Annotated in this window: 53 protein-coding genes (1 of these 53 running past the window's edge); 23 read left to right on the top strand and 30 right to left on the bottom strand. The window is 67.6% G+C overall.

Annotated elements, in window-relative coordinates:
- Positions 1-250: 250 nt before the first annotated feature.
- The gene (locus A5697_RS02710; RefSeq protein ID WP_067947943.1) at positions 251-643 is read right to left on the bottom strand and encodes a hypothetical protein; all 393 of its coding nucleotides are present in this window, start codon (positions 641-643) and stop codon (positions 251-253) included.
- A gap of 168 nt (positions 644-811) precedes the next feature.
- Here A5697_RS02710 and A5697_RS02705 point away from each other — a divergent pair, with 168 nt between their 5' ends.
- Positions 812-1,987, top strand: a complete 1,176-nt coding sequence (locus A5697_RS02705) for a thiolase family protein (RefSeq protein WP_067947941.1) — start codon at positions 812-814, stop codon at positions 1,985-1,987.
- A gap of 3 nt (positions 1,988-1,990) precedes the next feature.
- On the opposite strand, the gene A5697_RS02700 is transcribed toward A5697_RS02705, so the two are convergent.
- Complete coding sequence (locus tag A5697_RS02700; RefSeq protein ID WP_197500894.1) at positions 1,991-2,545, bottom strand: hypothetical protein; 555 nt, start codon at positions 2,543-2,545, stop codon at positions 1,991-1,993.
- A 162-nt stretch (positions 2,546-2,707) separates the two neighbouring features.
- Here A5697_RS02700 and A5697_RS02695 point away from each other — a divergent pair, with 162 nt between their 5' ends.
- A complete protein-coding gene (locus A5697_RS02695; RefSeq protein WP_067947939.1) occupies positions 2,708-3,451 on the top strand; it encodes a 3'(2'),5'-bisphosphate nucleotidase CysQ in 744 nt (247 codons plus the stop codon).
- On the opposite strand, the gene dmpG is transcribed toward A5697_RS02695, so the two are convergent.
- The 3 genes from dmpG to A5697_RS02680 are packed head-to-tail and all read right to left on the bottom strand — an operon-like array spanning position 3,367 to position 6,061.
- The gene (gene dmpG, locus A5697_RS02690) at positions 3,367-4,464 is read right to left on the bottom strand and encodes a 4-hydroxy-2-oxovalerate aldolase (protein ID WP_082953209.1); all 1,098 of its coding nucleotides are present in this window, start codon (positions 4,462-4,464) and stop codon (positions 3,367-3,369) included. The two genes, A5697_RS02695 and dmpG, sit on opposite strands and share 85 nt — an antisense overlap.
- A complete protein-coding gene (locus A5697_RS02685; RefSeq protein WP_067947988.1) occupies positions 4,461-5,402 on the bottom strand; it encodes an acetaldehyde dehydrogenase (acetylating) in 942 nt (313 codons plus the stop codon). Before A5697_RS02685 ends, dmpG begins: the two co-directional genes overlap by 4 nt.
- Before the next feature lie 20 nt (positions 5,403-5,422).
- On the bottom strand, positions 5,423-6,061 hold the full coding sequence (locus A5697_RS02680) for a TetR/AcrR family transcriptional regulator (protein WP_067947937.1): 639 nt from the start codon (positions 6,059-6,061) through the stop codon (positions 5,423-5,425).
- A gap of 95 nt (positions 6,062-6,156) precedes the next feature.
- On the opposite strand from A5697_RS02680, the gene A5697_RS02675 reads away from it, so the two are divergent.
- From A5697_RS02675 to A5697_RS02665, 3 genes are read left to right on the top strand one after another with little or no spacing between them, the layout of a single operon-like run.
- Entirely contained in the window at positions 6,157-7,743 is a 1,587-nt protein-coding gene (locus A5697_RS02675) for a bifunctional 3-(3-hydroxy-phenyl)propionate/3-hydroxycinnamic acid hydroxylase (protein ID WP_067947935.1), read from the top strand.
- Positions 7,740-8,600: an alpha/beta fold hydrolase gene (locus A5697_RS02670; RefSeq protein WP_068007794.1), complete on the top strand. Its 861-nt coding sequence runs from the start codon at positions 7,740-7,742 to the stop codon at positions 8,598-8,600. The genes A5697_RS02675 and A5697_RS02670 overlap by 4 nt, the downstream gene beginning before the upstream one ends.
- Positions 8,597-9,604, top strand: a complete 1,008-nt coding sequence (locus A5697_RS02665) for a VOC family protein (RefSeq protein WP_068007791.1) — start codon at positions 8,597-8,599, stop codon at positions 9,602-9,604. Before A5697_RS02670 ends, A5697_RS02665 begins: the two co-directional genes overlap by 4 nt.
- Positions 9,605-9,706: 102 nt before the next feature.
- Here A5697_RS02665 and A5697_RS02660 read toward each other — a convergent pair whose 3' ends face one another.
- Positions 9,707-10,612, bottom strand: a complete 906-nt coding sequence (locus A5697_RS02660) for a haloalkane dehalogenase (RefSeq protein ID WP_068007788.1) — start codon at positions 10,610-10,612, stop codon at positions 9,707-9,709.
- A gap of 115 nt (positions 10,613-10,727) precedes the next feature.
- Between A5697_RS02660 and A5697_RS02655 the strand changes: the two genes are divergently transcribed.
- Positions 10,728-11,456, top strand: a complete 729-nt coding sequence (locus A5697_RS02655; protein ID WP_068007785.1) for a DUF2652 domain-containing protein — start codon at positions 10,728-10,730, stop codon at positions 11,454-11,456.
- Here the strand turns inward: A5697_RS02655 and A5697_RS02650 are convergent.
- Positions 11,453-12,595: a MalY/PatB family protein gene (locus A5697_RS02650; protein WP_369806040.1), complete on the bottom strand. Its 1,143-nt coding sequence runs from the start codon at positions 12,593-12,595 to the stop codon at positions 11,453-11,455. The two genes, A5697_RS02655 and A5697_RS02650, sit on opposite strands and share 4 nt — an antisense overlap.
- A 293-nt stretch (positions 12,596-12,888) precedes the next feature.
- On the opposite strand from A5697_RS02650, the gene A5697_RS02645 reads away from it, so the two are divergent.
- A complete protein-coding gene (locus A5697_RS02645) occupies positions 12,889-13,863 on the top strand; it encodes an LLM class flavin-dependent oxidoreductase (RefSeq protein WP_068007780.1) in 975 nt (324 codons plus the stop codon).
- Position 13,864: 1 nt separating this feature from the next.
- Here the strand turns inward: A5697_RS02645 and A5697_RS02640 are convergent, their stop codons facing one another.
- Positions 13,865-14,650, bottom strand: coding sequence for a spirocyclase AveC family protein (locus tag A5697_RS02640; protein WP_068007776.1), 786 nt, complete (start codon positions 14,648-14,650; stop codon positions 13,865-13,867).
- 190 nt (positions 14,651-14,840) lie between these two features.
- Here A5697_RS02640 and A5697_RS02635 point away from each other — a divergent pair, with 190 nt between their 5' ends.
- Together A5697_RS02635 and A5697_RS02630 are read left to right on the top strand one after the other, a co-directional pair.
- On the top strand, positions 14,841-15,494 hold the full coding sequence (locus tag A5697_RS02635) for a TetR/AcrR family transcriptional regulator (RefSeq protein ID WP_067947917.1): 654 nt from the start codon (positions 14,841-14,843) through the stop codon (positions 15,492-15,494).
- A gap of 16 nt (positions 15,495-15,510) precedes the next feature.
- A complete protein-coding gene (locus tag A5697_RS02630; protein ID WP_068007773.1) occupies positions 15,511-16,713 on the top strand; it encodes a cytochrome P450 in 1,203 nt (400 codons plus the stop codon).
- A 93-nt stretch (positions 16,714-16,806) separates the two neighbouring features.
- On the opposite strand, the gene A5697_RS02625 is transcribed toward A5697_RS02630, so the two are convergent.
- The 6 genes from A5697_RS02625 to A5697_RS02600 form a co-directional block, all read right to left on the bottom strand.
- On the bottom strand, positions 16,807-17,796 hold the full coding sequence (locus A5697_RS02625; RefSeq protein WP_068007837.1) for an alpha/beta fold hydrolase: 990 nt from the start codon (positions 17,794-17,796) through the stop codon (positions 16,807-16,809).
- A 55-nt stretch (positions 17,797-17,851) separates the two neighbouring features.
- Positions 17,852-18,346 (bottom strand): lipoprotein LpqH, encoded by a 495-nt coding sequence (locus A5697_RS02620; RefSeq protein ID WP_067947911.1) that lies wholly within the window; start codon positions 18,344-18,346, stop codon positions 17,852-17,854.
- A gap of 84 nt (positions 18,347-18,430) precedes the next feature.
- Positions 18,431-19,162, bottom strand: a complete 732-nt coding sequence (locus tag A5697_RS02615; RefSeq protein ID WP_068007835.1) for a hypothetical protein — start codon at positions 19,160-19,162, stop codon at positions 18,431-18,433.
- Complete coding sequence (locus A5697_RS02610) at positions 19,162-20,034, bottom strand: LLM class F420-dependent oxidoreductase (protein WP_068007770.1); 873 nt, start codon at positions 20,032-20,034, stop codon at positions 19,162-19,164. Before A5697_RS02610 ends, A5697_RS02615 begins: the two co-directional genes overlap by 1 nt.
- Positions 20,031-20,813, bottom strand: coding sequence for an SDR family NAD(P)-dependent oxidoreductase (locus A5697_RS02605; RefSeq protein ID WP_068007767.1), 783 nt, complete (start codon positions 20,811-20,813; stop codon positions 20,031-20,033). The genes A5697_RS02610 and A5697_RS02605 overlap by 4 nt, the downstream gene beginning before the upstream one ends.
- A gap of 7 nt (positions 20,814-20,820) precedes the next feature.
- Positions 20,821-21,618, bottom strand: a complete 798-nt coding sequence (locus A5697_RS02600) for an alpha/beta hydrolase (protein ID WP_068007765.1) — start codon at positions 21,616-21,618, stop codon at positions 20,821-20,823.
- A 14-nt stretch (positions 21,619-21,632) separates the two neighbouring features.
- Here A5697_RS02600 and A5697_RS26860 point away from each other — a divergent pair, with 14 nt between their 5' ends.
- Entirely contained in the window at positions 21,633-22,610 is a 978-nt protein-coding gene (locus A5697_RS26860; protein WP_231971954.1) for a hypothetical protein, read from the top strand.
- Positions 22,611-22,613: 3 nt separating this feature from the next.
- Here the strand turns inward: A5697_RS26860 and A5697_RS02590 are convergent, their stop codons facing one another.
- Positions 22,614-23,468 carry a sulfurtransferase gene (locus A5697_RS02590; protein ID WP_068007761.1) on the bottom strand — a complete coding sequence of 285 codons (855 nt, stop codon included), beginning with the start codon at positions 23,466-23,468 and terminating at the stop codon, positions 22,614-22,616.
- A gap of 84 nt (positions 23,469-23,552) precedes the next feature.
- On the opposite strand from A5697_RS02590, the gene A5697_RS02585 reads away from it, so the two are divergent.
- The gene (locus A5697_RS02585) at positions 23,553-24,047 is read left to right on the top strand and encodes a hypothetical protein (RefSeq protein WP_231971953.1); all 495 of its coding nucleotides are present in this window, start codon (positions 23,553-23,555) and stop codon (positions 24,045-24,047) included.
- Between the two features lie 15 nt (positions 24,048-24,062).
- Entirely contained in the window at positions 24,063-24,494 is a 432-nt protein-coding gene (locus A5697_RS02580) for a hypothetical protein (RefSeq protein WP_068007758.1), read from the top strand.
- Here the strand turns inward: A5697_RS02580 and A5697_RS02575 are convergent.
- The 3 genes from A5697_RS02575 to alsS form a co-directional block, all read right to left on the bottom strand.
- Positions 24,491-25,636, bottom strand: a complete 1,146-nt coding sequence (locus A5697_RS02575; protein ID WP_067947897.1) for a glycosyltransferase — start codon at positions 25,634-25,636, stop codon at positions 24,491-24,493. The two genes, A5697_RS02580 and A5697_RS02575, sit on opposite strands and share 4 nt — an antisense overlap.
- An 85-nt stretch (positions 25,637-25,721) precedes the next feature.
- Positions 25,722-26,510, bottom strand: a complete 789-nt coding sequence (gene budA / locus A5697_RS02570; RefSeq protein WP_067947894.1) for an acetolactate decarboxylase — start codon at positions 26,508-26,510, stop codon at positions 25,722-25,724.
- 4 nt (positions 26,511-26,514) lie between these two features.
- Positions 26,515-28,197 carry an acetolactate synthase AlsS gene (gene alsS, locus A5697_RS02565; protein ID WP_068007755.1) on the bottom strand — a complete coding sequence of 561 codons (1,683 nt, stop codon included), beginning with the start codon at positions 28,195-28,197 and terminating at the stop codon, positions 26,515-26,517.
- Positions 28,198-28,277: 80 nt separating this feature from the next.
- On the opposite strand from alsS, the gene A5697_RS02560 reads away from it, so the two are divergent.
- Together A5697_RS02560 and A5697_RS02555 are read left to right on the top strand one after the other, a co-directional pair.
- Entirely contained in the window at positions 28,278-29,459 is a 1,182-nt protein-coding gene (locus tag A5697_RS02560; RefSeq protein WP_068007754.1) for an aromatic ring-hydroxylating dioxygenase subunit alpha, read from the top strand.
- A gap of 38 nt (positions 29,460-29,497) precedes the next feature.
- Positions 29,498-30,127: a TetR/AcrR family transcriptional regulator gene (locus A5697_RS02555; RefSeq protein WP_068007751.1), complete on the top strand. Its 630-nt coding sequence runs from the start codon at positions 29,498-29,500 to the stop codon at positions 30,125-30,127.
- Here the strand turns inward: A5697_RS02555 and A5697_RS02550 are convergent.
- Together A5697_RS02550 and A5697_RS02545 are read right to left on the bottom strand one after the other, a co-directional pair.
- Entirely contained in the window at positions 30,124-31,647 is a 1,524-nt protein-coding gene (locus A5697_RS02550; protein WP_068007748.1) for an FAD-dependent monooxygenase, read from the bottom strand. The genes A5697_RS02555 and A5697_RS02550 overlap by 4 nt on opposite strands.
- Positions 31,640-32,287, bottom strand: coding sequence for a TetR/AcrR family transcriptional regulator (locus A5697_RS02545; RefSeq protein ID WP_067950074.1), 648 nt, complete (start codon positions 32,285-32,287; stop codon positions 31,640-31,642). Before A5697_RS02545 ends, A5697_RS02550 begins: the two co-directional genes overlap by 8 nt.
- 125 nt (positions 32,288-32,412) lie before the next feature.
- On the opposite strand from A5697_RS02545, the gene A5697_RS02540 reads away from it, so the two are divergent.
- Entirely contained in the window at positions 32,413-32,826 is a 414-nt protein-coding gene (locus tag A5697_RS02540) for a VOC family protein (protein WP_068007745.1), read from the top strand.
- A gap of 22 nt (positions 32,827-32,848) precedes the next feature.
- Here the strand turns inward: A5697_RS02540 and A5697_RS02535 are convergent, their stop codons facing one another.
- Positions 32,849-34,006, bottom strand: coding sequence for an AAA family ATPase (locus A5697_RS02535; protein ID WP_068007741.1), 1,158 nt, complete (start codon positions 34,004-34,006; stop codon positions 32,849-32,851).
- Positions 34,007-34,039: 33 nt separating this feature from the next.
- The gene (locus tag A5697_RS02530) at positions 34,040-35,632 is read right to left on the bottom strand and encodes a Na+/H+ antiporter (protein WP_067950080.1); all 1,593 of its coding nucleotides are present in this window, start codon (positions 35,630-35,632) and stop codon (positions 34,040-34,042) included.
- Between the two features lie 255 nt (positions 35,633-35,887).
- Here A5697_RS02530 and A5697_RS02525 point away from each other — a divergent pair, with 255 nt between their 5' ends.
- From A5697_RS02525 to A5697_RS02515, 3 genes are all read left to right on the top strand, one after another.
- Complete coding sequence (locus A5697_RS02525; protein WP_068007737.1) at positions 35,888-36,697, top strand: SDR family oxidoreductase; 810 nt, start codon at positions 35,888-35,890, stop codon at positions 36,695-36,697.
- Positions 36,698-36,788: 91 nt separating this feature from the next.
- Positions 36,789-37,223 carry a protease inhibitor I42 family protein gene (locus A5697_RS02520; protein WP_068007829.1) on the top strand — a complete coding sequence of 145 codons (435 nt, stop codon included), beginning with the start codon at positions 36,789-36,791 and terminating at the stop codon, positions 37,221-37,223.
- Positions 37,224-37,277: 54 nt separating this feature from the next.
- Entirely contained in the window at positions 37,278-37,757 is a 480-nt protein-coding gene (locus A5697_RS02515; RefSeq protein WP_068007736.1) for a hypothetical protein, read from the top strand.
- Here the strand turns inward: A5697_RS02515 and A5697_RS02510 are convergent.
- On the bottom strand, positions 37,700-38,194 hold the full coding sequence (locus tag A5697_RS02510; protein WP_068007732.1) for a DUF1707 domain-containing protein: 495 nt from the start codon (positions 38,192-38,194) through the stop codon (positions 37,700-37,702). The two genes, A5697_RS02515 and A5697_RS02510, sit on opposite strands and share 58 nt — an antisense overlap.
- Before the next feature lie 61 nt (positions 38,195-38,255).
- Between A5697_RS02510 and A5697_RS02505 the strand changes: the two genes are divergently transcribed.
- On the top strand, positions 38,256-38,864 hold the full coding sequence (locus tag A5697_RS02505) for a TetR/AcrR family transcriptional regulator (RefSeq protein ID WP_068007730.1): 609 nt from the start codon (positions 38,256-38,258) through the stop codon (positions 38,862-38,864).
- On the opposite strand, the gene A5697_RS02500 is transcribed toward A5697_RS02505, so the two are convergent.
- The gene (locus tag A5697_RS02500) at positions 38,861-40,135 is read right to left on the bottom strand and encodes an alpha/beta hydrolase (protein ID WP_068007726.1); all 1,275 of its coding nucleotides are present in this window, start codon (positions 40,133-40,135) and stop codon (positions 38,861-38,863) included. The genes A5697_RS02505 and A5697_RS02500 overlap by 4 nt on opposite strands.
- A 21-nt stretch (positions 40,136-40,156) precedes the next feature.
- Positions 40,157-40,483: a ferredoxin gene (gene fdxA / locus A5697_RS02495; RefSeq protein ID WP_068007724.1), complete on the bottom strand. Its 327-nt coding sequence runs from the start codon at positions 40,481-40,483 to the stop codon at positions 40,157-40,159.
- Positions 40,484-40,587: 104 nt separating this feature from the next.
- Between fdxA and A5697_RS02490 the strand changes: the two genes are divergently transcribed.
- Positions 40,588-41,520 carry a LysR family transcriptional regulator gene (locus A5697_RS02490; RefSeq protein ID WP_068007721.1) on the top strand — a complete coding sequence of 311 codons (933 nt, stop codon included), beginning with the start codon at positions 40,588-40,590 and terminating at the stop codon, positions 41,518-41,520.
- On the opposite strand, the gene A5697_RS02485 is transcribed toward A5697_RS02490, so the two are convergent.
- The 3 genes from A5697_RS02485 to A5697_RS02475 are packed head-to-tail and all read right to left on the bottom strand — an operon-like array spanning position 41,517 to position 44,640.
- Positions 41,517-42,233, bottom strand: a complete 717-nt coding sequence (locus A5697_RS02485; protein ID WP_068007719.1) for a sirohydrochlorin chelatase — start codon at positions 42,231-42,233, stop codon at positions 41,517-41,519. The two genes, A5697_RS02490 and A5697_RS02485, sit on opposite strands and share 4 nt — an antisense overlap.
- Positions 42,230-42,955, bottom strand: a complete 726-nt coding sequence (locus A5697_RS02480) for a phosphoadenylyl-sulfate reductase (RefSeq protein ID WP_068007716.1) — start codon at positions 42,953-42,955, stop codon at positions 42,230-42,232. Before A5697_RS02480 ends, A5697_RS02485 begins: the two co-directional genes overlap by 4 nt.
- Before the next feature lie 17 nt (positions 42,956-42,972).
- Complete coding sequence (locus A5697_RS02475) at positions 42,973-44,640, bottom strand: nitrite/sulfite reductase (protein ID WP_068007713.1); 1,668 nt, start codon at positions 44,638-44,640, stop codon at positions 42,973-42,975.
- A 243-nt stretch (positions 44,641-44,883) separates the two neighbouring features.
- Here A5697_RS02475 and A5697_RS02470 point away from each other — a divergent pair, with 243 nt between their 5' ends.
- A complete protein-coding gene (locus A5697_RS02470) occupies positions 44,884-45,519 on the top strand; it encodes a TIGR03085 family metal-binding protein (RefSeq protein WP_068007825.1) in 636 nt (211 codons plus the stop codon).
- A gap of 234 nt (positions 45,520-45,753) precedes the next feature.
- On the opposite strand, the gene A5697_RS02465 is transcribed toward A5697_RS02470, so the two are convergent.
- The gene (locus A5697_RS02465; protein ID WP_068007710.1) at positions 45,754-47,121 is read right to left on the bottom strand and encodes an FAD-binding oxidoreductase; all 1,368 of its coding nucleotides are present in this window, start codon (positions 47,119-47,121) and stop codon (positions 45,754-45,756) included.
- A gap of 4 nt (positions 47,122-47,125) precedes the next feature.
- The gene (locus A5697_RS02460) at positions 47,126-47,770 is read right to left on the bottom strand and encodes a polysaccharide deacetylase family protein (protein ID WP_068007707.1); all 645 of its coding nucleotides are present in this window, start codon (positions 47,768-47,770) and stop codon (positions 47,126-47,128) included.
- 80 nt (positions 47,771-47,850) lie between these two features.
- On the opposite strand from A5697_RS02460, the gene A5697_RS02455 reads away from it, so the two are divergent.
- On the top strand, positions 47,851-48,474 hold the full coding sequence (locus tag A5697_RS02455) for a TetR/AcrR family transcriptional regulator (protein ID WP_068007705.1): 624 nt from the start codon (positions 47,851-47,853) through the stop codon (positions 48,472-48,474).
- On the top strand, positions 48,474-48,695 hold the start of the coding sequence (locus A5697_RS02450; protein ID WP_231971952.1) for an alpha/beta fold hydrolase. The gene runs 1,602 nt beyond the window's last position; only the first 222 of its 1,824 coding nucleotides appear in the window; its start codon is at positions 48,474-48,476; its stop codon lies beyond the right edge, outside the window. The genes A5697_RS02455 and A5697_RS02450 overlap by 1 nt, the downstream gene beginning before the upstream one ends.

Genomic DNA, 48,695 nt, shown 5'->3' with positions numbered 1-48,695 from the left:
CGCCCAGTCGATGCCGTGGCGTGACTGCGCTTGCGGCACAACGTGGTTGGTCTAAGCACGTCGGCCGCATCGGTCACAGGGGCCACACCAGTCACCGCGCCGGGAGCCGCACAAATTGCCCGCCTCCGAGCGACAACATCGGGCGACGGAACGTGGAGCCGCGACACGCGCACAGTGTCGCTGAGAGGCGGGCAATTCGAGCATGCCCTCGGGCCGGGGACGGCTGTGGCACGCGTGACCACCGTGAAAGTCAGCTGTTACGGCTGATCTTGAGCGCGGTGGTGATCATCGGGATCTGCAGGGGTAGCCGCGCCAGGGCGGCGATCCGCATCGGCCAGGGCTTGTTCCACCACAACCGGCACATGTTGACGTTGGCCGGGAACACCCCGATGAACAACACGGCCGCCGCGAGCGCGGCCAATCGCCGGGTGCGTCGCGGCAGTAACGCCGCCCCGACGCCCACCTCGGCCACACCGGACGCGTAGGTGTAGAACCGCGGGTTTCCGGGCAGCTCGGCGGGAACGATGGTGTCGAACGGTTTGGGCGCTAGGAAGTGAAGCGTCCCCACGCCGAGGAGCATCGCAGCGACGCGGTAAGCGGCCAGCTGTGTGGTGTCACGCTCGGCGGCTGATCTGGTTGTCATGGGCCCATTGTGTCCTGTGTCAGAACATCGACCGGTCGGCTCTCGTCGTCCTCCCGCGCCCGGTGAACTTAGGCCGTTTACTATTGGCCATACGGTATTTGTTACGATTCGCGTTATCTGCTGACATCCGCGCTGCCCATCGCAGCCAGACCCGTCGAGGTTGAAAACATGGCTACACCCGTCATCGTCGGAGCTGTTCGGACGGCGATCGGCCGCTCCTTCAAGGGCACGCTCGTCAACACACCGCCCGAGACGCTGATCACCGCGGTGCTCCCCGAGGTGGTGCGCAGATCCGGAGTTGACCCCTCCGCGATCGACGACATCATCTTCGCCGAATCACATTATGGCGGTGGTGATCTGGCGCGGTATGCGGCCACCGCGACCGGTATGGAGGACATTCCCGGTCAGTCGGTGAATCGGCACTGCGCGGGCAGCCTGACCGCCATCGGCAACGCCGCGGCCCAGATCGGCTCCGGGATGGAACGCGTGCTCATCGCCGGCGGGGTGCAGTCGTTGTCGATGACGCCGCTGACGAACTGGCGCATCCCCGGCCCCGAGCTGAAGTTCGAGGAGCGCTGGATGCCGCCGACCCACGTCGAGACCCCCGATGCGCCAGCTAAGGACATGTCGATCACGGTCGGCTGGAACACCGCACAGGCGGTAGGCATCACTCGTGAAGAGATGGACGCCTGGGCCGCGCGGTCCCATCAGCGCGCCATCGCGGCCATGGACGCCGGCAAGTTCCTCGACGAGATCGTCCCGCTGAAGATCACGCAGTTCGACGGTTCGGTGACCGAGTTCTCCGTCGACGAGCATCCCCGCCGGGACACCACCGTCGAGAAGCTCGCCGGGCTCAAAGTGCTGCACCCCGAGATCGAGGGATTCTCGATCACGGCGGGCAACAGCAGCGGCACCAATGACGCCGCCGCGGCGGTGGCGCTCGTCGACCGTGACTACGCCGCCGCCGAGAACCTGAACGTGATGGGCACGGTACGGGCGTGGGCGGCCGCGGGTGTCGCACCCAGGGACACGGGCCTGGGGGCCGTCAAGGTCATCGGCAAGGTGCTGCAGCGGGCCGGTCTGTCCGTCAACGACGTGGCCCTGTGGGAGATCAACGAGGCATTCGCCTCCGTGCCGATCGCGGCGTGCCGGCAGTACGGCATCGACGAGGAGAAGGTCAACTTCTCCGGCAGCGGCTGCAGCCTCGGCCACCCCATCGCGGCATCGGGTGCGCGCATGGTCACCACGCTGGCCTATGAGCTGGCCCGCCGGGGCGGCGGCATCGGCGTCGCGGCCATGTGCGCGGGCGGCGGCCAGGGCGGCGCCGTGGTGATCGAGGTCTAGCGGCTAGTTGCAGTACGTGTAGCCGATGAATTGGGTGCCGCGCGTGTCGCCGCTCGAGTAGTTGGCGAAGTGCACCGCCGGCTGCCCATTGTATTGGGCGTTCATCTTCTGCACGTTCGGTGGCGGGACGCCCTTGGGGAAGGCCAGGATCATGTCGGCGAAGATGTTCAAGCCGACCTGGCAGATGGCCTCGCGCCGCGGCGGTTGCGGATTCCACGCGTGTACGACGACGGGTTCGGTCAGTTGATACCCCGCTGCGCAATTCGGGTCGCAGACCTTGAACACGGCCGTGCCGGTCCCGTCGGCGCCCTGCGGCCCCCACGAGCTCCACGACATGTCTTGCAGCGCAACGGCTACGCTTGCGCAGCCCAGCACGTTGAGCCGCTTCGGGCGCTCGACCGGCGGGACGGACAGGTTGTAACAACCCGGGATGGCGAAGCTCTGCGGTGGTGGCGGCTGGGCGCTGGGTGGCCCGGCGCCGTGGTCGTCCTCGGCCAGCTTCGCCCCCACGAAGGCGAGGACGCCGCCCAGCGCGACCACCGACACGATGCCGACCACGATCAGACGCCCCCGTGGAACGCGTCGCAACCGGCTCAATAAAGGAACGTTGCCCCCGCTCACATCACCAGATTACGGCCGAAACCTCCCACCCGGGGTGGGGCCCGTCGGCGTTGTCTTGGCAGGGTAAAGTTGGTCAACGCTACCAACTTAAGGATTGTGATGGCCCTGCAACTGACGGACGACCACGAACTGGCCGCACGGTTGGCCACCGAGGCGGGCCGGCTGTTGCTCTCGGTCCGGGAAGAGTTCGCCGGCGCGGAAGCGAGCGAGCGGAAAGCCGCGGGGGACAAGCGATCCCATGACTACCTGATGGCGGCTCTCGCCGACGAGCGGCCCGAGGACGCCGTGCTGTCCGAAGAGGGTATCGACAATCCGGTCCGGTTGCGCTCCGAGCGCGTGTGGATCGTGGATCCGCTCGACGGGACGCGGGAATTCTCCGAGCTCGGGCGCGACGACTGGGCCGTGCACGTCGCGCTGTGGGAGGCCGGCGAGCTGGTTGCCGGCGCGGTAGCGCTGCCGGCGCAGGGCATCACCCTCGCTACCCCCGAGGTCGAGTCGCCTCCCTCGGTGCCCGGCAAGCCGCGCATCGTGGTGTCGCGCACCCGGCCGCCTGCCATCGCCCTGACCGTCCGCGACGCGCTGGACGGGGTGCTGGTCGAAATGGGTTCCGCCGGCGCCAAGGTGGCTTCGCTCATCCAGGGGTTGTCGGATGTCTACGTGCATGCCGGCGGCCAATTCGAGTGGGATTCGGCCGCCCCAGTTGCCGTGGCCCGAGCCGCCGGTCTGCATACCTCGCGGATCGACGGGTCAGCCCTGGCCTACAACCGATCAGACCCGAAGTTGCCGGATTTGGTGGTCTGCCGGCCCGAGCTGGCGGAAGCCGTACTGGCCGTCACGCGCTGAGGCCCATCAGCGCCGGTGAGGTCGAGGGCGATGTCGACGAGCATGTCCTCCTGGCCGCCCACCATCCCGCGCCGCCCGGCCTCTTCGAGCAGCGTGCGGGCGTCGATGTTGAACCGGGTGGCGGCCGCCTCCGCGTGCCGCAGAAAGCTGGAGTACACGCCCGCGTAGCCGAGGGTCAACGTCTCGCGGTCGACCCGCACGGGCCGGTCTTGCAAGGGCCGGACGAGGTCGTCGCCCGCGTCCTGCAAAAGATGGAGATCGCAGCCATGGCTCCAGCCAAGGCGGGAGGCCGCGGCGATGAAGACCTCCAGCGGCGCGTTCCCGGCACCCGCTCCCATGCCCGCCAGGGAGGCGTCGACGCGGTAAGCGCCGTGCTCGACGGCGGTGATCGAGTTGGCGACGCCCAGCGCCAGGTTGTGGTGGGCATGGATGCCGATCTCGGTTGTGGGCAAAAGGGTTTGGCGCAGGGCGCAGACTCGGTGACCGACATCGCGCATCGTCATCGCGCCGCCCGAATCCACGACATAGACGCAGGTGGCGCCGTATCCCTCCATCAGCTTGGCCTGGGCGGCCAGGCCGGCGGGACTGGTCATATGGCTCATCATCAGGAAGCCGACGGCGTCCATGCCCAGGGCGCGGGCGGCGGCGAGATAAGGGGCGGCGATGTCGGCTTCGGTGCAGTGGGTGCCGACACGCACGACGGTTGCGCCGGCGCGCTGCGCGTCCCTGAGGTCGCGCAGGGTGCCCACACCCGGCAGGAGCAGCGTCGCGATCTTCGCGTTATCGACGGCGGCGGCGACGGCCTCGATCCATTCGTCGTCCGTGTGCGCCCCGAACCCGTACACGCAGCTCGAACCCGACAACCCGTCACCGTGAGCGACTTCGATCGAGTCAACCCCCGCTTCGTCGAGTGCCCGGGCGATGATCGTGGCCTGCTCGATGCTGTACTGGTGGCGCACCGCGTGCATGCCGTCGCGCAGGGTCACGTCGCTGACATAGATGCGTTGGGTCATGTTGTGGCACCGGCAGTTTGGGCGGGCCGCATGGCATGCAGAGCCAGGCGCTCGGCGGTGGCCTTGGCGGCGGAGGTCATGATGTCGAGGTTCCCGGCGTAGGCGGGCAGGTAGTCGCCGGCGCCGGCCACCTCGAGCATCACCGTGACACGGGTGCCGGTGAACTTGCCGGTTTCAGGTATGCAGAGCGGATCGTCATGGCCGAACACCTCGAATTGCACGTCTTGCTTCAGCCGATAGCCGGGCACGTACGCGGCGACCCGGGCGACCATGTCGAGGATTTGGTTCTCGATCGAGCGGTGGTCGACGTCCCCGTCGACGAGGCAGTACACGGTGTTGCGCATGGGCACCGGGGGTTCGGCGGGGTTGACGATGATGACGGCCTTGCCGCGCTGCGCACCACCGACGACTTGTACTGCGGCGGAGGTGGTTTCGATGAATTCGTCGATGTTGGCCCGGGTGCCCGGGCCCGCGGACTTCGCCGAGATCGACGAGACGATCTCGGCGTAGGAGACGATTCCCGTCCTGGCGACGGCGGCAACGATCGGCACCGTTGCCTGCCCGCCGCAGGTCACCATGTTGAGGTTGGGTGTGTCGAGGTGGTCGTCAAGGTTGACCACGGGCACGCACATCGGGCCGACCGACGCGGGCGTGAGGTCGAGCATTCGTATCCCGCTGTCTCGCAACGCCGCCCAGTTGGCGCGGTGCGCGTCGGCGGAGGTGGCGTCGAAGGCGAGCTTCATGCGGGCAAAGTCCGGCATGCCCAGCAACCCGTCGACGCCTTCGGCGGTGACCGGCACGCCCATTCGCCGCGCCCGGGCCAGCCCGTCCGAGTCACGGTCGACTCCCACCATGGCGGCCACGGTGAGCGGGCCGTCGGCACCCAGGATCTTGAGCATGAGGTCGGTGCCGATGTTGCCCGATCCGATGATGGCCACCGGCCATTGCTCGACGGGGGTCACTTGGTGTTCTCGGCGGCCATGCGGAGGGCGCCGTCGTGCAGGGCGGCCGCGTGCAACTCGAAGAGCGCCGGCAGGTCGACGGAATCCCCGCCGATCTCCTTGGCGACGAACAGGCCATCGGCCCCGGCGATCCCGTAGGTGACCAACTGGCCGACCTGTGCATCGGTCAACCCGGGCGCGAGATCGCGGATGGCGGGCGTCAGCGTCTCGAAGGCCCGGTCGCGGACCTCCAGGAACATGGCCCGGGCGCGCGGTTCGACGGGCCGTCGCTCCAGGGCGAGCATCAAGCCGAGTCGCAGAAAATCGGGTGAGTCCAGCAGCGCCTTGGCGATCTGCATCGCCACCGCAACCAAGCGCTCGCGCGCGGTCCCCTCGGCGGGCATCTGCCATGCCGAAAGCCAGTGCGCGAAGCTGCGTTCGATGACCGCGGCGATCAGATCATCCTTGTCTTTGAAGTGCCAGTAGATGGAACTGGCCGGCAGGCCGCACTTGGCGCTGACCAGGCCGATGCTGGTGCCCTCGTAGCCGCGTTCGCTGGCGATCTCGGTGGCTGCGTCCAGGATGCGGTTTCTGGACGCTTCGCCGTCGACGCGGCGGCGCCTGTTCGACTTTTGCGGCTTGTCGTTAGCGGCCACTGAAACTCCTCGCTGGAGGTCCTTGACTCTGTAGTGATCGCTACATTACCGTAGCGATCACTACATAACAAGCCCGACACGAAGGCGAGAGGGCAATGAACGAGCACCCGACCTATGACGTAGCGGTGATCGGCTATGGGCCCACTGGCGCCACCGCCGCGAATCTCCTTGGTGGCATGGGGCTTAACGTCGTCGTCATCGAGCGCGACCCCGACGTGTACGGGCGGGCGCGGGCGATCTCGACCGACGAGGAGGTGATGCGGATCTGGCAGTCCGTCGGCTTGGCGGACCGGCTGCAACGGGACATGCTGCCCGACCGGCCGCTGGCGTGGGTCGACGCCGACGGGGTGCCGTTCGTCGAGACCACCATGACATCCCGGGGCTGCGGGCACCCGCCGCAACAGTTCCTGTACCAGCCCGCGGTCGATCACGTGCTCCGGGAGGGCGTCGCCCGGTACCCCAACGTCGAGGTATTGCTCGAACACGAATGCCTGCGCGTGGTCAATGGCGACTCGACGGCCGAACTGATGCTCGCCGACCTGCGCACCGACACCTTCAAACGCGTGAAGGCCTCATATGTGATCGCCGCGGACGGCGGAGCGTCGCCGACCCGCGGCCAACTCGGAGTCGGATACGAAGGACGCACCTACGCCGAACGCTGGGTTGTCATCGACACCAAGGTGATCCGCGAGTGGGACGGTCACGACCGGTTGCGCTTTCACTGCAACCCCGCTCGTCCGACGGTCGACTGCCCGACTCCGCTGGGGCATCACCGCTGGGAGTACCCGGCCCGAGCCGGAGAGGACGAGAAGCGACTCGTCACCCATGAGGCCGTGTGGGAGGTGCTGCACGAGCAGGGCATCACCGAAGAACAGGTGAAGATCCTGCGTGCCGTCATCTACAGCCACCACGTGCGCGTCGCGGACCGCTGGCGCGTCGGGCGGGTCTTCCTGGCCGGTGACGCGGCGCATGCCATGCCGCCCTGGATCGGCCAGGGCATGTCGGCGGGCGTGCGCGACGTGGCCAACCTGTGCTGGAAGCTAGCCGCGGTGGCGCGCGGGCACGCGCCCGACGCACTGCTCGACAGCTACCAGGCCGAGCGCAAACCCCACGTCACCGAGGTCACCCGTCGGGCGGTACGCAACGGACGTCTCATCACCGAGCGCCGAAAGTCGTTGGCATTCCTGAGAAACCACTTACTGCGCGCGCTGATCCGGCTCCCCGGCGTGCTCAAAGCGGGGCAGAGCCTGATTTGGATTCCGCCCGCGCACTACCCCGACGGGTGTTTCACGTCCGAGGCGCACGCCGCGGTCGGTTGGCAGCTGCCGCAACCCTGGGTCACCGACGCCACCGGTAGGACGTTGCGGGCGGACGACGTTCTCGGCGGGGGCTGGGCGGTCCTGCATCTCGGTGCGGCGCCGCCGGGTGCCGATCGGTGGGCGCGGCTGGGCGCTCGCGTTCTGGCCATCAAGGCCGGCGCGCCGCAGGCCGGTGCGATCCGCGACGACGACGGCACGCTGACCCGGTGGCTTCGCAGCAAGAAGGCGGTGGCGGTGGTGCTGCGCCCCGACGGATTCGTCTTCGCCGCCGCCGGCGAGGGCCGTTCGCTGCCGGCACCGCCGAGAGGCTTCACCGACCTGACGCCACCCGTCCCGGCCACCCCGATCGGAGTCACCGCATGATCACCAGGCAGTTGGACGAGCGGACCGTCAGCGTCGCCGGGAAACCCATCTTCGTCTCCGAGACGGGAAACGGACCGGCCGTTGTCATGCTGCACGGCGGTGGCCCCGGTGCGTCGGGAGTGTCGAACTATTCGCGCAATATCGATGCCCTCGCAACGCATTTCCGGCTTATCGTTCCCGACATGCCCGGCTACGGCAGGTCGGTGAAGGGCGTCGACCACGACGATCCGTTCGGTTACCTGGCCGACATGATGCGCGGCCTGCTCGACGAGCTCGGCATCGATACCGCCCATCTCGTCGGTAACTCGTATGGCGGCGCGGCGGCCCTGCGGCTGGCCCTGGACACCCCGCACCGCGTCGGAAAGCTGGTGCTGATGGGGCCGGGCGGGATCGGCATCACGAGGGGCCTGCCCACACCCGGATTGCGGAGCCTGCTGTCCTACTACGGCGGCGACGGCCCGAGCCGCGAGAAGCTCGCAGAGTTCATCCGCACCTATCTGGTCTACGACGGTGCCGAGGTGCCCGACGACTTGATCGACCTGCGCTACCGCGCGTCGATCGATCCGGAGGTGGTCGCGGACCCGCCGCTGCGCCGCCCCTCCGGCCCGACGGCGCTGCGCACCCTGTGGCGGATGGACCTCACCCGAGACGGCCGGCTGCGCAGCCTGACGACACCGACGCTCGTCCTATGGGGCCGCGACGACAAGGTGAACCGCCCGTCGGGCGGCCCCCTGCTGTTCAACGCGCTGCCGAACGCGGGCCTGGTGATGACCTCGCACACCGGGCACTGGATGCAATGGGAACGCGCCGAACTGTTCAACCGGCTGGTCATCGATTTCCTGGAGAACGAGCGATGAGCCCGTCGGTTTTCGGCCGGGTCCACCTCGGTTACGTGGTGATCGAGACGCAGAGGTTCGGCGATTGGCGACGATTCGGCCGTGACGCCATCGGCATGCACTGTGACGACGCGACGACCGACGATGCCATGCGGTTCCGCCTCGACGAGAACGAGTGCCGGTTCTTGCTGCAACGCGGCCCCGCGGAGGACGTCACCGCGGTCGGTTGGCAGCTGGACGACCACGACGCCTTCGACACCGTGCTCGCGCGGGTGACCCAGCATGGTGTGCCCGTGACGGAGGGCACCGAGGAGGAGGCGGCGCTGCGCGGCGTGGAGCGGCTCGTCCGGTTTCGGGGACCGAACGGCCTGACCCAGGAGGTCTTCACCCGCGCACGTCCCGGCGCGGCGCCGTTGCGCATGGTGGCGGGTGGCGGGTTCGTCACGGGCGCAGCAGGTTTGGGGCACGTTGCGGTCGCCACCACAAAGCCTCATCAGCTTCGGGGCTACTACGACGCGGTGTTGGACGCGCGGTTGTCCGACTACATCGACGAGACGATCAGCGGCCTCAGATTCAAGATTCGCTTCCTGCGGTTCAACGAGCGGCACCACACCGTGGCGATCGCTTCGGTCAACCGACTGCGGCTGAACCCTATCCGCACCCGGGTCCAGCACGTCAACGTCCAGGTCGCCGAACTCGACGACATGACCGCCGCCTACCAGCGGGTCAAGCAACTGGGCTTCCGGATGGCGCTCGGGGTGGGCCAGCACACCAACGACAAGGAGCTGTCCTTCTACGCCGTCACGCCGTCGGGGTTCGAATGGGAAGTCGGTTGGAATCCGATCGTCGTCGACGAGGCCACCTGGGAACCCACCACACACCAGGGCATCAGCATCTGGGGCCACACTCCAGAAGGACAGACGATCATCGACAAGCTCACCCAGTTCAAGACGGGCGCCGCGTCGCTGCTACACGACGAGGACGCAGTTCCGGCTCTGTCAGGGGCGGGCATCCCAGACCACTGATCGACAGGGGAGCGGCGATGTTGCGGATCGACACTCACCACCACGCCATACCGGCCGTCTGCCGAGAGTTGTTGAGAAAAGCCGGGTTTGACGCCGACGCTGTCAGCGCAGCGCCTGCTGCCAGGACAGAATGCGTTCGGCCAGTTCGGGTCCGGAGTCTTCTTGAATGAAGTGACTGGCGCGGATGCGGGCGTGCGGCTGGCCCGCGGCGCCGGGAATGTGCTTGATCAAGGGCCGGTCCGCTTGGCCGAGGATGGGGTCCCGGGCTCCGAAGATGGCGAGGAAGGGCTTGTCCCATTGGCCCAGTGCTTTCCAGGCGGCCCTATTCGCCGGGATCGCCGGATCGTCCGGTGATGTCGGCACCAGTTGCGGGAAGGCGCGGGCCCCCGCCTGATATGTCTTGTCGGGAAACGGCGCGTCGTACCCGGCCCGCACCCGAGCGGAAACGCGGCGGACGGTCCCCACGGAGACGATGCGACCGGCGGGCAGCACGGGGGAGTAGCGCGCGAACGCCCGCCAGACGTGGAAGGCGGGCGGCGTGGGGCGGTCCGCGGTGGGCAGGAAACCGTTCGCCACCACGAGTCGAGCGAAGCGATCCCCGTGCTCGGCGGCGATGCGCAGCCCGATCAGCGATCCCCAGTCCTGGACGAACAGCGTCACGTTCTTGAGGTTCAGGCGCTCGAACCAGGCGGTCACCCATTCGACGTGGCGCTGGTAGGTGTAGTCCTCCATCCGGCTGGGCTTGTCGGAGCGACCAAAACCGATCAGGTCGGGCGCGAGCACGCGGTTTCCGGCGTCGGCCAGCGGCTGGATCATCGTCCGGTAGAGGTAACTCCACGTGGGTTCCCCGTGCAGCAGCACGATCGGCGGTCCGTCGGCCGGGCCCTCATCGAGGAAGTGCATCCGTAGCGGCTGGGTGTTGCTCGCCGCCACGTCGAGGTAGTTCGCTACGAACGGATAGCCCTCCAGGTTTTCGAATCGGGAGTCCGGGGTTCGTAGCACATGCATATTCAGCTCCTCCGGTGGGCGGGCGCCTTGAGTTAGCCTCTCTCGACAACGCGAGTTCGTCTAGTGGGAGATTTCATTGGGCTAGGCGTTGGGCGGACATTAAACTCGTTTGTTCATGGCGATTCGGCGCGCGGTCCTGATCATTGCCGACATCAGCGGCTATACCCACTACATGCAGTGGAACCGTACCCACCTGGCCCATGCGCAGTTGACGGTTGCGGGTCTGCTGGAATCGGTGATCGACGCCGGCAGAGGCCTGAAGCTGGCGAAGCTCGAGGGTGATGCCGCGTTCTTCTGGGCGCCCGACGGCGACGCCAAAGTGCTGGTGTGCGACCGGCTCTCTCGGATGCGGGAGGCGTTCATCGCCCGGCGCGAGCGCTTCCAAAAGGATCTGGCCTGCGAATGTGCGAGTTGTGCGCAGTTGGACAAGCTCTCGTTGAAGTTCGTCGTCCACCAGGGTGAGGTGGCCGAGCAGCGGGTGAAGCGCCACACCGAGCTCGCGGGCTTCGATGTCATCCTGGTGCATCGCATGCTGAAAAACTTGGTGCCCGTGGTCGAATACGTGCTGATGACCGACCCCGTCGCGGCGTGCCTCGACGAACCGGTGCGCTCACTGTGCATACCGCTGACCCACGTCTTCGACGAGATCGGGGAGACCCCGACGCACTACCTCGACCTCGCGACGTCGCAGGTTTCGCTGGCACCGGCCGAGTCCACGTTCCTGCGCCGGCTCGGGGCGACGGTCAAGCTGGAGTTGAGCTCACTGCCGTTCGTACTCGGCTTCAAGCAGCCCGCCGAGGGCTTCCGCAACTTGGGCCGCGGCGCCGAGGAAATTCCCGCCTAGTGGGCGTGGGCGAGGGCGCGGCCCATCCGGGACACGGCCTCGGTGAGGATCGCCCCCGACGTCGCGAAGTTCAGTCGGACGTGCCCCGCGCCGCCGGTGCCGAAGACATGGCCGGAACTTAGCGCCACCCGGGCGTGGTCGAGGAACCACCGGGCGGGCCCGGACAGGTCGGCCACCACCGCGAGGCCGTCGGCGGCGTCTTCGGTGAAGCCGAGCTCCCGGCAATCGAGCCACGCGAGGTAAGTTCCTTGCGGCCATTGGTATTTCACCTTCGGCAGGTGCTCTGCAACGAGGTCGCCGAGCAGCGTCCGGTTCCGATCCAGGCCGCGCAGTAGGTCGTCGAGCCACTCACCCCCGGTGCGGAAGGCTTCCGCGTGGGCGATGACGCCGAGGTGGCTCGGCCCGTGGCTGACCTCTTCCGGCATCCGGCGCAGGTCCGCGACCGCCTCCGGTCCGGCGATGGCGAGCGCCGCCTTGAGCCCCGACAGGCTCCAGGCCTTGGATGCGGACGTCAGGGCGAAGGCGTTCTCCGCGCCGGGCACGGTGAGGTAGGGGGTGAACCGCGATCCCGACAAGACGACGGGCGCGTGGATCTCGTCCGATACCACCCGGACGCCGAACCGGCGGGCGAGCTCGGCGACGGCCCCGAGTTCGTCGGCCGTGTGCACCGATCCGGTGGGATTGTGCGGGTTGCACAACAGGTACGCGACGTTTCCACCCTTCGCCCGGGCGTTTGCGAAGGCTTGCGCCAACGCGTCCAGATCAATTCGGCCTTCGGCGTTCAGTGGCGCTTCGACGACTTCGCGGCCGTCGTGCGTGACGAACGCGTAGAAGGGGGCGTACACCGGCGGGTTCACGATGACGGCGTCGCCCCGGTCGGTGACCAGACGCAACAGCTCGACGGCGCCGAGCATGACGTCCGGGACGATCGCGGTGTGCGCGACGTCCAGGTCGTGCCACTGCCACCGCTCGGAGGCGAATTGACTGACCGCTTCGGCCAGCGCGGTGCCGCACGGATATCCGGTATCGCCGTTGTCGATGGCCGTCCGCAGGGTCTCGGCCACGGTGGGGGCCAGCATGACGTCCATCTCGGCGACCCACAGCGGCAGAACGTCGGCCGGATGCGCGCGCCATTTCATGCTCGTGCGGAGCCGCAGTTGCTCCAGCGTGAGCTCCTCGAGCGGGTTGAAGGTCACGCCCGCAGAGTAACCGGCGCGACCTACCCGGCGACAAACGCGTGCTGCGGGATCGTCAACGGCAGGTCCACCGCACTCAGCAATCCCGGTTCTGCCGCAACGACATACGGCACGGCGTTCACGACGCCCCGGCGGGCCTGCTGAGTTCGCTGGACATTCCCACGCCGCCACCGCTTTACGTCTTCGACTGAAGGTGTAACGTTCAGCACAAAGATTAGGTCTCCTAGGAGTCTGTCGTGTACACACTGCGTTTCGACATGCGCGATCCTGAATGGGCCGCGCCCCCAACCGATCTGTACGGCGCGGCACCCGAAATGTGCGCCTGGGCCGAGGACCACGGCGGTTTGGCGGCCGTGCTTTGTGAACACCACGGGTCCGAGGATGGCTACCTGCCGTCACCGCTCTTGCTGGCCTCGGCGGTAGCCGCGCGAACGCAGCGTCTGGCGCTGAGCCTGATCCTGATCCTTCCGTTCTACGAAACCGTGCGTCTCGCCGAGGACATGGCGGTCCTCGACATCATCAGCAACGGGCGGGCCTCATACATCCTGGCTTTGGGCTATCGGCCCGAGGAGTTCGAGCACTTCGGCGTGCCGATCAAGACGCGTGGGCGCCTTTGCGACGAGAAGCTCGCGCTGTTGCGGCGACTGCTCGCCGGTGAAACCGTCGTCGAGGACGGACGGCGGGTCGCCGTGACACCGCGCCCGCTGACGCCCGGCGGCCCGGGACTGATGTGGGGCGGCGGTACGTTGGCGGCGGCCCGCCGGGCGGGCAGGTACGGCCTGGGCATGCTGGGCAACGCCAACGCGCCGGGCATGCAGGAGGCCTACGAAGAGGCCTGCCGGCAGCACGGCCATCAGCCCGGGCCCACCTTCTTTCCCGACCGCGACACGCCCTCGGTCGTCTTCGTCGCCGACGACGTGGATCAGGCGTGGAAAGAGATCGGCGAGCATCTGCTGCACGATGTGCGCACCTACGCCGCCTGGAACCCCGGGGACGAGACCACGGCCGGCTTCAGCCACGTCAACACCGTCGACGAACTGCGCGAGACGGGATCGTCGCACATCATTATCTCTGTGCCAGAGGCTGTTTCGCGGGTCCGCGCCGGCCAGGTGCTCAACCTGTCACCGTTGTGCGGCGGCCTGCCGCCGGACGTCGCGTGGCCTTATCTAAAGCGCGTCGGCGAGGTCGTGCTGCCGCAGGCTCTTGGGTGAACTACTTGGGTTGATTCGGCACGCCCGGGAACAACTGCTCCGTCGGGCCCGCGGTCACCCAGCCGCCCAGCTTTGTGACGAGGTGTGGCGCGAAAACCGCGCCATAGAGAACGTTTCCGACGACGATCACAGCGACGACGGACAGCAGCGACGAGCCGAGTCGGCTCTTCGACCTGTTCTCGGCCCACATCTCGATGACGTTTCGTCCTTGCGGGTCGGTGCGGCCCAGGAGATAGGTGAAGACCATCATCTGGATCGCCATCGCGAGGGAGTCGTACAGCGGGTATTGATGCACGGTGCCCTCGCGGATCGCCAGTCCGGGAATCACGCGGCCGTAGTAGAACACGCCGAGCTTGGCGCCCAGGAACCCGTTGAAGAACAGCGCCCAGCAGAAGCCGACGACAAGACCGACCACCAACAGCGTTGGGGGCCTTCGCCATCCGAACCGTCCGCTCAACCATCGCCCGAGCGCCGTGCCGGTAACGGCCGGCAGCACGAAGTAGGAGATGTAGCCGACGGGAACGAACAACGGCAGTCCGCCCCACGTCACGTTCAGCGGCCACCACGACGGCATGCGGGGGATGGCCGGCGGGAACTGTGCGTACATCGCCCAGTCGTAGGGCGCCTCGATCCACGAAAACGAGATCGCCGAGATGCACAGCAGCAGGAGGGGGTGGAGGCGGCGGCGCCGAACGCTGAGGTACACGCCGAGGGCGGTGAACCCGATACCCCCGATCAGCGCGAAGTCACTGGCTGCCTGCATCACGGGCGTCATCTGGGAGCTCACCGGTCGTGGCCTTGAGTCCGGCGTGCCAGCGGGTCAAAGCGCAGCACCAGCCCGAATATCAGGACGATCAGCCCGAACAACGTGCCCAGCATGATGACGGCGCCCACGGTCGCACCCCTTCCAACGCTCGACTGATTAGATAGTGCACACTATCCTAAAGGCAGTCAACCGTCGGATCAGGAGCGAAACTGTGCCCCAGCGGCCACCCACCAAGCGCAGCCCACCGGCGGCGACGACTCGCCGCCCCCGTGGTGCCCCGCGGGGGCTGCTCCTCGACGCCGCGCGGGCGCGCTTCGCCCGCCAGGACTACCGCAGCACGACCACGCGTGAAATCGCCCAGGCCGCAGGCGTTACCGAGCATCTGTTGTTTCGGCATTTCGGTTCGAAGGCGGCACTGTTTCGCGAGGCGCTCGTCCAACCGTTCACCGACTTCGTCGCCGAGTTCGGCCGGACCTGGCAATCGGTGGTGCCCGAGGAGACCGGCGAGCAAGAGCTGGCCCGGCATTTCGTCGGACAGCTCTACGACGTGTTCGTCGAACACCAGGGCCTGCTGCTGACGCTGATGGCGTCGGAGGCACTCAGCGAGGAGGAGAAGGCCGACGCCGGCATCGCCGAGATCAGGCAGGCGATCACGGCGCTCGGGGAGATCAGCGCGGAGGGCATGCATTTGCGGGGACTGCGCTCGGACCATCCCGACCTGCCCGCTCACTCGACGGTGGCGATGGTCGCGGGCATGGCCGCGTTGCGCTCCACCTACTTCGGCGCCAAGCCGCCATCTCGAGAGGTCATCGTCGAAGAACTCACCCAGGCGATCCTGCACGGCTTCCTACACCGAAACGACTGAGCGAAGGGACTGACAAATGGCAGGCACCAGCACGATCGACTTGTACTACGACCCGTTCGACTCCGACATCGACGACAACCCGTACCCGGTGTGGAAGCGCATGCGCGAAGAGGCGCCGCTGTACTACAACGAGAAGTACAACTTCTACGCGCTGAGCCGCTACGACGACGTGGCGCGCGAACTGCCGAACTGGCAGACGTACCGATCCGGCCGCGGAACCACGGCCGACATCTTGTTCGCCAATATCGAAGTGCCGCCGGGCATTCTGTTGTTCGAAGACCCGCCGCTGCACGACCTGCACCGCCGCCTGCTGTCCCGGGTCTTCACGCCGCGCCGGATGCTGGCTGTGGAGGACCTGGTGCGTGGGTTCTGTGTTCGGGAGCTGGATCCGCTGGTCGGCTCTGGCGGCTTCGACTTCATCGCCGATCTCGGCGCGATGATGCCGATGCGGACCATCGGTTACCTGTTGGGCATTCCCGAGCGGGATCAGGCCAAGATTCGCGATCGCGGCGGGGCTTACATCGAGTTGTCCGAGGAGCGCGACCCAGCCGCGGTGAACGCGAAGTTGTTCGAGGAAAGCATCGTGGTGTTCGCCGAGTACATCGAATGGCGGGCCGATCACCCGTCCGATGACCTGATGACCGACCTGTTGCGGGCCGAGATCGAGGAACCCGACGGCACCAGGCGGCCCTTGTCGCGGACCGAGGTGCTGGCCTACACCGCCATGATCGCCGGCGCCGGGAACGAGACCACGGCCCGGCTGATCGGCTTCATGGGACAGCTGTTGTCCGATCATCCGGATCAGCGTCGCGAACTGGTCGCCGACCCGTCGCTGATCCCCGGCGCCGTCGAGGAGACGCTGCGGTACGAGCCGCCGTCACCGGTGCAGGCCCGCTACGTGGCGCAGGCCGCCGAGCTCTACGGCCGCGTCGTGCCCGAGGGCTCATACATGTTGCTGCTCAACGGTTCTGCCAATCGGGATGATCGCCGCTTCACGGATCCGGACCGCTACGACATCCACCGCGGCGGCGCCCACCTGAGTTTCGGGCAGGGCCTGCACTTTTGCCTGGGCTCCGCGCTGGCCCGGATGGAGGGCCGGGTAGCCCTCGAAGAGGTGCTCAAGCGCTGGCCCGACTGGGAAGTCGACTACGCCAGCGCCCAGCGGGCGCATACCGCGAGCGTCCGCGGGTGGGCGCGCCTGCCCGTCGTCACCGGATGACTTGCCGGCCGGGCTCAGCGACTGCCCGCCGAGTGTGCGGCCAGCCGCACACTCGCGCCCGAACGTGCGGCCTGCCGCGCACTCGGCGCAAGGCTAGGACGCGCTTTGGTCCACGAGCACCGCGCCGTCGGGCTGGTTGCCGAGCGTCTGCAGCGGGATGTCCTCGCCCTCGGCGGTGAGCCGGACGATCTCGGCCAGTTGGCCGGGCGCGTCGCATTGCAGGTAGTGGTCGGCGCCGGGCACCACCCAATAGCGGTTGCGGCCGGGCTTGTTCTTCAGATACGCCTGCCAGACGTGATTGGGCACGCGCAGCGGCGCGACGTTGTCGTGCAGCCCCCACACCACGGTGGTGTTGACCGGGCTCTTGGAAAGTGCCTCCAGCCAACCTGTTTCGTCAGCGGCGCGCTCGTGCAGGTACTGGATGGTGTCGGGCAGCACGCGGATTCCGTCGTTGTGGGCAAAGCACTTCGCCAACGCGGCGATCTCCGGGTCGTCCAGTGTTCGCCGTGGCATGAACGTGCTGGCCCCCAGGCCGGCCGCCAGCAGCTCCGGCGTCGTCGCCTCCGCGGTGGGCCGGCCGGTCGCGGGGTCGAGCAGCGCGGTCTGGAACGCGGTGAGGTTGGACAGCGGCAGGTAGATGTTGGCGTTCGTCACGATGAGGTCGACGGGCACGACCGGCGGATCGAGGGCGGCCAGCATCTCCATTGCGATCATGCCGACGCTGCTGCCGCGGTCGTGGGTGAGCATGCGGTATTCGCTCAGGTTCCACACCTGGGTGATCGCGTAGACCAGCAGCCGCGCGTCGTCGTAGAGCGAATAGACGTACGGCTCGGCCGGCTTGTCGGACAGGCCGTAACCGGGGAAGTCCAGCAGGTAGATGTCGAACTCGGAACCCAATTCGCCGGCCAGGGCGAAAAAGTCGATGCTCGACGTCGGGAAGCCGTGCACCAGGACCAGGGCGGGGGCGCCGGGCGTACCGCAGCGGCGACTGAACACCGCGACTTCGTGCCCGCCGTTGGCGGCGGTCGTTGACCGCCAATGCAGTTCAGTGCCGCCGGTTTGCCACTGCGCGAAGATGTCCAAGCTGCCAGCATCGCAGAGCTGGTCGCGGTAGACAACCACTCCCGCGGCGCCGCGGTCACGGGCAGGTGACGTGCACCCCGAAAGTCACCGGGCGCGTGCCGCTTTGGCCGGGCGTCGTCGCCTGGCCGGTCCCGGTCACCGTGTAGCTCTTGCCCTGCTTGGTTGCCTGGACCTGGGAGGCCGAATTGGTCGACTGGTAGGGCAGTTGGTACTGACCGTTGGCCAGCGTGAGAGAAATTGCGAATCCGTCCACCATGGGCGGCTTCTCGTCGGACAGGGCCAGCGACACCGACGCCGTGTCGTCGTGCACGGTGATGCGGGTGGTCAAATCCCCGGATTCGGGTGGGGACGCGTTCGGTTGCGCCGCCGAACTGGCGCAGTTGACCCCCGTGGTCATCGTGTGTTTGTTCCCGTCGATCATGACGGTCGTGGTCACGGCAACCGGACTCGAACTCGGGGTGGACGCCGGCTGGCCGCCCTTGCCCGAACAGCCGGACAAACCAGCCGCCAGTACGATCCCGGCGGCCGCCAGCACATACCGATTCGTCATCTCACCTCCTTCGTCAGCGAGGACAATAGGTTCCCTTCGTTTCGGGAAGGTCTCATTTCTCTGGCGGCCAGTCAACCGCGGGGTTTACCGCCAGGCTTCCCACCCGACCATGCTGCGCAGCGGTCCGGCGAAGATGGGCCGTACCGCCTCCGATCGCCACCGCTCTTCGATGACGGGGGCCAGGGCGCGGGTCGTGGTCAGCGGGTCGTCGTCGAGGTAGACGACGGTGATGTATTGGTGGTCCGTTCGCCAGCCCTGCGGTAGGTGGCTCCAGCCCGCGCTGGAACCGAAGGTCCAGACGCCGGCCGTGCCCGGCACGCCGAGCAGCGCCGGGTGGTGCTCGGCATGCAACCACTGCAGCCACTCATCCGGGCGGCGTCCGCCGACGGGTTCTTCGACGATCAGCACGATGCCGCGGTGCGGCCGGAACGGCACCACCTCGGCGGAGACCAGCGCCTGCGGGGCGCTCTGCCACTGCAGCAAGCGCAGGCCGGCGACTTGCAGGGACGGCCGGACGACGGGAAACCGGCCGTTTTCGCGCAGCGCGCGGCCGAGGGTGACGAAGTCGTCGAAGGTCTGCTCGACGGGGTCGCTCACCAGATAGTGCACCGCGTTGCCGACCTCACCCAGCGGGCCGTGGGCCGCCAGCCGGTGCTGGGGATAATCGCCGTCGGCGATCCAGCGCAGCCCGTGCACGATGCCGGGAAGTTGATACTGCTCCGGCATGTGATCCAGCAGGTGCCAGCGCAGATAGCTGCCGTCGTCGTCGGCCGGCGCGGCGGCGGTGAGGCTGAATATGCCTGCCCTGACGCGGATCACGCGGCGCCGCCGGGGGAGTGTAGCTCGGCGAGCGCCTGCAGGTTGTCCAGGTAATGCTGCAGCGAGGTGTGGCGGAAGACGGCGGGCACGATGGTGGCGCCGTGCGCGGCGGCCTCGCCGATGGCGTCGCGGGTCTGTTCCGGTTCGTTGATCGGGTCCAGCGCTGTCGACGGTGGCAGGACGACCTCGAACCCGGATCGAAGATCGAAGCGGCGCAACCAGTCCCGCGCCTGGGACAGCGTCACGTTGAAGGGTGCCCAACCGTCGGCCAGGGTTGCGGCGCGGCGCAGCGACCGCAGCGTCCGGCCGCCGATCCAGATCGGGACGCGGTCCTGCACCGCGCACGGGTCGACGACCATGCCGTCGAACGAGTAAAACTCGCCGTGGTAGGCGGGTTCGGGCACGGATAGCGAGGCGCGCAGCGCCTTGAGGGCGTCGTCACCCCGCGGTCCGCGGTCGTCGAAGGGTGCGCCGACGAGCTCGAATTCCTCTTTGAGGCTGCCGACGCCGACGCCGAGGATGAGCCGGCCGCCGCTGACCTTGTCCAGCGTGCCGTAGCGTTTGGCGATCTCGAGCGGATGGTGGTACCCGAGCACCAGCACATTGGTGGCCAACCGAATTCGTTGAGTGCGGGCGGCCAGGTAGCCGAAGGTGGCCAGCGGATCCCAATAGCGGGTACCGCGCCGGAGCGTCTCGGCCGCGGGCAGGGCGATGTGTTCGCTGCAGGTCAGATGGTGGTAGCCGAGCCGATCCGCGGCCTCGGCGATCCGCGCCAGATCGTCGATGGAAGCGTCTTTCTCCCAGTCGCCGCTGGTCTTCGGAAACATCGTCACCACGGGCGTGGCCACCGAGAGGCGTGGGGCGCTCATCCCTGCATGTACCCTCCGGCGTCGACGGGGATGGATTGGCCGGTGATGGTGCGGCTTTCGTCGCTGGCCAGGAACAATGCCAGGTTGGCGACGTCTTCGGGTGTGGAAATATCCTGCAGGGCAACGCCGTTGACGGTTTTGGCCCGCTGAGTGGCGAAATCGATTCCCCGCTCGTCGGCCGTGCGTTGCACCCATCGCCGCCACAGCTCGGTATCGATGGCCCCGGGCACGATGCAGTTGCACCGGATGCCGTGGGGCCCGACCTCCAGCGCGACGGTCTTGGTGAACGCCCGAAGCGATGCCTTGGCGGTGACGTAGTGGGTCTTGCGGACGATGCCGGAATAGCCTGCCGTGGAAGAGAAGTTGAGGATGACGCCGCGGCGGCGCGCCAGCATCGACTGGTTGAGCACTTCCCGGGTGCACAGCATCGCCGCGGTGACGTCGATGGCGATCGTGGCGTTCCAGTTGTCCAGGGTCTGCTCCCAGATCCAGCGGTCCTGCCCGGGCGCGGCGGCGTTGTTGCACAGGATGTCGACCTGGCCGAATTCAGCGACGGCTCGCGCCACCATGGCCGCGACGTCATCTTCGTCGGTGACATCGGCGCGCATCGCGATGGCTCCGGGCCCGGCCGCGTGGGCGGCTTCACGCACCAGCTCTTCGCGTCGCGCGGCCAGCAGCACCTTGGCGCCCTCCCGGACGAACAGCGCGCCCAGCACGGGCCCCAGGCCGGTGCTGGCCCCGGTGATGATCGCGACCTTGCCGTCGAGCCGGCCGCTCATGGCGCAGTCATCTTGCGGGCACGCATGTTTCGAGCCAGGCGTGGATTCTCTCGGCGACGGCGCGCCACCCGGGGTCGAGCATCATGTCGTGGCTCATCTTAGGGAAGATTTCCGCTTCGGTGTCGTAGGCGGCCGCGGTCGCCCGGACTTCTCGCGTCGTGAAGCACACGTCGTCTTCGGCTCCCAACACCAACAGCGGTGTGCTGACGAGGTGTGGCCTGGGTCTGTCGAGCCACAACATGTCGAGCGCGATCTTGAGGGCGTACTCCTCGCAGAGTTCGGCGGTATAGCGCGCCACGTCGGCTCCAGAGTGCGACTGCGAGAAGAAGGTCTCGCGGGCCAATTCCGGTGTGCCGCCGACACCGCGCAGCGACCTGGTCCTGGCCAGGCCGGTGGCGGTGTACCACGGGTGCCGCTTGAACCGGCGCGCCAAGAATCCGCGGATGCCGTTCGGGGGTACCGACGCCAGCAGCACGGCCGCCGCAGCGTCGTGCGACTCCAAGTACTTCTGGACGACGAAGCCGCCCATCGAATGGCCGACTATCACCGGTGGTTCGGGCAAGCCGTCCGCGACCGTGGCGACGTCGGCAACGAAGTCCGCGATCGAACAGAACCGCATCGACTTCAGAGCCGGGCTCTTTCCGTGACCGCGAAGGCTCAGCGCCAACGCGCGGTGGCCCTTGTCCGCGAAGAAGTCCAGGAAATGCTCGTCCCAACACCGGGCGCCGTGCCACGCGCCGTGGACGAATAGTACCGGCGGCTTGTGGGATTCGCGGGGCGGCGTCCTTTCGATCACTTCGAGCATGAACGTGCTCCTCTGTGGCGCGCCCCCGGGTTGCCTGCAACGCCGCTGAGACTAACCCCCGGTCCGCGCGCGAAGGGCCGGAATCAGCAAAGCCGCCGTGTCCGGCCGCGGTCAACGTGGCGTTTACTGGTGCGGTGGGTGTCGCGGGTGACGGCGAAGGGCGCACGCTGGTGCTGTCGGCCTTTCCGGCCGAAGCAGACGCGGTGCTATCGCACACGACGCTCGATCCCGAACCGGTGGTGATCGTCGACCGTCGGCACTTCTACCTCGGCTCGATCGCCGGCAAGAAGGTGATCGTGGCGATGACAGGGATCGGATTGGTGAACGCCGTCGACACCACCAAGGCTGCCCTGGCCCGCCTCGAGATTGGCGCGGTGGTGTTTTCGGGTGTCGCCGGCGGGGCGGCGCGCACCAGCATCGCGGACGTGGCCGTACCTGCGCGCTGGACATTGGACGACGGCACGACGTTTCGCCCGGTTGATCCTGGCATGCTGGCCGCGGCCGAGAAACTCTCCGTCGCATTGGAAAGCGTCACCCGGAGGATCGATCTGCGGCGCCGGCCGCGAATCGTCGTCGGTGGCGACGGTTGCAGTTGGGACAACAACAACGGCGTGGCGTTTCCCTGTATCCCGAACGGCGGCGACGTTTTCGGCTGCCAGCCGCGCCGCGCGCCCGACCGGTCGCTGCGGTGCACGGGCAATTTCCGGCAGGCGGCCGGTCGCTGGCTCAAAAGCGCTCTGATCAGCAATCTGAACATCGTCTCGACGTCGGACCCGGCCTTCGATGCGACCGACATGGAGACCGCGGCGGCGCAGGCCGTCGCCGATGCGCACGGTGTCCCGTTCCTGGGCATTCGGGGGATTACGGACGGGCCGGGCGATCCGCTTCACCTGCCGGGCTTTCCGTTTCAGTTCTTCTGCTACAAGCGGATCGCGGCGAATAACGCCGCCCGGGTGACCGCCGCCTTCCTGCAGAGCTGGGGCGGGGTGTGACCGTTATTCGGGACCGCGGGCGACGGGGCGGGCGGGGTCCGAACACCACTCGGACCACGAACCGGGAAACAGCGCCGCCTCCCGACCCAGCGCCGCGAGCGCGGCGATCGTGACGCTGGCGGTCACGCCCGACCCGCAGTAGGCGCCCAACGGGCCGGCGTGGTCGACGCCGCGTTCGGCCAGAAGCTGATCGAGCGCGTCGACGCCGACGAAGGTGCCGTCGGCCGCCAGGACGGCGGTGCTGGGCAGGTTCGTGGCGCCGGGGATGTGCCCGGCGGCGGGGTCGAGCGGTTCGACCTCCCCGCGGAAGCGTTCGGGCGCACGCGCGTCGAGCAACGTGACGGCGCCGTCACCGGCGTTTTCGACGGTCAGGGTGGGTCGGCCTCCGGCATACAGATCATTGTGCGGCACAGTCACATTCCCGGGCTGCGGCGTCACCTCCCCGGTTTGGAGGCTGCACCCGGCCGATCGCCAGGCGGCCAGGCCGCCGTCGAGGATGCGGACGTCGGGCAGGCCGGCCGCCGTCAACACCCACCAGGCGCGCGCCGAACCTGCGCGATTCCAGTCGTCGTAAACCACCACCGGCACGTCGTCCCGGATTCCCCACCGGCGGGCTGCGACCTGCAGATCGCTTCCCGAAGGTAGCGGGTGACGGCCGCGTCCGGCGATCGTGTGATCGCTGAGTTCGTCTTCGAGGGACGCGTACACCGCGCCCGGTAGGTGGCCGTCCAGGTAGGCCGGCCGCCCGTCGGGCTCGTCGAGGCGCCACCGCACGTCGAGGATGGTTACCGGATCACCGGACTCCAGGAGGCCCGCCAACTCCGCGACAGTGATCAACACCTGGTTCCGGGCTCTCACCGATTCACCTCCCTGATCGTCAGCACAGAGCCTAGCGGCCGCGCAAAGTCGTTTCTCATCAGCAAACGGTGGCGTAGCGTCGGGGTGAGCGGCAAGCAGATGGAGCAGGTCGTGGCGCGCATTGATATTTGGTTCAGCGGTTGTCTGGCAGCCGTGTTGGCTCTGGTGACGGCCGTGCCCGCGGAAGCGACACCAAACACCCAGTGCGCGTTGACGACACCGGTCCGAGAAGTGCAGCACCTGTCCCAACTGCCGCCCGAGCTGACCAAGCTTCTGCCGCCCATCGCCGACATCGGCGCGCCGTTCAACGCGACCGACGCTGTCAGCGATCCGACGTTGCCGTTCCGCCGGCTGATTCGCGCCGGCAATCGCGACGCCGACTGGTTCGTCTGGTACGAACACGGCGGCGTCGGTTACTTCTGGCAGGCGGTGATTGCGCGCGTCGCGCCGGGCAGCGACGCGAAGGTATTGGCCAACGCCGGAACGATTTCCGACACCCTGTGCAAGCTCACCGATGGCGCCCTCGCCGGCGTGGTTCCGCCGTATCCGCCCGGATCGTGGGCTGCCTCCGACTTTTGAGGAGTTCAGCGGCAAATGAGCACCCCCGAGCAATCGCAGACCCGTACCCGCATGTTCGCCCGCGTGCTGGGGCCCTACCTCACGATCGTGCCGATCACCGTCGCCGTCCGCGGCTCGTACATGCGGGAGCTGTTCACGGAGTTCAAGGCAAATCCCATGTGGCCCTGGCTTTATGGGGCGATTCTGCTGATGGGCGGGATCTTCATCATCGCGTTTCACCAGTATTGGCGCAGCCTGGCGGCCGTCATTGTGTCGGGTGTGGGCTGGTTTTTCGTGATCCGCGGCGTGCTGTTGTTGACCGTGCCCCGCGCCTACGACGCGGCCGGAGATGCGATCTACACCTCGGGCATGTCCGCGGCGATCTGGGTGTTGTTCAGTTGCCTCGCCTCCGCCGGGCTGTACCTGACGTACGTCGGCTGGAAGCCGGAGCGTTCCGGGGATAGTTAAGCCGTGTGCTCGGCGTCGTCGGGGTCATCGTGCAGTGCCGGCGCCCCCAATGTGGCCAGCATGCCCGTCGCCGCCCGGTGCCAGGTGAAGTCCTCGGCACGGCGTCGTGCGGAGACTCGGCGATGGTGCTCGGGGCGGCTGGTGATGGCGCTGACCGCCCGCGCGATGGCGGCCGGGTGGTTGTCCGCCGAAGCGCCGCTGTCCGCGGTGATGATCTCGGTCAACGCCGAGGTGCGCGAAACCACCGCCGGTGTCCCGCACGCCAGCGACTCCAGCGCGGCCAGCCCGAAGGTCTCGTGCGGCCCGGGCGCCAGCGTCACGTCGGCCGACGCCAGCAGCCCGGCCACCGTGTATCGATCGGAGACGAAACCGGTGAAGTCCACCGGTAGGCGCGCGGCCTGCCGCTCCAGCCTGGCCCGCAACGGCCCCTCGCCGACGACGACGAGCCGGGCATCGACCCCGGCGTGGCGTAACTCGCCAATCGCGTCGATGCTGCGGTCGACCCGCTTTTCCACCGACAGCCGGCCGCAATGGACCACCAACAGCTGGGCCGGGTCGGCCCAGCGCCGCCGCACCAGGTACGAGTGCCGGCGCGGGTGGAAGGTCTGCAGATCCACGCCCAGCGGGACCGTCACGGTATTCGTCGCGCCGATGCGGTCGAATTCCTCGCGCGCGAAACCGGTGGTGCACACCACCGTGTCGTAATCGGCCGCGGTGCGCGCGTTGGCCAGGTCGGCGAATTTCACCGCGGCGCGGCGCGGAAGGATTTGTCCCACAAGCCGATCCAGCCGTTCGTGGGAAATCATGACCGTCGTGGCGCCGTGGTCGCGCCCCCATCGCCCCAGTGACCGCAGCGTCAACCGGTCGGAGACCTCTAGGGCGTCGGGCCGCAACGCCTCCAGTAGCGCCTTGACCGGCCCGGGCAGCACCGCGCGATAGCCGCCGGTGAGGGGAATCAGCCGGGCGGGCAGGGTGATTCGCACCACACCGGTGTGCAGTCGGCTGCGTTCGGCGCGTTGGCCGGGAACGATCAGGAACACCTCGTGCCCGCCGGCGCAATATTCGGCGCCCAGCCGGTCCACCGCGGTGCGAAGGCCGCCGGAGCGAGGGCCATAGAAGTTGGCGACCTGTACAACGCGCATAACGTGAGGACACGCGGTGCGCGTGTGCATTCAACAATGTGGACTTGGCGCTGACCTGAACAGTCCATGAATTCCGCCGAACCGGCTAGCCCTTGGGGCCCTCGGCTTTGTTGATCCGTTCGTCGACGTCGGCGCCGGAAAGCCGCGCGCCGAGGAAGTCGCCGGAGGTCGGGAGGCTCAGATGCAGCTGCGAAGCCCCACTGACCGCGACCTCTCCGCGTTCGAGTGTGAAATCGAGGATGTGGCCCCCGCCGGTGCGTTCGCTGTTGAGGAAGTGCAGGTGATAACCGGCGACCGAGATGCCCTGCTCGAAGTCGGGCGTGCGGAATCCGACCACCGTGCCCGACACGTCGGTGAACACGGTCTCGGCCTGCTCTTCGGTGGCCTCGGTCAGCGGCGGGTAGGGCGGCTGCTGCGCCATCACGGTGCGGGTGTGCAGTTCGGCGAAGTGCCCGGTGATCCGGATCGCGTAAATCAGGTTGGCGCTTTTGATTTCACGGTCGATCGCGGCTGTCACATCAGCGCGGCCGGTGCGGGCCTGGATCGCGATCTCGAAGTCGCTGTGGAACCGGGTGACCGCCGCGAAGGGGCTGCGATCGGTCGGCGCGGCCCGGCTGGCGGTGCCGTCGGCGCGCAACCGGTAACAGACGCCGTCGAGAACGACCATCTCGCCGTCGAGGTGGTTGAAGGTGCCCAGGCCGAAGTCGCCGTGGCGCAGGATCTCGGCAACGGTGACGTCGCCGTCGTACACGCCCTCGAGCAGCGCGCTGATCGTCGAGAACTGATACACCTCGGCATCATCCGCGCGTTGGTGGGTGAGAAGCGTTGTCGCCCAACGGCGGAAGCGCTCGTAGGCGCCGATATGTGTGTCCATGGTCCTATTCGAAGGGGTCGTCGTGCAGCTGTGCGGCAAGGTCGGTGTTCCGGCTGTAGTCCACGGGCACGTCGATCAGAGACGGCCCGTCCTCGGCCAACGCCTGGCGCAGGGCGGTGGTGAACTCGTCCAACGTGTTGACCCGGTAGCCGCGGGCGCCGAAGGCCGCCGCGTAGGACACCAGGTCGTAGTCGCTCAGTTCGACACCCGATTTTCGGTCGTACTTGAGGAGTTCCTGGAAGCCGACCATGTCATAACTGTTGTCCCGGAAGACGATGTGGGTGAACGTCAGCCCCAGGTGGGCAGCGGTGGCGAGTTCCTGGGCGGAGAACAGGAACCCGCCGTCGCCGGAGACGGACACCACGGGCGTTCCGGGCCGCACCAGGCAGGCGGCCATCGCCCAGGGCAGCGCCACGCCCAAGGTCTGTTGCCCGTTGGAGAACAGCAGCCGCCGCGGCTCATAGACGCGGAGATGCCGGGCCAGGTAGATGTAGACCGAGCCGACATCGCAGGTAATGGTAGCGGTGTCGTCGAGTTCTTCACGCAGCCGCAGCACGACGGCGACGGGGTTGAGGCCCGGGCCCCCGGGCGTGGCGCTACCGGCGGTGATATCGATGTCGCTCAACGCTTTTCGCTGTACGGCGATCTCGCCCTGGTAGTCGTCCGTCAGGGTCAGGCCGGCCAGCTGGTCGGTCAGCGCGGTGAGCGTCGCCGCGATGTTGCCCAGCAGTTCCACGGCGGGCTGGTAGTGGTTGTCGATGTCGGCGGGAACCGAGTCGATGTGCACGACGGTGCGCGCGGCGTCGGTGTTCCACAGCACGGGGTCGTATTCGACCGAGTCGTATCCGATGGTGACCAGGACGTCGGCGTGGCCGAGGACGACGTCGCCGGGCTGGTTGCGGAACAGTCCGACCCGGCCGAGGAAGTTGTCCTCCAACGCGCGGGAGATCACCCCCGCGGCCTGAAAGGTCTCGACGACGGGCAACCCAGTCGTGGCGACCAGGGCGCGCAACGCCAGGCAGCTGTCCGGGTCGGCGCCGCGCATCCCGACCAACAGGGCCGGTCGCCGCGCACCGCGGATCAGCTCGGCCGCCGTCGCGACGGCCCCGGCGGGCGCGGCCGCCAACGGCGGAATCGACTGTCGGCCCGGGATGCTCGCCGTGGTGGGGGCGGCCAGGACATCGGCGGGCAGCACGACGGCGGCCGCCCCGCGCGGTTCGCTCTGTGCGGCGCGGAACGCGCCGATAGTGGCCTCGGCGGTGTTGTCGGGGTCGTTGACCTCGCCGGTGAATTTCGTGACCGTCCGGAGCATCGCGGCGGCGTCCATCGACTGATGCGTACGTTTGAGCCGATCCTGGCGGCGCACCGCACCGCAGAGCGCGACGACGGGATCTTGTTCGGTGTTGGCGGTCAGCAGGCCGGTGGCCAGATTGGTGGTCCCGGGGCCGGAGGTCACCAGTACCACGCCGGGGATGCCGGTGAGGCGACCGATCGCCCCGGCCATGAAGGCGGCGTTTTGTTCGTGGCGGCACACCACCAGCTGCGGGCCCGCGTCGAGCAGGGCGTCGTAGACGGCGTCGATCTTCGCGCCCGGCACGCCGAAGACGTACTGCACGCCTTGCGCTGACAAGACGTCGACGACCTTCTGCGCGCTGCGTACGGGCTCACCGGGGTTCGTGGGGGCCATGTCCCCAGCCAAGCACGGGTCGAGGCGAGCCGCGATACGACGAGTCGCGAGGGGTTGACCATCCATATGTACTCCAGTGTATGGTCCGAGGCGTGACGATCGAGAGCGTGCGGCCGGTTGAACTCAACGACGATTTGACGCGGCGGGCGTTGCGGCTCGTGTTGGACAAGACGACCGACCTGGCCGCGGATGTGCTGCGAGTGCCGCTGCACTACTACCGGGACGCGAAAGTCGAGGACATCGAGGAGTCGCAGATTCTGCGACGGACCCCGCTGGCGATCTTGCCGAGTGTCCAGCTGCCCAATCCGAACGACTTCGAAGTCCGCTCGGTGCTAGGCAGTTCGCTGCTGGTGACCCGGGACCGCTCGGGAGCCAGTCATGTGTTTCTCAACTACTGCCGTCACCGCGGCGCCATGCCCGCATGCGGCGCGGGCAACGCCTCTCGCTTCACCTGCCCCTATCACGCGTGGACGTACAAGAACACCGGGGAGTTGTTCAGCGTCCCAGGCAAATCCGGCTTCGCCGGGGTCGACACCGACGATTACGGGCTCATGGAGTTGCCCAGTCAGGAAGCGTACGGCTTCATCTGGGCGGTGCTCAGCGCCGACGGCGCCATCGACGTCGACGCGCACCTGGGTCCGCTGCGTTCACAGCTGGTCGAACTCGACTACGAGTCCTTCGGGTATCACGCGCACCGCGAGTTCGTCTCCGAGGTGTCGTGGAAGGGGGCACTGGAAGCGTTCGCAGAGGGATACCACTTCCCATTCGTCCACGGCGACAGCCTGATTGGCCAGAACGCCCTGCCCAACGTGGCGATCTACGACGAGTACGGCAAGCATCACCGGCTCGGCTTTCCGTTCAACTGGATCGTTAACCTCGACACCGATCCAAGCGGATCGTGGGACGTCCGGGACAACATGGGCCTGATCTATTGGATCTACCCGAACCTGATTCTGGCCAACAGCAACGTGGGCGTGGAAGTCATCGATATTTTGCCCGCCGGCGCCCCCACCCGCTGCACCGTGCGGCACAGCTGGTTGGCGCGCATCCCGGCAACCACCGACGACCAGCGAAGCGGCTACGACATGATCTACGACGCCGTGCACGCGGCGGTGCGCGACGAGGACTTCGCGATGCTGCCGCAGTGCGGCGAAGGTGTGCGTCAGGGCCAACACGACCATATGGTGATCGGCCGCAACGAGATCGGTGTACAACACATGGTCAAAGTCTTTGCCGAGGAAATAGGCGTCGCGCTGAGTTAGGTTCTCATGCGACCATACTCACCGTGAGGGCACGGTAGATGCGCAGACATGGCTGGGCGGGAGCGCTGCCGTCGAGCGACGACGAAGCCATTGCGCGAATCATTTCCGCGGCGAGCCGTGCGATAGATCAGTCAGGCGCGGACATCAAAATCAGCGACATCGCCCGCGATCTGGGCGTCACCCGCCAAACCGTTTACCGGTATTTCCCGAGCACGGACGCGTTGTTGATCGCGACCGCGTTGTCGGAAGTGGGTCCCGCCCTCGACCGGTTGGCGGCGCACGTGGAGCCGATTCACGACCCCGCCGAGGCGGTGGTCGAGGGCATCGCCCACACCCTGGAACTGCTTCCCCAGGACAAATACCTCGGGCTGCTACTCACGCCGGAGAAGGCCGCGGCCTACTCGGCCAGCGTGACCTCCGATGTTGCGCTCGCGCTGGGGCGCTCCATCATCGACCGGTTCAACGTGGACTGGAACAGCGCCGGCATCACTGACGACAGGCGCGACGGCCTGGTGGAATTCATGCTCAGGGTTCTGCAGTCCTTCATCGTCGACCCCGGGCGGCCACCGCGTTGCGGCGCCGAGCTGCGGGATTACCTGCGGCAGTGGGTCGCTCCCGCAATCGCTCATTTTCAGCCCATCGCCGGAACCGCTCGGCCCGCGCCCTAACCGCTGGACTCGGGCCCGAACCAGCGCCGCAGCGCTGCGTGCAGGCCGGCTTGGTCGGCCGGCCCGAATTCGCTGGCCGCCCAGGCGACGTATCCATCGGGCCGGATCAGCAGCGCCGCGGCGGGCGGGTCGTCGAGCGTCGCGGTGACGATGTCCACCCGATCGGACCAGGCCGACGCCGCGGCCCCCACCCCGCCGTCGAAGTCGAGCAGCACCGGGCGCGCGCCGTGGAGCAACTCGGCGACCCGTCGGCCGTCGGTGAGGGTCAGCTCGGGCACGGGCCAACCCGACAACGGGTGGTCGTCACCGACGTCGTACCGCACGTCGGTGCCTGCCAGCAGCGCGGCCATGTGCTTGGCGACGTCAGGGAGGGTGAAAAGTTCACCCAGCAGCGCCCGGAGCGCGGCGACTTCGGGCCCTGGCAGCATGAGCGCGGTCTGAGCCTGCGAGTGCATCATCACGCGCTCGCCGACGGGGTGGCGTTCGGATTCGTAGGTGTCGAGCAGTCCGCGTGGTGCCCAGCCGTTGAGATGGGCGGCCAGCTTCCAGCCCAGGTTCATGGCGTCTTGCAGGCCCAGGTTCAGGCCGGGACCGCCCATGGCGCTGTGCACGTGGGCGGCGTCGCCGAGCAACAGGACCCGGCCGTCACGATAATGCTCGGCATGCCGGGTGTTCTGGCCGTTGATCCGGCGAAGGGCGTGCGGTCCAGGGCCTTTCGGCTCCTCGAAGGGAACCTCGACGCCCAGGACGCGGCGGGCACTTGCGAGCAGTTCGGCCACGCTCATCGGTTTGTCCTCGACCGGCGGCCCGAATTCGAGGGTCCCGAACAGCGATCGACCGGGTTCGAACTCGGCGTAGATCAGGCCGCCGCGGTCCAACCGCGTGTGACCGAAGGCGACCCGGCCGAACCCGGGGATGTCGAGGCCACCATCGGCGCGGCGGTACTCGTCCGGGACGTGCACGTGGGCAAGCCGGCCCACGATGTCGAGGGTGGTGCCGGGGAAGTCGATGCCCACCGTCTTGCGCACCAGGCTGCGTCCGCCATCGGCGCCCACCAGGTAGTCGGCGTCGATGCGATAATCGTGTTCGGGCGAAGACACCTGCAGCGCAACACCTTCCGGTTCCTGGCGTAAACCCGTCAGTTCGTGTCCCCAGCGCAGATCCACGCCGAGACCGCGGGCGCGCTTCTCCAACAGCCGCACCATGCGGGGCTGTTGGATGGGCAGCGCGTACATCGGGTTGTCGGGCAGGCCGGAGAAATCCAGGGTCATGGCCGCGAAGATCCACCCGGAGGTCGGTTGTGGCGGGTTGGGATCGCCCGTGAACTCTTGATATAGGCCGCGCATGTCGAGTGTCCGAACTACCTGCCCCACAAGGCCATTCGCCTTCGGCTCCGAGCTGGGCCCGGGCAGGGCATCCAGCACGACGGGCCGGATGCCGGCCAGCGCGAGCTCGCAGGCCAGCAGCAGTCCGTTGGGGCCGGCACCGGAGATGACGATGTCGGCGTGTTCGTCAGTCATGGGTTTTCTCCCTGCGCTTGGCGGGTTGGGGCAGGCCGGCGCTCACGGCGGCGAAGCCGGAACGGATCAGGTCGGTGATCGGGACCGGGGGGTCGGCGCGCACGTAGGCCTCGGCCGCGGCGTCGCCGACGGCGCGCACGATCGCCACCACCAGCCGCGGGTACAGGTCGCGCTCGGGATCGGTGCCGGTGCGTTCGGCGATCACCGCGAGCCACTCGTCGAAAAGGTCCTGCGGCAACGCATTACGCACCTGAGGGTTCATCAGCATTTTTCGCACTTCGACGAGTTCCTGACGGCTCGGCAGCAGGTTCTCTTCTCCGTACCTGTCGTCGAAGTCTTCCTCCAAGGATTGGAGCACGACATGCGTGATCGACGTCCACAGCGGCTCGTCGGCCGGGCGTTGCCGCAGCGCGGCAACGCTGCGGCGCATGCGCTCGGTCTGCCGGTAGGCGAGCGCCTCGTACTTGCCGCCGAAGTAGTTGTTGAAGGTGCGCAACGAGACTCCGGCCAGGTTGGCGATGTCCTCGCGAGTCACGTTGTCCAGCCCGCGTTCGAAGGCGAGGTTGAGCGCGGCGTCGCTGAGGGCGCGGCGGGTGTCGGCCTTCTTGCGCTCCCGCAACCCGCCCGACTGTTCGGTCATGTCCCCAAAAGTACGCAAAACTTGCCCGGTAGGCAAGATTGCCTGATGGGCAACATTTGGATATGCGCGTCTAGCCTGGGTTGTGCACACCTATGCCACGACCGAACGCGTTGAAAGGTGAAGCCATGGAAGTGCAATTCATCACGAGCGTTGCAGTGATCACCCCCGATCCGGCGGTCAGCAGACGGTTCTACGCGGACACGCTTGGCCTGCCCCTGACCGCGGAAGCCGACGGCTATCTCCACAGTGAAAGCATCGACGGGTGCAAGTCCTTCGGCGTCTGGCCGCTGGCGCAGGCTGCGCAAGCCTGCTTTGGCACGCCTGACTGGCCACCTGAGCGGCCGGTGCCCCAGGTCAGCATCGAATTCGAGGTCGCGGACGCCGACACCGTCCAGGTCGCGGCGAACGAGTTGACACAGAAGGGCTTCACTCTGGTGCACGACGCACACACCGAGCCGTGGGGACAAACTGTCGCTCGACTGCAGTCCATCGAGGGCACAATCATCGGCATCTCGTACGCACCCGCGATGCATTCGTAAACACGGGCGCGCCTGTTGGTCGTTAGCGCTTGCCCCAGTCCCACGGCGGCGTGGTCAGCAGCCCCTGACCGGTGACCCGCGTCTCGCCCCACTCCTTGTAGAGCTCGATCTCCACGGCGTCGTCGCCGGTGGCTTCCAGCAGCGCACGGGAATGAGTGACCACCAGGACCTGCGTCCGCGCGGCGGCGGTGCGGATCAGGCCCGCGAGCGGACGCACCAGGTCCGGATGCAGCGAGGTCTCCGGTTCGTTGAGCACCATCAGCGACGGCGCCTGCGGACTCAACAAAGCGGCGGCCCAGAGCAGGAATCGCAGTGTGCCATCGGATAATTCGGCGGACCGCAGCGGCCGCAGCATGCCGCGCTGCCGCAGCTGCAGGTCGAAAAGCCCGTCATGAACCGCGACCGACACCGTCGCGCCGTCGAAGGCGTCGGCGACGGCGCGGCTCAGGTCGTCGAAACCCGCCTCGATGATCGTCTGGATCGCGGCGGCCAAATCGCTGCCGTCATCGGAGAGCACCGGGGTGCGCGTTCCCACCTGCGGGTGCCGGGCCGGCGCCCCCGCGTCGACGCGGAAGCCGTCGTAGAACCGCCAGCCGCGCAGCCGCTCGCGCACGGCCGCAAGCTCGGGCAGCGCATGCGGGTGGGCGTATTCGGCCAGCACGCTGCGGTACGTCGGCAACGAGCGGGACAACTCGTCGAATCCGCGGCCCGAATCCGCGCTGACCTCGGCGAAATCGCGGGTCCGGCGCACGAGCGTCGCGCTGGGCCGCAGCACCGGCCCGGCGAACAACGCTTCCCGCTTGATCTCGGGATCGCGGCCGAAGGCCGACTTGGGTCCGGCCATCTGCGGCATGCCGAGGTCGACCAGATAGCCGAAATCGTCTGAGGCGAAGCCCAATTCGAGGGATACCGGCCGGGTGCGCACGGTGCCCTCGACCCTGCCGGTCCGGCGGGCGCCCTTGAGCTCCTCGGGCCCGGCCCACAGCGCGGACTGCAGCCCACCCTCGCGGGCGAGCGAGGCGATGACCTCGCCGCGGCCGCAATCGGCCAGCAACCGCAACGCACGGTACAGCGAGGACTTGCCGGCGCCGTTCGCGCCGGTGACCACCGAGAGCCGACTGAGCGGCAGGATCACCTCACGCAGCGAGCGATAGCCGCGGATCGCCACCGTCTGCAACATGGAGCCGACTGTACGGTCGACGACCGACGGGCCCTACTCGTTGTCGGCGGCGTCGAGCAGCTGCACTTCCTCGAGGTCCATCTCGTTCTGCAGCTCGCGCAGGACGATGTCGTCGATGAGGTTCTCGTTGCGCAGCGCGGTGATCTCGCGGCGCTTGCTTTCGAGCATGCCCAGCCGAACCCTGCGGACGAGATCCTTCTTCTTGACCAGGTGGCTGTTCGTCGAGTCGTTTTCGGTGGCGAGGGCCAGCGCGGCCTTTTCTTCGTATTCCTTTTGCAGCCGCCTGCGGAGGTCGTCGCTGATGCCGACCTCGTCGGCGACCGTCGGCAACGCGTCGAGGGCGGCCCGAGCGCCGCGGGTGCGAGCCAGCTGCAGTTCCTCGGCGTGGGCCACGTCTTCGGGCATCTTCGCCCAGCGCACGACTGCGGGCAGCGTGGTGCCCTGGACGAGGACCGTCACGAGGATGACGACCACCACGATGAAGATGAGCAGGCTGCGGTCGGGGAATGGCGCGCCGCTGAGTGTGGTCGTCGGCACGGCCAGCGCGGCGGCGAGCGACACCGCCCCGCGGAATCCCGCCCAGGCGGTGACGAAACGCTGACGCCAGTCGACGCGCCGTTCCCGCTGCGCCTCCCGGCGGTCGATCAGCCGGATCAACAGCACGGTGATCTCGCCCCAGAAGATTCGCGACAGAATCACCACGACGGTGACGGCGAGCGCAATGTACAGGGCGTGCCGAATCCCGCCGTCCACGCCGGCTATGCCCCGCAGCGCCCCCGGTATCTGAACTCCGACGAACACCCACAACGAGCCGTTGAGCAAGAAGGTCGCGCTGTCCCAGAACGCGTAGGCCTGCAGGCGGGATCGCGCGCGGATCACCACCGGTCCGGCGTAGGCGAGCATCAATGCCGCGACCATGACAGCGACCACCCCGCTGCAATCCATGCTCTGTGCCAGCAAGAACGCCGCAAACGGCGTCAGCAGGCTCAGTGCCCCTTCCTCCTGGGGTGCGTCAATTCTCTTGCGCAGCAGGGTAACCGCGCCGCCGACCAGGAGTCCGGCGGCGATGCCGCCCAGGTAGGAACCGACGAACCGGCCAACCAGGTCGATCGGGGTGATTTGCGCGCCGCCGATCGCGACGTGGACCGTGACGGCGAACAGGACCAGGGCCGTGCCGTCGTTGATGAGACTCTCGGCCTTCAGCACCGTGACCGATCGGCGTGGCAACTTCTTGGCCAAACCGGCCACGGCGGCGGCATCGGTGGGGGACAGCACGGCGCCCAACACGGCCGCCGCGTGGGAGTCCATGCCCAGCGCCCGTGCCGTCCACGACACGGCCACCGCCGTCGCGATCACCAGGGCGACGCTGAGGAACACGATGATGCGCGCGTTCGCTCGGATCTCCCGGAAGCTGGTGTTCAGGCCTTCCCAGTAGAGGATCGCCGGCAGGAACAGCAACAGCACGACCTCCCCGTTCACATGCACGTGAGCCAAGCTGGGGATCAGACCCAGCAGCGTGCCGAGCACGATGAGCAGCACCGGGGGACCAACGCGGTAGCGCCGGCCGAGGACCGTCCCGACGATGACGGTGGAGACGAGCGCAACGATCAGGACGAGGCCAAACACCAGCCCATCCTGCCGGACATGCCCGCCTCGCGCCGATCGGGGCTCGGGTGGCAAGCGCCGTCACATCTGTCACTTCGGCCCCGAGTGCGGGGCATTATGCGACTCTCGAACTCGATAGCGCCCGCGATATCAAAATCGAGAGTCCGGTAATGGTTCCGAGCTCAGGAGCAGTCGCAGGAGTACCAGCATCCGGTGACCCGACCCGCAGCACAGGCCCCCGGTACGTGGCAGTGTTGGTGGCGTGAGCGACTTCGCATGGCCAACCGAGTACTGATCACAGGCGGCACCGGCACCGTAGGCCGCGCCGTCGTCGACCGGCTGACCGCCGCCGGCAAGGACGTCCGCGTGCTGAGCCGCGGACGGCGGCGGCACCAGCGCACCGATGTCGAGCATGTCGTCGGCGACGTGCAGACCGGCGACGGGCTCGATGCGGCGCTCGACGGCGTCGACACGATCGTGCACTGCGTCTATCCCAGCGAGCACCTGGTCGCCGCGGCGAAACGGGCGGGCTCACCGCATCTGGTTTACGTCTCCATCGTCGGAATCGACCGCGTCCCATTCGGCCTGTACCGCACGATGCTCGCCAACGAACGCACGATCGCCGAGTCGGGCCTGCCGTGGACGGTGCAACGGGCGACCCAGTTCCACGATCTGATCGCCGTCATACTGCGCATGCTCGCCAAACCGCCGGTCATGGCGCTGCCGGCGGGCCTGAAATTCCAGCCGGTCTACGTGCGCGACGTGGGCGCGCGGTTGGCCCGGTTGGCGCTCAGCGAGCCGATCGGACGTGCGCCGGATTTCGGCGGCCCGCAGCCGCGTGCACTCGAAGACCTTGCCCGCAGCTACCTGGCCATCGTGGGTAAACGCCGACGCATCGTCCCGATCCGCTTGCCCGGCAAGGTGTTTGGCGAGTTATGCGCCGGTGCCCTGCTAACCCCGGAGCACGCCGACGGCGTGATCACGTTCGAGCAGTACCTCCAGGAACAGGTCGCCGCGGGTCAACTGCCGTACCGTGACGCCATCCGCGCTTACCTGCCGCACCGCCCGCGCAAAGGGGAGCGGTAAAAACCCGCACTCGGACCTGGGCATCCAGCTTCCAGCCATCCGGACCGATCTCGGCAGCGGGCTTCCCGCCATAATGGAGGCGATGAATCTTGTGAGGATGAGGCTGCTGGTAGCAGTCGCCGTGCTCGTTTCGTCAACGGTGGCGGGCTGCCACTTCGCCTCCAGGAACCCGCCGTCGACCAAGACACTCCAGGTACCGATGACCGACGTGCTTACCCAGGACGCCATCAAGCAGAGCATGACCTTGGCCGTCGGCAACACGCTGATCGTAAAGTTGGGCTCCAATTACACCACCCCGTACCGGTGGACACCGGAGATGAAGGTGGGCGATCCGGGGGTCCTGAAGCAAACCAGTCACGAGTTCGTGCCGCCGAGTTCTGACGCGTTGGGGGCGCCCGGCACCGAGGTGTGGGAGTTCACCGCGTTGAAGCCGGGGACCACGACCATCGGCACGTCCTACACCAGCTTCGTCGACAAGGACTCCAAGCCGGCGTGCACCTACACGGCCGACGTCACGGTGCAGTAAACCTCTCTGGCAAACGAGTGCGGACCGGCCGCGCCTCGCGCTACGGTCTGGTGCGTGTTCGGCTTCCTCCGGAACTTGTCCGAAATCGGCAAACTGCCCGCGGCGCTGCGCGACGAGCTCGAAGCCGAGGGCGTCATCTTCAGCGCCGGCAATGTGGGGGTGAGCCGGCACTTCAGCGGCCACGTGCCTGGGGTCTATTCGGCTTCCGGCGTATCCCGCTACAGGGGTGCGTTCGCGTTCACGTCCGCCCGAGTGGTCGCCACGCTTCCCGCGCGCGGGGACGCCAACCTGCGATCGATCGATTGCTCGTGGGACAGCCGCAACGGGCCGGCCCGGGCCACCGTCACCGGCAAAGGCCTGAAGCTGGAAATCGACCTGCACGGCGTCGACCCCGCCTTCAGCGGGTCGATGAGCCTCAACTACAAGAAGAACATCCCCGACGAGGTGCTGGAGACGCTGCCTACGACGACGCTGCGTTATCCGGTCCAGCCCGTTTTCGTGTATCGCGCGGCCGGGGTGCGTCCCAAGACATAGCCTGCGGCACAAGGGTTTCCATATTTCTGAGCGGGGTGGATGCCCAGGGCGTGGCTGACGAGGCCGATCCCGGCGCCAAGGATGGGCCATATCGGCCAGAAGTAGGTGGCGCCGGTGGCCGCGGCGACGGCCGCCCACACGGTGAGCACGATGACGGTCATCGCCAGGTAGGCGGCGAGGTGAAGGCGCACGCCGCGGCGGGCGGCCTCGATGCGGGCGGCGCGGCGGCGCGGGTCCGCGCGCCGGATCCGATCGAGCGGCAGGTCGGCGAGGAGTCGGGTGAGTTCCTCGGTGGTGTGCGTGCCGAACACCGCCTGCATCCGTTGCTCGTATTCATCCAGTTGCAGGTAGCCCTGCGCGAATGCTTGGCCGAGGCGTTCCGCCGCCCTCTCCCGGTCGCGGTCGCCGGCACGGGGGGTCATGAGTTGCTGGTCCATTTCGTCCCCTTCCAAAGATGTGAATGGCTTTAACATAGTCGGCAATGTTAATCTCGTCAACATGGCACGGCAGAAAGTTGCGGCGCGTCGGGACAGCTACCACCACGGCGACCTCAAACGCGCGCTGACCAGCGCCGCCTTGTCTCTGGTGGCCGAGAAGGGGCCGAAGGGTTTCACGCTGACCGAGGCGGCGCGGCGCGCCGGCGTCAGCGCCGCCGCGCCCTACCGGCACTTCGCCGACAAGGCCGCGCTGCTCGCGACCGTGGCCGAACAGGGGTTTCGGGACCTGCACGCCGAACTGGCCGCCGCCGGCGCGACGCCCGACCCGAAGGACCGGGTGGTCGAACTCGGCCGCGCCTATGTGCGCTGGGCTGTCGCCCACCCGGATCACTATCGGGTGATGTTCGGCGCCGAGCTCTCAAAGGCCGACCATCCCGACCTGGCAGTCGCGGGCGAGCGGGCGTTCGCCGACCTGCTCGACGCGATCGTGACGTGCCAACAGGCGGGGATCGTCGGCGGTCAAGACCCGCGTGAACTCGCCGCGCCGCTGTGGTCGTTGGTGCACGGCGTCGCGTCGCTCGCGATCGGTGGCGAATTGGATGCCGTCGGCATCGAGCAGGACCCGGAGGCCATCATCGCCGGCGTGGTGGCCCAAATGCTGGGCGGTTAGGCGACGTTGGCCTGGCGGCGCGTCGCGTAGACCTCGGCCAGGAACTGTTCGACGGCGACCGCGGTGTGCGCGGCGCGCGCCGAACCGAAGATGTCGAAAGCGTGCTGGGTGAACGGCAATTCGGCGTATACGACGGGCTGGGTGCTCGCCTGCCGCAGTCGCTCGACGAATCCACGCGCCTGCTCGACGGGCACCAGCGAGTCGTTGCGGCCGTGCAAGACGAAGAACGGGGGAGCGTCGGCCGAAACGTGGTTGACCGGGGAAGCCGTGATGAAAGGCTGCATGTTCGTCGAAGGGCGTTGCTTGACAACCGATTTGACGAGCAAGGCGGGCATCATCGGGTGCATCGCGTCGTTGAACCGGGTGAAGTCGTAGACGCCGTAGAACGGCACGGCCGCCTGCACTCGCGTGTCGGCGTCTTCGAACCCGGGCTGGAACTGAGGGTCATTGGGCGTGAGAGCGGCCAGCGATGACAGGTGGCCGCCCGCCGAACCACCCGTGATGGCGATGAATTCGGGGTCGCCGCCGTACTCGGCGATGTGTGCCTTGACCCAGGCCAGGGCGCGCTTGACATCGACGATGTGGTCCGGCCAGGTGTTGCGCGGGCTGTGCCGGTAGTTGATCGCCACACAAACCCACCCCAACTCGGCGAGGTGGCTCATCAGTGGATGAGCTTGTCCGCGTTTGTTTCCCGTGGTCCAGGCGCCACCCGGGATCTGGAAGAGCACCGGCGCCTTGCCAATCGGGTCGAGATCCGGACGGCGCCAGATGTCCAAGTGGTTGGCGCTGCCGAATTCGCCGTAGCTGATGTTGGAATCGTGGGCGTAGTCGCGGTAGATCCGCATCATCCGCACCAGCCCCGGCGTTTTGGCCGTCCCGCCGCCGGCCGGCCGGCGCCACAGGTCCCCGGACTCGGTCCGACGACCCGCGCCCAGGCCCTCGTCCAGCGCTTGCGTCAGTGGGACGTTGGCCTTATGCCCGGCACGGCTGAAGTTCAGCAAGCCCATCGCCGACACCGTCGCCACCGCCCACGCGGCGATTCGCACCGGCGGAGTCAGGCGGCGAGCCGTCAGCGCCAGACCGCCGAGCTGGCTGACCAGGGTCTGCACCGGCAATTCGGTGACGACCAGCCCGAACATCCACGAGAAGAGCGATAGGTAGCCGCTGCGCGCCAGCGGGCGGTACGCGTTGAGCGTGGACACCGCGGTCACGGCGGTGACCACCAGTGACCCTATCTGCCGGATGACGTGGATGATTCGAGCTGTCCGCATCCGCTCACCTTACGAAATGCGCTAGGTCGCGTCGGCCCGGCTCTCGAGGTTCTTGACCGCGGCGGGGTCGTTGTCGGTCAGCCCGACCTTCGACGCGCCGCCGGGCGAGCCCAGCTCGGTGAAGAAGTCGGCGTTGATCTGCGTGTATTCGCCGTATTCGCCGGGCAGGTCGTCCTCGTAGTAGATGGACTCGACCGGGCACACCGGCTCGCAGGCGCCGCAGTCGACGCATTCGTCGGGGTGGATGTAGAGCATCCGCGCGCCCTCGTAGATGCAGTCGACGGGACATTCCTCGATGCATGCCTTGTCTTTGATGTCGACGCAGGGCTCGGCGATCACGTAGGCCATGCACCCCATGGTTCTTGCCGCAACCGGCCGCGAGTAGAGGTCCCGGCGTTGTGGAGTCACAAGCTATCGTTGTGTCACACGAATTGATTGTGATGTGATCAGCCATGCCGCTCAGCCCGCGAATGCCCGAGCTCGCCTCGTTCGAGGTGTTCTTGGCGATCGCGGAGACCGGCAGCCTGGGCCGCGCGGCGCGCGAACTCGGGCTGACCCAGCAGGCCATCTCGCGACGGCTCGCGTCGATGGAGGCCCAGATCGGGGTGACGCTGGCGGTGCGGACGACGCGCGGTTCCCAGCTGACGCCGGCGGGCCTGATCGTCGCGGACTGGGCGCGGCGGTTGCTCGAGGTCGCCACCGAGCTTGACGCGGGCATGGGATCGCTGCGCAAGGAAGGCCGCGAGCGGATCCGGGTCGCGGCCAGCCAGACGATCTCCGAGCAGCTGATGCCGCATTGGTTGCTGTCCCTGCAAACCGAGGCGACACGGCGCGGCGTCGTTGCCCCGCAGGTGAGTTTGACCGCCACCAACAGCGAGCACGCGATCGCCGCGGTCCGCGACGGCAGCGCGGATCTCGGTTTTGTCGAAAACCCGGGTACGCCAAAGGGTTTGGGCACCTGCGTGGTGGGGCAGGACGAACTGGTGATCGTGGTGCCGCCGGGCCACAAGTGGACGCGGCGGGCGCGGGGAGTGACCGCTCGTGAACTCGCGGAGACGCCATTGGTTGCCCGCGAACCCCATTCGGGCATCCGCGATTCGCTGACGGTGGCGCTGCGTCAGGTGCTGGGGGAGGACATGGAGCAAGCGCCGCCCGTATTGGAGTTGACGTCGGCGGCGGCAATGCGTGCGGCCGTGCTCGCCGGCGCGGGACCGGCGGCCATGAGCCGGCTGGCGGTGGCCGACGATCTCGCCGTGGGGCGGCTGAGCGCGGTCTCCATCCCGAAGTTGGACTTACGACGCAAGTTTCGCGCGATCTGGGTGGGCGGGCGCACGCCGCCGGCCGGGGCGGTTCGAGACCTGTTGAGCCACATCAACAGCCGCTAGGCCGCCGCGTCGGCTGCCAGCGCCTCGTCGTAGCGGTCGAGCACGGTCTGGGCCACCAGCGGGTGCGCGCCCAGCGGCGCGGCCATCGGAATGCCGTTGTCCCGGGCATACGCCGAGACGTCGTCGGTGAGCAGGCCCGGCGCTAGGAACCAGGGCGCGATGACGAGTCGGCGCGCGCCGCGGCGGCGCAGGTGGCCGGCCGCGCGTTCCACCGACGCCTCGGGCCGAGTGGCGAACGCGGTCGTCGCCCCGGCCCAGCTGGTGCCGATGGCCAACCGGGATGCCACCTTTGCCGTGCGCGCGTTCGCCGCGGTGTTGGACGAGCCGATCGCGACCACCATCACCCCGAGATCGTCGTCATGTGGGGAAACCCCGACCTCGGCCAGGCGTTCGCGCAGCACCGTCACCAGCCGCTCGTCCTCGCCGAGCACGTCGGCCTGCCGGATGCCGTGCGCTCCGGCTTTCGCGATCTGCTTGGGGATGTCCAGGCGCGCGTGGTAGGCGCTGGCCAACAGGAACGGGGCGACCACCGCGCGGCGGCTGTCCGGCAACTCGGCCAGCACGTCGGCGAAGTTCGGTTCGTTGAGCTCCAGGAACGCCAGCCGCACGTCGAGGTCGGGGCGCATCGATGCCAGCCGGTCGGCCAGGGCGCGCGCGTTGGCGCCCGACCGGGGGTCCCGGCTGCCGTGCGCGGTGAGTACGAGCGTGCTCATGATGCGTGCAACCCGCATTCGACCTTGTTTCGTCCCCGCCAGCGGCCGCTGCGAGGATCGTCACCCTCGGCCGGCTTGCTGGTGCAGGGGGCGCAGCCGATGGACGGGTAGCCCTCCTCGACGAGCGGATTGACCAGGACGTTGTTGCGCTCGATGTAGTCCTGGACGTCGTCGTCGGTCCAGGCCGCGATCGGGTTGACCTTGATCACCTCGAACGACTCGTCGAAGCTGATCAGCGGGGCGTTGGCGCGGGTGGCGGCCTCCACCCGGCGCAATCCGCTGACCCACGCCGCGTAGCCGCGCAGCGCGCGGCGCAGGGGGATGACCTTGCGCAGGCGGCAGCACTCGTTGGGATCGCGGGCGAACAGGTCCTTGCCCAGCAGCTCGTCCTGCTCGGAAACGGAGTGTTCGGGTTCGACGTTGAGCAGGTGGATGTCGTAGACGGACTCGACCGCGTCGCGGGTGCCGATGGTTTCGGCGAAGTGGTAGCCGGTGTCCAGGAACAGCACCGGCACGCCGGGCCGCACGTCCGAGGCGAGCGAAACCATCACCGCGTCTTGCATGTTGGCAGCCACCACGTACTTGCAGTCGGCCGAGTCGTCATCGCCGAAGTGCTCGTCGGTCCAGTGCAGGATGTCGACGGCGTCGGCGCCCTCCATCTCGGAGGCACCGCGCTCGGCGAGCGCACGCAGCTGCTCCTTGGTGAAGTTCATCGCCACCATGGCGGGGTCCTCAACTCCTATCGCAGGTCGGCCTCGTCGGCGCGCAGCGCCCAGGACGCGAAAGTCTCGCCGCCGTCGCGGTTTTCGAGGAACTTGCGGGTCACCCGGTCGATGTAGTCGCCGAGCTCGTCGCTGGTCACCTTGTGCTGGCGCAGCTTTCGGCCGAACCCGCTCGCCTCGCCCAGGCCGCCGCCCAGGTGGACCTGGAAGCCCTCGACGGAATTGCCCTCGCCGTCGTCGATCCACTGGCCCTTGAAGCCGATGTCGGCGACCTGAATTCGTGCGCACGAGTTCGGGCAGCCGTTGAGGTGGACGCTGATCGGCACGTCGAGCTCGGCGTTGACGTCGGCCAGGCGCTGTTCCAGCTCGGGCACCAGAGTCTGTGTGCGAACCCGGGTTTCGGCGAAGGACAGCTTGCAGAACTCGATGCCGGTGCAGGCCATGGTGTTCTTGCGCCACGACGACGGCCGCGACGGCAGGCCGAGGGCATCCAAGGCGGCGACGGTCTCGTCCACTTTCTCGTCGGGCACGTCGAGGATGACCAGCTTCTGGAATGGGGTCAGCCGGGCCCGGTCGGAGCCGACCTTCTCCATCAGGTCGGCGACCGCCGACAGGGTGGCGCCCGACACGCGTCCGGCGATCGGGGCGACGCCGATCGCGTTGAGCCCGTTCTTGATCTTCTGCACGCCGACGTGGTCGATGGTCTGCTTGACCGGCGCGGGGGCCGGGCCGTCGATCAGCCGGCGGTTGAGGTATTCGGTTTCGAGGACCTCGCGGAACTTTTCGACGCCCCAGTCCTTGATCAGAAACTTCAGCCTGGCCTTGGCGCGCATCCGCCGGTAGCCGTAGTCGCGGAACACCCGGGTGACGGCCTCCCAGACGTCGGGCACCTCGTCGAGCGGGATCCACACCCCGACCCGCTGGGCCAGCATCGGATTGGTCGACAGGCCGCCGCCCACCCACAGATCCAGGCCGGGCCCGTGTTGGGGATGGTTGACGCCGACGAACGCGACGTCGTGGGTCTCGTGGGAGACGTCCTGCAGGCCCGAGATCGCGGTCTTGTACTTGCGCGGCAGGTTCGCGTATTCGGGATTGCCCATGGAGCGCCGGACGATTTCGTCGATCGCGGGGGACGGGTCGAGCACCTCGTCTAGCGAGTCGCCGGCCAGCGGCGAACCGTGGATGCCGCGCGGGCAGTCGCCGCACGCCTCGGTGGTCTGCAGGCCGACCGAGTCCAGGCGCCGCCAGATTTCGGGGACGTCCTCGATGCGGATCCAGTGCAGCTGCAGGTTCTCCCGGTCGCTGATGTCGGCGGTGTCGCGGGCGAATTCGGTCGAGATCTGACCCAGCGTCCGCATCGAGTGCGCCGTCAGCGGTTTGCCGTCGGTGCGCACGCGCATCATGAAGTACTTGGCTTCGATCTTGTCGGTGTTGTCGTCACCGGTCCAGCTGCCGTCGTAGCCCTGTTCGCGTTGGGTGTACAGGCCCATCCAGCGGAAGCGCCCCCGCAGATCGGAGTGGTCGATGCTGTCGAAACCCTGATGGGCGTAGACGTTGACGATGCGGTCGCGCACGTTCAGCGGCGCGTCGTCGTTCTTGATCTTCTCGGTGTCGTTGAGCGGTTCGCGATCACCCAGCGCCCACTGGCCCTCGCTGCGGGTCTTGGCGGGACGTGCTGTGGTCATGAGGTGTGCTCCTTCGCGGTGCTTGGGGCTGCAGGGCTGCTGGCCGCGGCATCGACGCGATGATGTTGTCAGTCAGAGGTGAGCGCGGGCGCTCCGTTGCGCCCACGTCTCATGGCTTCATAGTGCCCGGGTTACGCCTAGGGGAGTAGAGGTCGCGCCGTTGTGAGGGCACAACCGTTGGTTGTGTGCTCCGGTTCACGTTTATTGGTCTGGCGCGCAGCGCGATTGCAGTAGCCTGCGGTGGTGTCTAGGCCGACGCTGGACGCGCGGGAGCGGTCCGCGCTGTGTGACCTTTTCGTCGAGCTCGGCCCGTCCGCTCCGACGCTGATCGAGGGCTGGACTTGTCGCGATCTCGCCGCCCATTTGGTGTTGCGGGAACGGGATGTCGTTGCGGGACCATGTCTCGTGCTGCCCGGTCCGTTCCAGCGGTTCGCCGAGCGGCGCAGGGTTGCGTTGGCCCGTCAGGATTTCGGGTGGCTCGTCGCGCGGATCCGGTCGGGCCCGCCGGTCGGATTCTTCCGCGTCGGGTGGGTGCGCGCGTTGGCCAATCTCAACGAGTTCTTCGTGCACCACGAGGACGTGCGCAGGGCGCAGGGGCTGGGGCCGCGTTCGTTGGCATCCGACATGGACGCGGCGTTATGGCGGAACGTCTGCCGGGGCGGGCGGTTTCTGAGTCGGCGGCTTTCTGGTTGCGGGCTCGACGTGGAGTGGGCCGGCTCGCGCGTGACGGTGCGGCGGGGTGCGCCGGTGGCGTTACTTCGCGGCCAACCCGGTGAGCTGCTGTTGTATCTCTTTGGCAGGCAAGGGACGGCGGACGTCGAAGTCGGTGGGCCGCCGGATGCCGTTGCGGCGGTGCGTCGCGTGCACTTCGGGATGTGAGCCCGTCGGTGACAGAAGTCACAGGAGCCACACGCGCCTCTGGAAAAAGCGGCACCCAAAGTGCCCGCCTCACAGCGACAACTTGCGGCGGTGGGGCGCCGAGTCCGCCGTTGTCGCTCAGAGGCGGGCACATCGGCTCATCCCCAAAAATCGCCGGCACGAAGCCGCACGTGCGCGAGAGGGGGCTGAAAGCTCTTGCCGCTCAACGCCGCTTGCCGGTGGTGGGCTGAGGGCTTAGGTGGCGAACAGCACGTCGGGGTTGAGGATGCCCGCGGGGTCGAAGCTCTGCTTGATGCGGCGCATCAGGTCGACCTTGACGGGGTCTTCGAGCTCCAGGAAGTACGGCGTCTTGGCGCGGCCCAGGCCGTGCTCACCGGAGATGGCGCCGCCCAATTCCATTGCCAGCGCGAAGATGTCGGTCATCAGCTTCTTGCGCGTGCCTGGGTCCTTGCAGAAGATGGCCAGGTGCACGTTGCCGTCGCCGGCGTGCCCGCAGCCCGCCGCGGCACCGCCGGCGGCCGCGGCCAGGCCGCGCGCGGCGGACAGGAACTTCGGCATCGCGGAGCGGGGGACCACGGTGTCGATGATGTCGTCGGCGCCGATCGCCTTCGCCGTCCAGAACGCCTTCTCGCGCGCCTCGATCAGCTTGCGTGCCGAGAGCCCTTCGAGCACATAGGCGTCCACGGCACCCAACTCGGCCAGCAGCTCGCCGGCCGCTTCGACGTCCTCGTCCAGCCGGTCCGCGGTCCGGTTCTCAAGCGCCACAACGAGATAGGCATCGCAGCTGTCGCGGACGCTGTCCGGGATACCCAGCTCCAGGTTCTGGGTGTGGACGAGCGCGGCCATCGTCATGTTGTCGATGTACTCCAGGATGTAGGGCGCGAGGCCGCTCCCCACCACCTTGGGCACCGCCGCCATGATCTGGTCGAAATCGGCGAACGGGGCCAGGACCGTGGCGGCGTGGTCGAGCCGCGGGTGCAGCTTGACGGTCACCTCGGTGGCCAGCGCCAGCGTGCCTTCGGAGCCGACGATGAGCTGGGTCAGGTCGTAGCCGGTGGAGATCTTGGCGATCCTGCCGCCGGTGCGGATGAGCTCGCCGGTCGGCAGCGCCGCCTGCAGCCCCAGGACGTTGTGGCGGGCGATTCCGTACTTGACCGCGTTCATGCCGCCGGCGTTGGTGCCGACGTTGCCGCCGACGCTGGACGACAGCTCGCCGGGGTGAACCATGTAGCGCAGGCCGGTTTCGGCGGTGGCGGCGTCCAGTTCGGTGAGCGTCACCGCGGGCTGGACGACGGCGACCTGGTTGGTGGTGTCGACCTCGAGCACGGCGTTCATCCGCTCGAAGGAGAGCAGCAGCCCGTCGGCGCGGGGGATCGCGGCGCCCGACAGGCCGGTCCCGGACCCGCGGGCCGTGACCGGCACCTTGTTGTCCGAGGCCGCCTTCAGCAGCTGCGAAACCTCTTCAGCGGTGGCCGGTTTGGCGACGTACGCCGGGCGCTGTGGCGGCTTGGTCAAGACTTCGTCGTGCCAGTAGTCCTCGGGGATGGCGTCGCCGGTCAGCAAGTTGTGCTCGCCGACGATCTCGGAGAACCGCGCCGTCATGTCGCTACCTTATCGCCGGAGTGAGGTGATCGAGCGGTGTTCGCAGCCGACCGCGGACGATCGGCACACAGTCGTCGGGCAGGTCGGTGGTGACCTCGACGCCGGAGTCGGTGAGCTCATCGAGGAATCTCGGTAGTCGCTCCATCGCGCCGGTGGGCAGGTCGTGCAGGACGACCACGGTGTGCTCCTGGTTGCGGGTATCGGCGAGCGCCCGGTCGACCCATCCGCTGGGGTCGGCCCAGTCACGCGGGACGCTGTTCCATAGGACGCAGGTGCACTTCTCCGCGATGAGGTGGTCGACCGCCGTCTGATTCAGGCAGCGCCGTTCGAGTACGCCCTCGGTTCCCCACGGCCTGAAGTAGCGATCGGCATCGTCAAATTCGTCCAAAAGCGTTTGTGTGCTGCTGATTTCGTGAATGGTCTCCGTAGGGGAGAGCTCGCCGAGGGGCCGGCCGTGGGTGAAGGAGTGATTGCCGATCCGGTGGCCCTCGGTGACGGCGCGCTCGATCAGCCGACGCCCTTCGGGTGAGGAGACCCTCTCACCGACGACGAAGAATATGCCGGACATCTGACGCTGAGCGAGGGCATCGAGAACCTGATCCGTGACACCGGGGGTCGGGCCGTTGTCGAAGGTCAACGTGATCTTCACGCTGAAAGCCTATCGCGCCGGTCTTGCCTGACTGATCGATCAGGCAGTACCTTATTCGGAAGCAACGAGACGAGTCGAAGTTGACCGAAACGATTCCGAAGACTGGGGACACTGCCGGTGACACCCGGCAGCGCATCCTGCGCACGACGATGCGGTGCTTCTGCGCGTACGGCTATGAGAAGTCCTCGATGAAGCTGATCTCGACGAAGGCCGGCGTTTCGCAGACGCTGCTGCATTACCACTTCGAGACCAAGGAAAAGCTCTTCCAGGCGGCCATCGACGACATGGCCAGGAACATGTTCGCCGCGGCGGCGGCGCGGCTGTCGCAGGCGACGTCGGTGCGTGATCGCCTGGCTGAGGCGGCCGGTCTGCTGTACACGCTGTTCATAGACGACATCGACGCGGTCACGTTCATGGTCGAGTTCGCCGCGGCGGCCAACCACAACGAGTTTCTGCGGACCGCCTATGTCGACTATCGCGATACCCAGCGACGGCAGCTGGCCGAGCTGCTGCGCACCATCGCCGGCGACGCGGCGCCGCAGCACTTGATCGACGAGGCGGTGCGTCTGTGCGAAATCGTGCTGCTGGGCATGGCGATGCAGCGCCCGTTCATCGGCGAGACTTCGGGCTTCCGCGCCGACTTCGACGCCTTCGCCGAGATGATCGCCGCCCGCTTCACCGAGAGATTGGATTCAACGAGCTGATGGACACCACCATTCAGGCAGTGCCGCCGATGGTCGAAGACGCGGTGACCGGATCCGGCGGTAGGCGAATCTTCGTGCGCCGCTACGACAACGAGAATGCCGACTACGTTTTGGTGTTGGTGCACGGCACCGCCGGCAACAGCGAGAGCTACGATGCGTTCGCCGAGCACATGCGCCGCCACTACCGCGCGGCGGTCTATTCGTTCGATCTGACCGGGCAC

This window comes from Mycobacterium sp. E3251 (assembly GCF_001666835.1).
In the GTDB taxonomy this organism is placed as follows: domain Bacteria; phylum Actinomycetota; class Actinomycetes; order Mycobacteriales; family Mycobacteriaceae; genus Mycobacterium.
Note: the sequence above shows the minus strand (reverse complement) of the source record. Positions and strands in the feature narration are given on the sequence as shown.

Bases quoted from the DNA above. Each gene is read 5' to 3' on its own strand.
- A5697_RS02610 (WP_068007770.1), bottom strand. From the start codon at position 20,034: ATGAGCGCCCCACGCCTCTCGGTGGCCACGCCCGTGGTGACGATGTTT.
- alsS (WP_068007755.1), bottom strand. From the start codon at position 28,197: ATGGCCCCCACGAACCCCGGTGAGCCCGTACGCAGCGCGCAGAAGGTC.
- A5697_RS02600 (WP_068007765.1), bottom strand. From the start codon at position 21,618: ATGCTCGAAGTGATCGAAAGGACGCCGCCCCGCGAATCCCACAAGCCG.
- A5697_RS02695 (WP_067947939.1), top strand. From the start codon at position 2,708: ATGGCCCTGCAACTGACGGACGACCACGAACTGGCCGCACGGTTGGCC.
- A5697_RS02620 (WP_067947911.1), bottom strand. From the start codon at position 18,346: ATGACGAATCGGTATGTGCTGGCGGCCGCCGGGATCGTACTGGCGGCT.
- fdxA (WP_068007724.1), bottom strand. From the start codon at position 40,483: ATGGCCTACGTGATCGCCGAGCCCTGCGTCGACATCAAAGACAAGGCA.
- A5697_RS02505 (WP_068007730.1), top strand. From the start codon at position 38,256: ATGGCACGGCAGAAAGTTGCGGCGCGTCGGGACAGCTACCACCACGGC.
- A5697_RS02705 (WP_067947941.1), top strand. From the start codon at position 812: ATGGCTACACCCGTCATCGTCGGAGCTGTTCGGACGGCGATCGGCCGC.
- dmpG (WP_082953209.1), bottom strand. From the start codon at position 4,464: ATGACCCAACGCATCTATGTCAGCGACGTGACCCTGCGCGACGGCATG.
- A5697_RS02580 (WP_068007758.1), top strand. From the start codon at position 24,063: ATGAGCACCCCCGAGCAATCGCAGACCCGTACCCGCATGTTCGCCCGC.
- budA (WP_067947894.1), bottom strand. From the start codon at position 26,510: ATGGACACACATATCGGCGCCTACGAGCGCTTCCGCCGTTGGGCGACA.
- A5697_RS02490 (WP_068007721.1), top strand. From the start codon at position 40,588: ATGCCGCTCAGCCCGCGAATGCCCGAGCTCGCCTCGTTCGAGGTGTTC.
- A5697_RS02500 (WP_068007726.1), bottom strand. From the start codon at position 40,135: ATGCGGACAGCTCGAATCATCCACGTCATCCGGCAGATAGGGTCACTG.
- A5697_RS02480 (WP_068007716.1), bottom strand. From the start codon at position 42,955: ATGGTGGCGATGAACTTCACCAAGGAGCAGCTGCGTGCGCTCGCCGAG.
- A5697_RS02575 (WP_067947897.1), bottom strand. From the start codon at position 25,636: ATGCGCGTTGTACAGGTCGCCAACTTCTATGGCCCTCGCTCCGGCGGC.
- A5697_RS02675 (WP_067947935.1), top strand. From the start codon at position 6,157: ATGAACGAGCACCCGACCTATGACGTAGCGGTGATCGGCTATGGGCCC.
- A5697_RS02710 (WP_067947943.1), bottom strand. From the start codon at position 643: ATGACAACCAGATCAGCCGCCGAGCGTGACACCACACAGCTGGCCGCT.
- A5697_RS02465 (WP_068007710.1), bottom strand. From the start codon at position 47,121: ATGACGGCGCGGTTCTCCGAGATCGTCGGCGAGCACAACTTGCTGACC.
- A5697_RS02650 (WP_369806040.1), bottom strand. From the start codon at position 12,595: ATGAAATGGCGCGCGCATCCGGCCGACGTTCTGCCGCTGTGGGTCGCC.
- A5697_RS02540 (WP_068007745.1), top strand. From the start codon at position 32,413: ATGGAAGTGCAATTCATCACGAGCGTTGCAGTGATCACCCCCGATCCG.
- A5697_RS02475 (WP_068007713.1), bottom strand. From the start codon at position 44,640: ATGACCACAGCACGTCCCGCCAAGACCCGCAGCGAGGGCCAGTGGGCG.
- A5697_RS02525 (WP_068007737.1), top strand. From the start codon at position 35,888: ATGGCCAACCGAGTACTGATCACAGGCGGCACCGGCACCGTAGGCCGC.
- A5697_RS02665 (WP_068007791.1), top strand. From the start codon at position 8,597: ATGAGCCCGTCGGTTTTCGGCCGGGTCCACCTCGGTTACGTGGTGATC.
- A5697_RS02660 (WP_068007788.1), bottom strand. From the start codon at position 10,612: ATGCATGTGCTACGAACCCCGGACTCCCGATTCGAAAACCTGGAGGGC.
- A5697_RS02535 (WP_068007741.1), bottom strand. From the start codon at position 34,006: ATGTTGCAGACGGTGGCGATCCGCGGCTATCGCTCGCTGCGTGAGGTG.
- A5697_RS02670 (WP_068007794.1), top strand. From the start codon at position 7,740: ATGATCACCAGGCAGTTGGACGAGCGGACCGTCAGCGTCGCCGGGAAA.
- A5697_RS02605 (WP_068007767.1), bottom strand. From the start codon at position 20,813: ATGAGCGGCCGGCTCGACGGCAAGGTCGCGATCATCACCGGGGCCAGC.
- A5697_RS02550 (WP_068007748.1), bottom strand. From the start codon at position 31,647: ATGACTGACGAACACGCCGACATCGTCATCTCCGGTGCCGGCCCCAAC.
- A5697_RS02545 (WP_067950074.1), bottom strand. From the start codon at position 32,287: ATGACCGAACAGTCGGGCGGGTTGCGGGAGCGCAAGAAGGCCGACACC.
- A5697_RS02560 (WP_068007754.1), top strand. From the start codon at position 28,278: ATGGTCCGAGGCGTGACGATCGAGAGCGTGCGGCCGGTTGAACTCAAC.
- A5697_RS02510 (WP_068007732.1), bottom strand. From the start codon at position 38,194: ATGGACCAGCAACTCATGACCCCCCGTGCCGGCGACCGCGACCGGGAG.
- A5697_RS02485 (WP_068007719.1), bottom strand. From the start codon at position 42,233: ATGAGCACGCTCGTACTCACCGCGCACGGCAGCCGGGACCCCCGGTCG.
- A5697_RS02655 (WP_068007785.1), top strand. From the start codon at position 10,728: ATGGCGATTCGGCGCGCGGTCCTGATCATTGCCGACATCAGCGGCTAT.
- A5697_RS02555 (WP_068007751.1), top strand. From the start codon at position 29,498: ATGCGCAGACATGGCTGGGCGGGAGCGCTGCCGTCGAGCGACGACGAA.
- A5697_RS02630 (WP_068007773.1), top strand. From the start codon at position 15,511: ATGGCAGGCACCAGCACGATCGACTTGTACTACGACCCGTTCGACTCC.